Here is a 57,671-nt window from a genome sequence, read left to right as displayed (position 1 = left end):
CTATTAAGTGTACAACAAATCCAAAAATATTATGGTTCTCGTGGTAATGTTACCAAAGCTCTAGACCATATTAACCTAGATGTAGACAAAGGAGAATTTGTAGCTATAATGGGGCCTTCAGGGAGTGGTAAAACCACTCTCCTTAACTGTATTTCAACAATCGATACCGTTACAAGTGGACATATCATTATAGACGAACAAGATATTACAACTCTTTCTCAAAAGAAGCTTGCTACCTTTCGTCGTAATCATCTAGGTTTTATCTTCCAAGATTTCAACCTACTTAATACCTTAACTGCATTTGAAAATATTGCACTTGCACTCACTATTCAAAAAGTAAATCCTAAGGAAATTGAAGAGCGTATCCATACATTAGCTACTCAACTAGGTATTACCAATATCCTCTCTAAATATCCTTATGAGCTTTCTGGTGGCCAAAAACAGCGTGTTGCTTGTGCGCGTGCCATCATCACACATCCATCTCTTATTTTAGCTGATGAGCCTACAGGTGCTCTTGATTCAAAATCTTCTAGGCTTCTTCTTGAAAGCTTAGAGTTTTTAAACACCAAACTTAACGCTACTATTATGATGGTTACTCATGATGCTTTTACAGCAAGCTATGCTAAGCGTATTCTCTTTATTAAAGATGGCAAAATCTTTACTGAGCTTATAAGAGGTAATAATAACCGCAAAGACTTCTTTAATCGTATTATAGAGGTCGTAACCCTTCTCGGAGGTGACACCCACAATGTTCTTTAAACTCTCTTTACGTAATGCTAAACGTAGTTTTAAGGATTATATGATTTATTTCCTAACACTAACATTTGGTGTATGCATTTTTTATATGTTTAATGCATTAGATGCTCAACAAGCTATGTTGGAGATTACTACTTCTAAATTAGAAATCATCAAGAATCTCTCACAACTTATGGGGATTATTTCTATATTTGTAGCATTTATCTTAGGCTTTCTCATGATCTATGCTAACCACTTCCTCATTAGACGACGTAAAAAGGAATTAGGCCTTTATCTAACTTTAGGCATGAATCGCCACACGGTTAACTTATTATTGGTTATAGAGTCTTTAATTATTGCTATCTTTGCTCTTATCAGTGGATTAGTTTTAGGTACGTTTTTGTCTCACGGATTATCTATTGTTACAGCACAACTCTTTGCCGTAGACCTTAAATCTTTTACCTTTATTTTCTCTAGTAGTGCCGCTTGCAAATCTATTGTATTCTTTACAATACTTTTTGTTATCGTTATCATCTTTAATACGGTTAGTATTGCAAAATATAAACTGATTGACCTCTTACAAGGAGAAAAGAAAAATGAGACTTTAAAAATGCCTAACTTTCCCCTCGCATGCTTCTTCTTTATTCTTTCTCTTGTCATTTTAATAATCGCTTATACCTTGGCGAGTATTAATGGACTTCGCTCTTTTGATACAAGCTTACTTAGTGCCATTCTCCTTGGTTGTATAGGAACTTATTTATTCTTTTATTCTATAGCTGGAATTGTATCTAAACTCTGTATTAAATACAAAACCTTTTACTATAAAAACATTAATCTTTTTATTGTAAACCAAGTAATGAGTAAAATTAAAACACATCATATTTCTATGAGTGTTATTTGCCTTATGCTTTTCTTTACAATTGGTGTACTCTCTACAGGTCTTAGTATGAGCAAAACACTTACTTCTACTCTAGAGTCTACAACACCTTATGATGCCACCTTATATGTATGGGGTGAGGAAGACCAAGATTCTCTCATTAAGCAACTTGAAAGCTATAACTTCCCTCTTAATGATATTGCAAAGGAATATCTCGAGTTTAACCTTTACCAGGCACCAATTCATTATAGCGATCTATTTAGTCCAGAAATTATGGCCACCTATAGCCACCTTTATAATTTTAACGAAGACCTTAATCTCACTGCTATTAAGCTTTCAGATTTCAATAATATACTTAAGTATCAAGGGGCTACTCCTATTACTTTAGACCCTAATGAATATGCAATTTCATCTAATGTAGATACCTATATTAATCTTTGTAAAGAACCCTTAGGACTTCAAAAGAAACTTACTATCAGTGGTCAGGACTTATCTCCAAAATATAGAGAATCTCTTAACTACTCCCTTGAGACCAGCTACTTTACAAGTAACCAACTCACTTTAGTTTTAAATGATGAGTTCTTAGTTAATGCGTCTGTCTCTAGCATGTATTTAAATATTAATTTCTTTAATAACAAAGAAGAATGTGAAGCACTATTCACTCAATCTCTTGAAGATATAGGACATAATAATCAAGGTTTCTTTATACCCTACACAACTAAGATCAGCACCTATGAAGCTTCTCTAGGATTATCTACAATCGTTACTTATATAGGTATTTATATCGGTTTTGTATTTTTAATTGCTAGCGCAGCAATTCTTGCTCTCCAGCAACTCCTTGAGATCACAGACCATACCGCACACTACGAAATTCTGAGAAAACTAGGTGTACCTTATGATACCCTTAAACGTTCTCTATTCACTCAGATTGCACTCTATTTCTTTACACCACTAAGTCTAGCCCTTGTACACTCAATAGTTGGACTTAATATTACTAATAACTTTATAGTCCAATTTGGCAGCCTCTCCTTAGGTGTTACAACCTTTATAACAGCATTCTTTCTTGTTGTTATCTACGGCGGCTACTTCCTTACAACTTATATCACCGCTAAAAATGTCATTTTAAATAATGGCTATGTTAGATAATATTGAGGATATAGCCGCATATCAAATCCCCCTAGCATTTAAATTAAAATGGTAGGGGGATTTTAAGTAAGGAAATAACTATTTGGTTTATTGACATTACTGTTGTAATAGCTTTATAAACTAGAACTTGCTAAATTACATTCGCTTTTGGAACACAAACATTCCCTCCCCTCCATCACCAATAAAATCTTCGGATGTACCTAATGATGGATTATGTTCATTTTGAAATTCCACTATATGAAAGCCACATTTATTTATATAAAAATGAATATTTCTTTTGTCAAAATAGGGAGTACTAGTTTCCCATACCTTTGTATTGGGATGCAATTTTTCAATTTCACTCCAAATTGCATAGCCAATTCCTTTTGTTTGAGCGCTAGATTTTACATAGAGCAAATCAAGGTGATTGTTTTGTGTTTCATCATCAATAACTACGACAGCACCCCCACACATTTGGCCGTCAACAATTGCTTTATATGCGATAGCACCTTTCTCGTTCAAGGAACAGTCGATATCTTTTTCAGGAAGAATAATACCTCCAGTCTTACCAAAGACATCTTCAAACCCTTTCTGAAAGGCCTCCTGCATGTCTTTCTTATATTGCATTAAGTCTACATCATTAATCTTCACAAGTGAAAATTCCATTATTGCACCCCTTTTCGTTTTTCAAATATAAACATTCCACATTCCTTTTCTTTATCATATTCATTTCATACCTCCTAAAAATAAAAATACTCGGCTATTACATATATGTAATAACCGAGCTCACTCGACATCTTTTCTAACAGGCGGCCTGCAAGCGGTATGCTTACTATCCCCTACACTATGGTGTACTGTCCTCCGATGACATTATTTACTTTTTTATTAGAATACCATTTGTCTTTAATAATGTCAATTACCTCGCTTCAGAGACTACACCGGTAGAGGCACTAATCAAACTGCATGAGTTATTCTATAAAGTAGCCTTGTCCTCTTTTCGTTTGAATCACATTTTCTACACCAATACTTTCAAATTTTTTACGTAATCTATTGATATTAACAGTCAAAGTATTATCATCTACAAACCATTCACTGTCCCATAAATAGCTGACCAAGTCTTCTCTTGAAACAATACATCCTTTATCTTTTGTAAGGCAGGCAAGAATTTTCATCTCATTTTTCGTAAGTTCTACTTCTTGTCCATCATTTATGAGTATGCCTTTAGAGAAATTTATTTTAAAATTATTAAATTGTACAACCTCTTGGTACCCTGCATAGGCCCTTTTTAGGAGTACACTTATTCTAGCTAAAAGTATTTGAGTATTATAAGGCTTTGTGACGAAGTCATCTGCTCCTAAATTCATACTCATCAGTTCATCCATATCACTATCCCTACTTGTAACAATAATAATAGGCGTATCTAAAGTTTGTCTTATTTCCTTACAAATATAGTACCCATCATATACAGGTAAGTTTATATCTAATAAAATAAGATGTGCTTCTGCCTTTTTAATATCTTCTAACACATTTTCAAACTCTTCTATTATTACTACTTCATAGCCATATCGTCTTAAAAGTTCACCTAATTCATTACGTATTTTCTCTTGATCCTCTACTATAAGTATTTTATACATTTCTTCCTCCAATATATATGTAAGTTTTACATCGATTACTCTTAGTCTACCATAATCTTTTCCTTTTATCCCCTCTAGAACTTTTACATAAATAGAAGAGACTATCACCTAGCAATTTGCGATAGTCTCTTCTATTTACTTATTTATATTTAAAATATAGTTGTATTTTGTCGCATGTTTGAGCTCATCTGTTAAAATTTCAAAGACTGCATCTCTATAATACTCTGTTGGAAGTCCAGCACGAATGTCACGATATCTCTCTACTGCTGTTAATTCTCCAAATAATGCTTGCTTAACACCATCAATATAAGATTTAGGTTTCACAAATTCTACATCTTTTGGCTCTGGTACTTGTTGCCCTGTGAAATTTTGATAAATTTGTCTAAGTATTTGCTTATGCTTCTTTTCATCATCACGAATGGTAGTAATAATCGCTTTTTCTTCTGGTGTTGGTGCTGCACCAATTAAGTAATTATAGAAGAGTTCATCTTCTTTTTCATCTTGAACTGAATCATATATAGACATAAGTGCTTGATCTAATGATTTATAAGTTGCAGGTACATTCGTTGTATCATTTCGCATTTTGTTGAGTTGTGCTCTATTATAATGAGGATAAGAATTTCGCATTTTAAAGCTCCTTTATAATGATTCTTCCTTATAGTTTATGGAAAAATTAGGATAAAAGTGCATATTCTCCTCTAGTTAAGCTATAACATAGACATTTTACTTCTTGTTTCTCTAAAAGATTTAATCTCTTATTTTCTGTAAAACTATATTTAAATCCACATCTTTCTATAACATGTTTTGATCTTTCATTAAACTCAAAATGACTACACCATATAACATCTATGTGTAACACCTCAAATGCATAACTAAGTACTGCTTTTACCCCTTCTGTTATATATCCCATCCCCCAATATTCTGGATGAAGTACATAGCCTACTTCTCGTTGTTCCATCACACCAAATTCATCCTTCTTACTTATCTCATGCAACCCAATACTCCCTATAACTTTATGATGAAATTTTAATTCTATGGCATAGACATCTCCTGCTTTTATAAAGCTTTCCACTATCTTCTTACTCATCTCTTTATCCTTGTGTGGTGGCCATCCTGCATTGGGCCCAACTCTAGGATCTTTTGCATAATCATATAAGTCTTCCACATCTTCTAATGTCCATGGGCGTAATACAAGACGTGTTGTTTCTAATACTTTCATCTCCTTCTCCCCTTTTATTACTTTTATTACTTCTATTACTGAATTATAATATTTGACTCTGTTAGACAATATTGAGGATATAGTACAGAAATATAGTCCCTTGGACTGAAGGGGCTGCTCCGTTTGACAGAATAACTATTTACTGTACTTATCCTTTTTATGTACTTCTAAGAAATGTAGGAGTACCAACATAACACCATATACAATTAATCCACACATCACTCCTACGGCACCCTTGATAAGGTCGTTATATCTTAATAGCGATTCAGGATCAAAGCTGATTATTTCTGCTAAGAATGTTAATGCATATAATTCTAATGATAGTACTAAACTAGCTAAAAGAATTATTAGACTTCCCCATGATAACTTATTCATTTTAAATCCTCCCTCCAAACATAGATAAATGAATATCTATTTTACTCTTCTTACGTATAAGTTTATATTGCAAGTCTAAATATTTCAACAAGTAATCTCCCTAGCAAAATATAGCCTCTCGGTCACCATAAGTAACTATCCTTGAATCATAAAAAAGTTAAAATATATTAATTTATACAAAAAACTGCTACACCTTAATGTAGCAGTTTCTTCTATATTATTAAATTTCCATGATAATCGGTAAGATAATTGGATTACGTCTTGTTTTTTGCCAAATAAATGTTCTAAGATCATCTTTAACAACACTCTTAATCTCTGACCAACTTACAATGCCTTGATCTTGACAATGGTCAAGCGAACGTTGAACAACACGTTTTGCTTCATTCATAAGTGGTTCTGCTTCTCTTACATACACAAATCCACGTGAAATCACATCTGGTCCCGATACAACGGCTTTAGAATCGCGCTCTAATGTCATAACAACCATGATGAGACCATCTTGTGAAAGAAGTTTACGGTCGCGAAGAACGACATTTCCTACATCACCTACACCAAGTCCATCTACTAGAACTTGTCCTGATGGTACACGTCCTACAACTTTACAACCTTCTGCATTCATCTCAAGCACATCTCCAATAGAGAGAATCATTGTATTTTCTTTTTCCATTCCTAGCTCTACAGCAAGTTCTGTATGTTGTTGTAAGTGTCTATATTCACCATGCACTGGAATAAAGTATTTTGGCCTTACAAGTGCATGAATGAGTTTAAGTTCTTCTTGAGTTGCATGGCCTGATACGTGAGTATCTTCACGTACAATAATAGTTCCTTTTTTCGCTAACTCATTAACAACTTTTGATACAGTTTTTTCATTCCCAGGAATAGGTGTTGAACTAAGTACAATAACATCTCCTGGTTTTAAATCAATTTGTTTATGTTCTGAGAATGCCATTCTAGATAGAGCAGCCATTGGCTCACCTTGGCTTCCTGTCATAATTGTTACAAGTTCTTCATCTTTATAACGATTAATTTGATTTGACTCAATTAAAGTCTTTTCTGGAATATCTAAATATCCTAATTCATTCGCTGTACGTACAATGTTGACCATACTACGACCTAGTACTGCTACTTTACGATTATGTTTGTGTGCTGCAGTAATTACTTGTTGCACACGGTCAATATTCGAAGCAAAAGTAGCAACCATAATACGTCTATCTTTATATTGGTTAAATACCTTATCTATAGTTTCCCCAACTTTTCTTTCTGATGGGTTATGGCCTAATTTCCCTACATTTGTACTATCTGCAAGTAAGGCTAAAACACCTTGTTTTCCAAGTTCTGCTAAACGATGTAAATCTAATACACTACCTCTAATTGGTGTGTAATCTACTTTAAAGTCACCTGTGTGAATAAGTGTACCTACTGGTGTCCAAATTCCTAGCATAACGGCATCTGCTATACTGTGGTTAGAACGGATAAATTCAATTTTAAAGCTGCTTCCGAGTTTAATTGTATCCCCTTGTTTTACAACAATTCTAGTTGTTGTGTTCATCATCTTGTGTTCAATTAATTTATTTTCCACAAGTGCAATAGTAAGTTGTGTTCCATAAACAGGTACATTTAATTCTTTTAAGATATATGGTAATGCACCAATATGATCCTCATGTCCATGTGTTAAAACAATACCCCTAATTCTATCTTTGTTCTGTGTCAAATAAGTAATGTCTGGAATAACTAAATCAATTCCTAGCATATCATCTGTTGGGAATGATAATCCACAGTCAACGATGATCATATCTTCCCCATATTCAAAAACAGTCATGTTTTTTCCGATTTCTCCTAGTCCCCCTAGGGAAATCATTTTAAGTTTTCCTTTTGTGTGTCGTGTTGTCACGCATTTACCTCCATATTTCTCTTTCTTTTTTAATGTATTTATATTTTAGTCTCATTTTTTGCTATACTTATAAATTTGTATCGATTTTTAAGAATATTTCTCTTTCAAAAATACTATTGTTCTCGGTTTTTAAAATTAAATTTACGTTTATTTCATTTTGTCTAATAATAGGTACAATATTCAGGTTAAATCGTTTAATTTGCCGTTCCGATTTCCTTTTTATACCCTTAATATTTACATTTGACCGTTCCATTCAGGTAGCTTTATAAGCTTACTTAACTCTTTTAGTATATAGGTCCACGCCCTAATTGTCAAACCTCCATCTTTTGACAATATAAAAAACTAGATAAAACTTTAATTTTATCTAGTCTCTTTCGTTTTATTCAAACCCTAAGAGTTTGAGAATTAAAACTGCTACATTCCGTTCTTTACCTTTATAAGGGAAAGAATGTATATGGATGGCTGGATTAAAATTGAGTTCAATAATCCCATAACTAGCTTTTACATCTTCTATATTCTCTAGCATCATATCAACGCCACAAATCTTAGCTCCTACTGCCTTAGCGCTTGCTACAGCAATCTTCTTGAAATACTCATGTACTTGATCTGTATAGTCAATGCTATCTCCACCTGTACTAATATTTGAGTTTTCTCTCAAAAAAACTACTTCTTCTAACAAAGGTACTGTTTCAAAATCTTTATTTTGTTGCTTTAGGAAAAGTTTTGCACTTTCATCTAACTGAATCTTCTCCAGCGGTGTTTTATAGCCTTTTCCTCGTAATACATTCTGGTTCTTTATTTCTACTAATTCCCGAATTGTATGTGTACCGTTTCCTATAACATTTGCCGGAACACGATGTAATATACCTACCGCTTCATCATTAATCACTAGGAATCGGTACTCTTTTCCAGGAATAAAACGTTCTACTAGCACTGCATCATCATGAGAAAATGCTATTTCTAAAGCTTTTTGCAAATCTTCCTTACTTGCACCTGTAGGAAAAATACTAATACCTATACCAAAATTTGTTGATTTAGGCTTTATTACAATTGGCTTATTTATATATAAGTCTATTTTATCTTTCGCTTCATCTATATGACTAAAACTTTCACCTTCAGGTACACGTATCCCTTTCTGCTTAAGCAACTTTTTAGTAACAATCTTATTTTCCATCATAAGTGCTGTTATATAGTTGTCTGCGCCTGTCTTAGTCGCCTGTTTGATGTATTCTACATGATTTCTCTTTTTAAGAGCAATAAAGTTTTCCTCTCTATCAAGGATCTCTATTTTAATTCCTCTCTTGACTGCCTCTTTCATTAAAATTTGAGTAGAGAGCTCCATATCTTCATAACCTTCAAACTTGAAACGTTTTTGATAGGCATCATTTTTATAGTTCCTTGCAAGCTCTATACTTGCCTTAAGGTAGCCTTTTTCTTTCACCATTTCTACTATTTGATGGGCATAAGTTAGGGTATAATCTTCAACCTTTTTAATCATTTCGTTTAAGACTTCTTCTTGCCCTAATTCTAGAACATAGTTAATTTCTTGCATGCGTTCTAATATTTCTATACCCCATTCTTCTTTACTAACTAACTTCCCTTCTCTTAAAAGAAGATTTTCTTTTTGCCCATACTTCGCTATACAGCGTTGATTCTTAAGTGCTTCTTGTTGCCATTTGGTATAGTCTGATTCTTCTTCTAATAATAAAAACAGATTAAATAGATGCATGAAATATAAATCATCTAACTTAATCCCCGATTTTTCAAAAGGATTAATATCAATACTCCTATATTCTAAATAGGCTATACCTTCTTCTTGTAAAGATTCTAGTAGGCTTTCATTGTCATAAGCTTTTAATCTAATTTGGCTATAGAGTTCTTTAGGGCTTTCAATGAGTCCGTCTGTTACAAACTTCTCTAGACTTTTTGTATAGTCTTCTATGGTTTGATAGTTTGGAAATAGCTCAACCTTATTGGTATAACCATACTCACTATTTCTATAAGAAAGGGCACCATCATTGGTATAACTATCTTCTGCCACTTCCTGTAATTGCTTAACACATTCTTCTACATAACTTTCATGCATAACACTACTACTACCTAATAGGTAAATTAAAAGCCAACGATAACGTAAATAGTTTCTCGCAACCTTTAAATAGAGATAGTCTCTAAATTCTCTATAGCTTTTATCCTTAGGTCCATGTTCATATAACTTTCTAATAAAATCCTCATTAAATGAAAAATTATAATGGATTCCTGAAACAAGCTGGCGCTTGCCTCCATATTTAGCTAATAACTTTCTTCTATAGGCATAAGCTTTTTCTCCTGAAGGACATTTACAAAATTCTGCAAGTGGAATCTGCTGATCATCAGGGATATTACAAGGCATAGATTGAGGCCATAGATACTCATCTCCTAACTCTAATGCTGTAATATCATATAAAGCACATAAAAACTTGTGTGTTTCTTCTATTGTTTCAAAAGCAGGTGTAATAAGCTCTACCTGACTCTCAGAAAAGTCTGTTGTAATATAAGGATTAAAAAGCTTAGCTCCAAATACTTCTGGATGAGGTGTCGTTGCTAAATTTCCATAACTATCACATCTTAAACTTTCACGCTCAATTCCAAAATGTCCTTTAAGAAGTTCTTTTCCTTTAAATAATTGTTTGATTTCATTTAGCATTGTTGCTCCTCTTTCTTCTCATACAATTTAGGTCATTTAATTTTATTGTGTCCTAAACTCAAAAAAACATGAAAAAGCGTCCCTCATTCTATAGAAGGACGCTATACTATTTATTTCATTTTATTATTACTCAAACAATGATAATTGTAAACTCCCATATCCTTTTTTAGCTAAATGTATAATGTCTTGCATCCTATATACTATCCCTCGTGTTTCACATTCTGTACTAAATAGCTTCCACAAGGCCTTGGCATTAGGAGAGGTACACATATAATTTTCACCGTAGTAGGACATATATTTTTCTTTAATGCCTGGAAATTCTTTATCTAAATGCTCATAAAAATACTCTCGTTGCTGTTGCCTAAGTGTCATCCCCATAGCTGGATAAATAAACTTGGCTCCATTCTCATGCGCTTGCTTTACAATTTGATAAATATTTTCTTCAGTATCTTCTATAAAAGGTAAGACTGGCATCATCAATATACCAGTAAAAATACCTTCTTCACTTAATGCCCTAACAGCTTCAAAGCGTTCAGATGAAGGACATACATAAGGCTCTACCTTTTTAGCCAGTCTATCCTCTGCAGCTGTTACTGTAATTTTAGCTATAACAGGTGCGTGTTGTTTGATTACTTTAAGGACATCTATATCTCTTTTTATCAAGCTACTTTTAGTAGCAATGGCTACACCAAAATCATAGGCACTTATAAGTTCTAGGGCATGTCTTGTAAGCTGTATTTTTTGTTCAATAGGATTATAAGGGTCTGACATAGAACCTGTTCCTATAATCCCCTTTTGCGTCTTACGCCTTAATTCATTACGAATGAGAGTAAGGGCATCTGCCTTTACTCTCACTTCATCAAAGTTCTCTATTTGATAACAACCACTTCTGCTATCACAGTAAATACATCCATGACAGCATCCTTTATAAATATTCATATTATAACGTGTACCAAACCAACTTTCATCTTTTGTTCTTGTTATAATGGTTTTTGCCGGTATTTCTTTTATTTCCATCTTTTAAGTGTTGGGAAATAGCCTCTCATCGCTTGCTTAGCTGCTTCTACATCTGGGTAAACCTTCTCTTTTACAACAATAGGTGCACAGAACTCAATCATCTCATCCATTGTCATCTCACCTACAAACTTTCCTTCATTAAAGCAATATTTACAATACGCTTCATTTAGGCTACCATCTGCATTTGTTCCCAGCTCCTCCTCATTTGTTAATGGCATTGCACAAGACTGACATACTTTCATTTCGCTCATTGTATTAAGCTCCCTTCTGCTTTTTAAATGACTACCTCATAGTCTATAAGTAGCTTAACATTACAAATACGACAACTGTATGTCATATTTAATAACTATATTTTTTTAATATAGCATGAGCTTGCTGTCTGAGCTGTTCTTTTATCTCTAATGGTTCTATAACTGTGACTTGATCTCCAAAGGACAGAAGATAACTCCATACCCATTCACCTCTTGGATAGCGTACATTTACCTCTAGGCTACCATCTTTAAGCAAGCTGACATCCTCTTCTTCAAATTGATCAAACACTCTAAATGCCATATTGGGGTTAAAATGAAGTTTAAGTTGAATCCACTCTTCTGGTCTTACTTCCTCTACCTGCTTATCTATTGTAGGCGGTAGTATCTGTCTGATTTCAAATTCATCCTCTAATAGCTGAATCTGTCTCATTCTTGTAATTTTAAAAGTACGATAGTCTTCCTTATTCCTACAAAAGGCCTGCACATACCAATTTTGCCCTTTAAAGGTCATTTTTACAGGCTCTACTATCCTCAAAGTCTTTTCCCCATAGCTACTTAAATATTCAAACTGTAGACATTGATTATTTATAATTCCTTTTTTAATAATTGTAAATTTATCCTTTTCCTCTTTTGGACTTCCCCAATGTGAAAAGTCTACCTCTATCCAATCCTCTTGTACCTTATCAAAAAGGCTTCCTAATTTCTCTATAACTTGATGAGCATCAGGGTATCTTGCTCCCTTTAAAGTTTGCAATCCCATTAATACTTCACTTTGCTCTTCCTCCGATAAAATTAACTTATTTAATGTACAGCGCTCTAAAAGTTTGATTCCACCCCCAACGCCTTTCGTCGCATAAACAGGTATACCTGCACCACTTAATGTATCCAAATCTCTATAGATTGTTCTAGTAGATACTTCAAAACGTTCTGCTAGCTCCTTAGCTGTCACGCTTTCTCTATTTAATAAAATATATACTATCTCAAACAAACGATTAACTTGTATGATCTTCTCCCCCTTCTTACTTGCTCTTTCTTTTATAGTACCTTATTTTCATTTGCTTTTCCAAGCCAAAACTTCTATACACTAATATCTAAAAATAAAAAAGGTCGCTACCTTATAAGGGTAGTAACCTTCTCTTTTTGTAAAACGTTCTCTTCTATTTCTTAAGCTAAGTTTCGCTTAAGAAATCAACATCCTTTCTATTATAAATTGCCCACATTCTTGGTTAAGCCTATGTAAGCTCCCTGCTACCGCATGTCTACCTTGTTTGGTAAACGGTGTTGGCTCTTTTCCTAGTAATTCTTTAATCTTAGAAAAAATAGGTTTAACAGATAACTTGCTTTCTAACCATTCATATTGTACATCAAGTGTACTCGGCTCCTTGCTTGGATAAGCTCCTTTAACGACTGTTCCCACTGATACGATGGTCCCACCTATGTAAGTAAAAATCATATCTCCTTCTAAAACGCCTTCTAAATCAGGTTCTACTTCAAAAGATTTGTTTTGGAATACAATATAATAATTCATAGCTTATCCCCCTTATAATTAGAAAATAGATGCTATCTTTATTTTACTACAGAATCCAACTAAAAAGGGAGATTTGATAAGAATTTTCTAATTAATTCTTATCAAATCTCCCTTTTCCTTTTTTATTTAAGTAATGGCTTGATATTTACCATGTCTCTTGTTATATTCATACATCCAATGGTTTGGTCTAAAGTTTTTGCTTCTTTTCCAAACTCTCCATGTTCATCACTTCCTGTTGTAATAAGCATATTATGCTTATTACAGAAGTCTAAACAGGTCTTAGTCATCATTTCACTATGTGTTGGATAGTAACATTCAACACCTTGTAATCCCATATTTCTAAGTGTTTCTAATTCTTCTTCTAAAGCTTCTTGTGAGAGTTCTTTGAAGTAAGACATGGGATGAGCAAGCACGCTATATCCACCTGCTTCTTTAATCGCATCACATAGTTCCTCAAGACTTGGGAATCCATACTCTGTGAAATCACAACCATATTCTCTATAATATCTAAATCCCTCAAATAATCTTGAGCTTAGTCCTCTATCAAATAGGTAATGTAGACCTTTCCATCCACCTTTACGTCTATCATACGTATAGGTTTCAAAATCAGCTACTGAAACACGTGAATCTACCTTTTCTAAATTTACAACAAGATCATCACTCATACGATTCATTTCACGGTCTGCTAAGTCAATCAGCTCAAAAAGACGTTTAGAATCTTCAAATCCATAGGCAAGAAGATGTACTACTTTATCTTTATAGCTGGCATTAATCTCTACTCCACGAATAGGGATAATACCTGCTTTACGTGCTGCTTCTTGCAATCCTTCCCAAGATTCTAATTTATTATGATCTGTAATAGCTAAAATCTCTACATTTCTATCTACTGCTTTATCTACAATTTCTTGTGGCGACATGGTTCCATCAGAAAAATAAGTATGCATGTGTAAATCTACTTTCATTCTTTCTCCTCCTTTAAGTCTTTTCTTTGTTATAACCATTATACCTAAAAGCGTATCTTTACTAAAGTCTAAACTCATTTTCCAAAAATTGTATAATTTTCTTTCCCTTTTAGTGTTGACTTCTCTTTTTATTAGGTATATACTACTTTTATCACATTGACGCGGAGTGGAGCAGTTGGCAGCTCGTCGGGCTCATAACCCGAAGGTCTCAGGTTCAAGTCCTGACTCCGCAATTTAAAAAGCCTAAATCTTACGATTTAGGCTTTTTTTGTTTTGTTTTTTAATCGTTCTCTTACTGGTCTTTCATCTTTCTTCCAAAATGTAAAGCACATGCCTACACATATAGTTAAATAGAAAGTGATCATTCTCCATATCAATATGGAGACATTTAAAAGATTTGGCGGGAAGAATAGCCTAAAGAAAGTAAAGAAACTTACCTCTGCCCCTCCAGCTGCGCCTGGTAATGGAATAAAACTTGAAATCATAAGCACAAAAGCTTGTGCTGAAATGATTGATATTACTGATCCATTTAGATTAAAAGCCCTTAGTATAAAATAAGGTACTAAAAAATACACTGTAAGCTGAATGACTGAACAAATCATCATTGCTAAAATCATTTCTTTATTCTGTTTCATCCATTTAAAGCTTTTATAAAAGCTATCAAATTCTTTTCTAATGTAGTGCTTTTTTCTTTCTACATCCTTGACCCATCCAAGCTTTCCTAACCCATCTATTACTTTGCATGTCCATTTAACAGTCCCATTTTTAAAGTAACCAATAGAAAGTAAGCCAAGAACAACGGCTGTATTCACTGCAAATCCAAACCACACCATATAAGTAAAGCCACTTACGGTCTGTGAGAATTCTTCTAGCTTAAAATATAAAACCACCAAGGAGTATAGCGTAAGTACAACTTGATAGACTATAAATTTAGTAAGCAGACAGCTACTGGCTATTCCAAAAGGTACGCCTGTTTTAACCATATGCAATGCTTGCATCGGCTGACCTCCACTAGAAAAAGGTGTAATGCAGTTAAAAAACTGCCCGATCATTGTGGTCTGAACCGTAGACTTAAACTTCTGCCTAGGATGAAGCTTTGCAGTCACTAAGTGTAAAATAAAACTTTCTAGGCCCCAGTACACTACCATGAGTAGTAGTGTACCTAGAATCCACTCTATCTTTGCCTTACTAAAAATCATTAAGAGATTACTCTGTTCTTTATAACTTACATAACTAATGATTCCTATAAGAGAAATTAAGATAATAATTAAATTTCTTTTTTTAATCTTCATTATCCTACAAACCTATTCAGCAAGGTTTTAATCTTTACTGGCTTTGTTTCATTTAAGATTTGATTGTAGAATTCATCCCACATGCTTAATACATGGTCTCTATGATAAAATTCATGCCCTTTCCAAGAGGAAGCACATGCCTTTTGATAGTAGAGTTCATCTTGTGATAGACGCTCTAAAATATTTTTAAATTCTTCTGTATTATTTCCTCTTAAATAGAAATCAAATAGTATATTTTTATAAATATCAATGTCTCTTAATAAAATAGGTATTTTGCAATTCATAGATTCTAAAATAGTCATTGGGAATAATTCTTCAAAAGATGGTAAGAACATCACATCTCCTAAGTTATAGACTTCATTCATCAGTTCTCTATCGATAATTCCTAAGAACTTAAGATTGTCTGGTGGATTTTCCACTACTTCTTTAATTTCTTTATAGCCATCTGTCATTTTCCCAAATGAGAAGCCTCCTGCCCATACAAATTGCATATGAGGCATTTCTTTAGCTATTTGTATAAAGTCAAATATACCTTTTCTCGTTTGGAGCTGTCCTACACATAATACCGTAAATTTATCCGTATCTAAGTTATATTTCTCTCTTAAATTCTTCTTATTAGACTTTTCCATTGGATAGAATTGTTTATCACAAACAAAATTAGGAATATAAGTTACCTTTTCTGGGTCTACCCCATAAGCTGCTAATCTATCAATAAAATATGGATTAACTGTTACAAGATGATCCATACTTTTATAAAACTGTATAAGATACTTATAAAAAACCGCCTTGCATACCTTCGGTAACTGTAAACTACTATCTACTGTTTCTGGCAAGAAGTGCACATATCCTACTGTTACCCCGTTAAATTTTGCAAATGGGATAGATAAGAAATATCTAAAATTGACAGTATGATAATGAGTAATGTCTGCATCTGGCCATTTATTTTCAGTTACTACAAATTGGTCCTTTAACCCCTCTTTTACAAGGTTTACTTGTTCATCATAAGCAGAAAGTACACCTTGCCCTTTTACTTTTGCTGCCTGTGAGAGCATATCAATTTTATAAATCATAATAATCCCCCGTTCATTTTATAAGCTATACCATGCTGTTTATATTACTATATTATCAAGCAATTATTAAAAACCCTGATTCTATTTCTTAAGTTTTCTTAAAGTTATTCTGGGTTATTCTTAATTATAACAAAATTTTTAAATAATTCAACTTTTGCAGACCTTATAGGACTTTCTTCATGAATAAATCACAGCGACTACATACTTCTATTCCTTTTTCTTGTCTAAAGCCAAAACGCTCATAAAGAGGCAATGCCTTAACGAGTACTGAATTGGTTTGAAGTGTTATTGTTTTATAGCCTAACACTTTAGCTGCTTCTAAAGCATTTTCCATAAGCTTCTTACCTAAACCTTTTCCTTGATAACTTGGTAATAGATACATTTTTCTAAGTTCACAAGTCGTTTCATCTACTTTAAATATTCCTGTAGATCCAATAATTCTATTGTCTTCAAGGATAACTTGAAACCATCCCTTATTATTCATATAGTATTTTTCTAAATTGGTGACATCTAAATCTTCCTCTTCTGGATTAAATTCTAATCCATATTCACTAAGCACTTCTCTAACAACCTTAAGAACACCTTCTTCATCTCCTTGTTGAGCTTCTCTAAAATTAATCATAATTTCTTATTTTCTCTCCAATCTTATAATCTATTTTCCGTCATATCTTCTATCTTTATTATAGGCTATAAATGTAAATTTTTAATAAGTTCTTACACTTAAGATAAAAGATAAAAAATTAAAGGCCCCTCTAACTACTATACACATACAGTTAGAGAAGCCTCTATTTTTTATTTTGTATTTATTATTTTAATGCTTTTAAGCGTTTGATTGCTTCTTCTACGTCTTCTCTTTCACCAAATGCTGTAAGTCTGAAGTATCCTTCTCCATTCTTACCAAATCCACTACCTGGTGTACCAACGATATGAGCCTCCTGAAGAAGGTATTCGAAGTACTCCCATGAAGTCATACCAGATTTACACATTAGCCAAATATAGGGTGAATGCTCTCCACCAATAAAAGACATACCTAACTCTGTTAATGCTTCTGTAAGTAAAGCAGCATTTTGCTTATAGTACTCAATATTTTCTTTGATCTGCTGTTGCCCTTCCGGTGTGAAGATTGCCGCAGCAGCTTTTTGGATAATATAAGGTACACCATTAAATTTAGTGGTTTGTCTTCTAAGCCATAATGAATGTAGGGCTACATCACCACATTTTAATTCAAAAGGTACCACTGTATAACCACATCTTGTTCCTGTAAATCCTGCTGTCTTAGAAAGAGAACAAAATTCGATAGCACATTTTTTTGCACCTTCAATTTGATAAATACTTCTTGGTAATGTTTCATCACCAATGAATGCTTCATAAGCAGCATCAAATAAAATAATAGCATTCTTAGCTAATGCATAGTCCACCCACTCTTTAAGCTGGTCTTTTGAGTAGACAGCACCTGTTGGGTTGTTTGGTGAACATAGGTAAATAATATCTGCATCAACTGCATAGTCTGGCATAGGTAAGAAGTTATTGTCTTTGTTTGCTTCCATATAACAAATTGTTCTGTTTGCCATAATATTTGTATCTACATATACTGGGTACACTGGATCTGGAATAAGTACAGTATTATCTGCATCAAAAATATCTAAGATATTTCCTAAATCACTTTTAGCACCATCACTTACAAAGATTTCATCTTCACTTACCTCTGTATGATGCCCTTTGTAGTACTCACTGATTGTTTGACGTAAAAAAGCATAACCTTGTTCTGGTCCATATCCTTTAAATGTTTCTTTAATCCCCATTTCATCTGTAGCTTCATGTAATGCTTTTGTAACCGCTGGACATAATGGCCTTGTTACATCACCTATCCCTAATCTAATCACACGCACATCTGGATTTTGTTTTGTAAACTCTGCTACTTTCTTAGCAATAGTAGAGAACAAATAACTTTGTTCTAACTTTAAATAGTTCTCATTAATTTTCATTTCTATCACTCCTTTATAGATCTAGCGTATACTTGCTGCAATGAAAGCTCGGAAAAGAGGGTGTGCTTTGTTTGGACGACTTTTAAACTCTGGATGGAACTGTACACCTACATAGAAATCATTTTCTGTGTATTCTACAGCTTCTACTAAGTAACCATCTGGTGATGTTCCTGTTATAGATAAACCAGCCTCTTCTAATTGCTCTCTATAAGTATTATTGAATTCATAACGATGTCTATGTCTTTCTGAAATCATTGTTTCTTCGTAAGCTCTTGCCATCATAGAATCTTCTTGTATTTTACAAGGATATGCACCAAGTCTCATTGTGCCACCTTTAGCATGGCGTTCATATTGATCTTCCATTAAATCAATAACTGGGTACTTAGCCTCTGCATCAAACTCACTAGATGTTGCCCCTTCATATCCTAATACATTTCTAGCATATTCCATTACTGCGATTTGCATACCTAAACAAATACCTAGGTAAGGAATATTATGTACTCTTGCGTAGTTAGCTGTTATAACTTTTCCTTCTACACCACGATTACCAAATCCTCCTGGAATGAGGATACCATCGCAACCTTCTAATACTTCTTTTACATTCTTTTCAGTAATGGTCTCTGAATCAATCCATTTAATTTGAACTTTTGCACCATTTGCATAGCCTGCATGATAAAGTGCTTCTGCAACAGAAAGATAAGCATCATGTAATTTTACATATTTACCTACTAAGGCTATCGTTGTTTCTTTTGTACTTCCTTTAATTGTTTCTATAAGCTGTTCCCACTCTGTAAGGTCTGGCGGTGGACATTCTAAGTGTAGTTCACGACATACAATACTTGAGAAGTTTTGTTCTTCTAACATCATAGGTGCCTCATATAGTACTGGCAACGTAATATTTTCAACAACACAATCCATTTTCACATTGCAGAATAAGGCAATTTTTTTTTTGATTGTTTGATCAATAGGCTCATCACTACGTGTCACAATAATATCTGGCATAATCCCTAATGATTGAAGTTCTTTAACTGAATGTTGAGTTGGTTTTGATTTATGCTCATTAGATCCTTTAATATAAGGTACATAAGTGACATGAATAAAGAGGCAATTCTCTCGTCCGACTTCATGTGAAAGTTGACGAATTGCCTCCAAGAAAGGTAGACCTTCTATATCTCCAGTTGTTCCTCCCACTTCTGTAATGACAATATCGGCATCAGTTTTTTGCCCTACAGCATAAATAAATTCTCTTATTTCATTAGTAACATGAGGAATAACCTGTACTGTCTCTCCTAAGTAGTCTCCATTACGTTCTTTATTTAATACACTCCAATAGACTTTACCTGTAGTTAAGTTAGAGTATTTGTTTAAGTTTTCATCTATAAATCTTTCATAGTGACCTAAATCTAAGTCTGCCTCTGCTCCATCTTCTGTCACATACACTTCACCATGTTGATAAGGGCTCATTGTTCCTGGGTCAATATTGATATAAGGATCTAGCTTTTGTGCTGCTACCTTTAATCCTCTGGCTTTTAATAAGCGACCTAATGATGCTGCTGTGATCCCTTTACCAAGTCCTGATACAACACCACCTGTTACGAAAATAAATTTTGTCATAGTTCTACTACCCCCTCGAAAGTCTTTCGTGCTGCGCCAGTCATATAAACAGTTTCATCTGAATGGATGATTTTAAGTTCTCCACCACGTAATTTTACTGTTACTTCTTCATTTTGTTTACAAATGCCATTTAGTACAGCCGCTACTACAGTCGCACAAGCCCCTGTACCACATGCCAATGTTTCTCCACTTCCTCTTTCCCATACACGCATTTCTAAAGTATGTTCATCAATAACTCTTACGAATTCAGTATTTACTTGTTCTGGGAATATCTCTGCATGCTCAAAGAGTGGCCCTATTTTTTCAAGTTCCATAGAAGCTACTTCTTCTACAAAAATAATGCAGTGAGGGTTCCCCATAGATACACATGTTATAGGATAACTATTTCTTCCTATTTGAATATCTTGATGTACAATCTGCGTACCTTCAAGATTGACTGGAATAGCTTTAGGCTCAAGTATTGGTGCCCCCATATCTACGCACACAGATTGTACTTGCCCGTTCTCGGCATTCAATTTCAAGTGTTTGATACCACTTAATGTTTCAATATCTATAGACTCTTTTGTAACTATCTTATGATCATATAAATACTTTCCAACACATCTAATGGCATTGCCACACATTTTACCTTCACTGCCATCTGTATTAAACATACGCATTTTGGCATCTGCTACATCTGAAGTACAAATAAGTACAATACCATCTCCACCTATTCCAAAGTGTCTATCGGATACTGTGATACTTACTTGTTCTGGATGTGGCAAATCCTCATTTAGGCAATCAAAATAAATATAATCATTGCCACAGCCTTCCATCTTAATAAATTTTCTTAGCATGTTCTCACTTCCTGTTAATTCATTCTATTTTAAAAGGCATGGCCTTTAACTTTCATAAACCTTTAATATACTCTCTGCAACATTTTTTCTAGTTGTTCGTCTATCCATCGCTTGCTTTTCTATATATTTATGTGCCTGTTCTTCACTCATATTTAAATATTGTATAAGTGTACATTTTGCACGATCTACTAATCTAATTTCTTCAATCTTACTTTGTAATTTTAAGTTTTCCTTTTTAAGCCCCAACATACGTCGTCTAGAGGCTGTTACTAATTTTATTGCTTGGTAAAACAATGCTTTTCCAATAGGTTTTTCAACTATAAATACACCATAGTCTTCTACCTTTAATGCGATATCATCTACTAGCTCATTCTTGACTAACATAATCACTCCAGCTGAAGTACGGTCAGTCACAAAGAATGCCAATTCATCTCCAAATTCATCTGTAAGTGGTGTATTAATAATAACCATTTCAAGCTCACTTTGAGCCACTCTTCTCCTGGCTTCACTACCACTCCCGGCTGAAGTAATCTTATTCATTTGCCCAGCTTTAAGCAATTCCTCTAAAAGGGCTACTCCCTTTGGAGAACTTGACACAATGAGTACGTCTCCCATCACTCACCATCCTTTCAACCTAGTCTATACTAAACACGAGTAAAATAAGCCTCTTCCTCAGCCTGAAGCTGGTCCTTAGCACTTATAACTTGGTTATATTCCTCTTCTTTGATGGCGAGATATTTCTTTAAAGTAATCGGAGCTAAAACCTGTTTAACAAAATCACTTTTCTTGGCATACTCTAAAGCCTCTTTTAATGTACTTGGTAATTGTTTAATGCCTTCTATTTTAGAAGGCTCCACTTCATAAAGATTATAATTGGTTGCGGGTTCTAGTGTTTTTTGTGCTTCCATACCTTCTAATCCAGCATGGATAATTAAAGCAAATGCTATATAAGGATTACATGCTCCGTCTGCTGAACGTAATTCCATTCGTACGTATTCTCCTTGAGCTGCTGGAATACGAATAAGTTGAGAACGATTTTGATGAGACCATGTAACATACTTTGGTGCTTCATCTAGTCCTAGTCGTCTATAAGAATTGGTTAGTGGATTTAAGAATGCTGTAATCTCTACAATTCTATCTAGTACACCTTGTATAAAACTTTCAGCTTCTTTAGAATGATTATTTTCATTATTTCTAAAGATATTTACACCATTTTTTGAAAGTGAAAGATTAATATGAAGCCCATTTCCACTTTTGTCTTCAAATGGCTTTGGCATAAATGAAGCAAATAATCCATTTTGTGCTGCCACACTCTTAACAACAGATTTAAATGTAATCAGGTTATCTGCTGCTTGCAATGCATCACTATATTTAAAATCAATTTCATTTTGACCTGGCCCCTGCTCATGATGAGAACTCTCTGGTTGAATGCCCATCTCCTCTAATGTTAGACAAATCTCACGTCTCACATTTTCTCCACGATCAAAAGGTGCAATATCAAAGTATCCAGCTCGGTCATGTGGTTCTTTAGTTGGATAGCCTTTATCATTTAATTCAAAGAGATAAAATTCACATTCTGGACCAATCTTACATTGATACCCCATCGTTTCTGCTCTTTGTATTGCTTGCTTTAAGATGTTTCTTCCATCACCTTCAAAAGGCGTCCCGTCAGGTTTCTTAATATCACAAAAAATTCTTATGACTCTTCCTTGTTGAGGACGCCAAGGTAAAATTGAAACAGTGGAAGCGTCAGGGAATAAAAATAAATCAGATTCCTCTACATTCATAAACCCTTTTACTGCTGAAGCATCAAAAGATATCCCACTTTGAAAAGCACGTGGCAATTCACTGGCCATAATCGATACATTTTTTTGGTTACCTAATATATCACAAAAGGCTAACTTTACAAACTTCACATCATTTTCTTCAACAAATTGCAATACTTCATTTATTGTATATTCCACTTTTATCGCCTCCACTTATATGCATTCTTTTTATTATATTCCTAATGCTTATTAGTTATGGGTATAGAGTTGTCTGTAAGGATTTTTTGTATCTGGTTCTAGTACATAGAAGTTCTTTGACCATACTTTTTCTTTATCTACATTAAATGTCTCACAAAATGTTTCAACATCTTGCCTAATACCTTCTACGTCTTCTTCTGTCATCACTCTTGCTACAACTTGTTTTGGAAGGTCGGCTGGGAGCTTATCACAACGTAAGTAGATTTTGCCACCATGCATTCCTGTTCCACAAAAGTGTCCTACTGGAACTTCATCTTCACAGTTTAGCCCAAGCACTACAATGTTTCCTCCTGCTTGGTATTCACCTAAGAAACTTCCTGCTTTTCCTCCTATTATAAGAAGAGGTTGTTTCTCCTTATAGGCTTTCATATGTATGCCCGCTCTATAACCAGCATTATCCCTTACATAAATTTTGCCACCACGCATAGCATATCCTGTGGCATCTCCAGCCGATCCATGAATACAAATAAGTCCTTCATTCATTGTATCTCCTGTAGCCTCTTGTGTATTTCCATATACCTCTATCACACAACCATCTAAATAGCTACCAAGTGCATTTCCTGGTGTACCTTTAATAATCAGATGTTTACCTGATAACCCACTTGCTATATAACGCTGTCCTATACAATTATCTAATGCAATTGTATCTTCTTTATAATTCCTAATTTTATTATTTAAAGTTTGGAAGTGCATTGTTCCTACATTAATGTTCATTTTTTCTTCCTCCTAACTTGTCATCTCTATAATTTCTTGAGAAGGCTATAAGCCCTGGTCTCTCTTTAAGAAGTTCAAAGTTAAGACTACTAAGTGGAATTTGCTCTCTTATAATTGATGTATAAATTCCTGCACCTTCAACATCACCTAGCATCATAAAGCCCTTAAGTAAATCATCTTTTACAATAAGCTTTTTGTAGTTATTTTCATCTTGGGTAATTATTTCTTCCCCTTCATAACTACCTGCACTTATTAAATGTAATCCAAAAAATCCAATGGCATTCATAGGAATAGCTTTATCAAATCTTTGCTTACCTAATGCCATATTAATCCCGGCACATTCGCCTTGTCTATAGGCATTGGGTAAAATAGCCAGAATTTTTTGGTTACCATCTGTCAGATCTACACTCTCAGTACAATCCCCAGCAGCATAGATATTTTCTAAACTTGTTTGGCAGTATTCATCGAGGATAATCCCTCTATTTACTCTACCACCAGCTTGTTGTACAAGCTCTACATTGGGTCTTACCCCAACAGCTAAAACGAGAATATCAAATTCAACTGTTGTACCATCTTGGAAATAGGCTGTATGAGCATCTAACTTTTGAACTCCTGTACCTAATTTAAATTGTATATTATAATTCTCTAAATGCTTTTTTAAGCGTTCTCCACACTCCATATCAACAATACTAGAAAGTACATGAGGTGCAATATCACATACGGTTAGGCTAGCTACCTTTTTTGAGATTGCTTCTGCACATTTAAGACCAATTAATCCAGCACCTACAATGAGTACCCTACTTTTTTCATTTATTTTTTTCTCTAGAGCTTTTGCTGAATCTAAAGTCATAAATGTAAATGGGTCTTCTACTTTTTCTAATCCCTCAATAGGTGGAACAAAAGGCCTTGATCCTGTTGCTACTAGTAACTTGTCATAGCCTATAACTTCTCCTGTTTGTGTAACAATTTCTTTCTTATCTGGATGAATGGCTGTAACATAGGTTTCTAATTTTAATTCACAGTTCATTTCTTTGTAGAAATTATCATCTCTATATTTCATACGCTCAAAATCTGTTTTTCCTTGTAATAGATAGGAAATGAGTGGTCTTGAATAAGTATGATAAGCTTCATTTGATAAGACTACGATCTCACTATTAGTATCTTGACTACGTATCCCCTCTATCCCTCCAATAGCAGCTGTAGAGTTTCCAATAATAACATATTTCATTCTACTCACCTCTCTTCATATACAATCGCTTGATTAGGGCATCCTTTAACACATGCCGGTTCCCCACTTTGATTACCCATGCATAGTTCACACTTTTGAACAATCCCCTCTGATGCCATCTTAACCGCGCCATATGGGCAAGATAAAATACATGTACAGCAACCTACACACTTGTTTTTATCAACTGCAATAAGTCCATCTTTTTTTGTAAGTGCTCCCGTAATACACCCTTTTACGCAAAGTGGTTCCTCACAATGTCTACAAGATACTGCAAAGCAAACTTGATCTTTTTCTTCTATTTGAATGCGTGGTTGAACCGTTTTATTTTTAAGTGCTTTAACCATATCTTTTTCTACTGAGTTTGCAAAAGCACAGTAGTATTCACATAGATGACACCCTAAACACCACTTTTCATTGACATAAACCCTTTTCATCGCTCTCCCCCTATTCTCCTGCATGTTGAATGCCTAAGATCTCTAATTCTTTCTCTGTTAAGCCAATTCCACGTAGCATTAAGCGGTTACCTTTTAGCGCTTCAATAGAGTTAATTCCCATACCGCCCATCATTTCTTTAATTTCATGTTCCCATGCTGAAACTAAGTTGACTAAACGTTTATAACCGATTTCTGGATTAAGTCGTTTAACTAATTCTGGTACTTGTGTTGCAATACCCCAGTTACATTTACCACCATGGCAACTTCTACATAAGTGGCATCCTAGTGCTAAAAGTGCACTTGTTGCAATATAAACAGCATCTGCTCCTAAAGCTATTGCCTTAACGATATCTGCACTATTTCTAATACTTCCACCAACTACGATAGATACTTCATTACGGATGCCTTCTTCTCTAAGTCTTGCATCTACACTTGCTAAAGCAAGTTCAATAGGAATACCTACATTGTCACGAATACGAGTAGGTGCTGCCCCAGTACCACCTTTAAAACCATCAATTGCAATAATATCTGCACCACTTCGTGCGACACCACTTGCAATAGCTGCTACATTGTGTACAGCTGCAATCTTAACAATAACTGGTTTTGTATAGTTTGAAGCTTCTTTTAAGGAATACACTAACTGTCTTAAATCTTCTATTGAGTAGATATCATGATGTGGTGCTGGTGATATGGCATCTGATCCTTCTGGGATCATACGTGTTTTAGAAATATCCCCCACAATTTTAGTCCCTGGCAAGTGACCACCGATACCTGGTTTTGCCCCTTGACCCATTTTGATTTCTATTGCAGCACCTGCTTCTAAGTAATCTTTGTGTACGCCAAAACGTCCTGATGCTACCTGTACAATGGTATTAGGTCCGTATTGATAGAAATCTTCATGTAACCCACCTTCACCTGTGTTATAAAGAATTCCAAGTTCTGTTGCTGCACGTGCAAGACTTTCGTGAGCATTGTAGCTAATTGAACCATATGACATAGCAGAAAACATAATAGGCACTGAAAGTTCTATTTGAGGTGGCAAGTTATTTTTAATCTCACCGTTTTCATCTCTTTCAATAGTTGTAGGTTTTTTACCTAAAAATACTTTTGTTTCCATTGGCTCTCTTAATGGGTCAATGGAAGGATTAGTAACCTGTGAAGCATTAATAAGCATTTTATCCCAGTAAATTGGATAAGGCTTTGGATTTCCCATCGAAGAAAGAAGTACGCCACCTGTGTCTGCCTGACGATAAACCTCATTAATTGTTTCTCCAGTCCAATGTGCATTCTGTTTAAAGGTATGATCTGTTTTAACGATTTTAAGTGCCTTAGTTGGGCAAAGACATACGCAACGATGACAGTTCACACACTTTGCATCATCGGCCATAAGACATTGATTTTCTTCATCATAGCTGTGTACACCATTTGCACATTGTCTTACGCAAACTTTACAACCGATACAACGTTTCTCATTTCTTACGACTTCATATTCAGGATATATATAATTAATAGCCATTAAGCTTCACTCCCTTCTAGTGTTACAATAACTGGCTCTCCACCTTTTGGTGTCCATACTTTGTCTAATTCTGGCTCTATAACGCGGATTGCACATTCTTCACTGGCAAAATAAACTTTATCATCCTTTTCACCAATAACCATAGAACGAAGTTTAAGCCTATCATTAATAGCCATTAAGCCGCCTTCAAATCCTACTAAAAGTGAAAATGGACCTGTAATTAATAAACTTGAAAATACATTTCTTAAGTATGTAAGTCTTTCTTTTTCTGTAGAACTTTGGCTATCTATTGTGCTCCAAAATGGTGCTGCAATAACCTCTGCAACCTCTTCAAGCTTAAGACCTTGCTTACGACTTAAGAAGTCAATAATGTAGGTAATAACTTCAGTATCTGTTAAGAGATTACACTTATATCCAAACATCTCTATAAAGCGTCTATTCGCATCATAAGATGAGATTTCACCGTTATGCACTACTGATAAATCAAGCATTGCAAATGGATGGGCTCCTCCCCACCAACCTGGTGTATTGGTTGGATATCTACCATGTGCAGTCCAAGAATAGCCTTCATATTCTTCTAATCTGAAGAATCTTCCCACATCTTCTGGGAATCCTACTGCCTTAAATACGCCCATATTCTTACCACTTGAAAATACGTACGCTCCTTTTATTTCTGTGTTAATTTTAATTACACAGCGTACTACAAATTCTTGTTCATCAAGCTGGCTATCTTTAAGTTTTGTTGGTAATGGATTCACAAAATATCTCCACATAAGAGGTTCATTTGTAATTTTAGGTGTTTTGTGAATCGGAATCTTTGATAAGTTAACAAGATCAAAATGTCTTTCCAAAAATCTTTCGCACTCTACCCTTGCATTTTGATCTTCATAGAACAAATGGAAAGCATAGAGGTCCTTGTATTCAGGGTAAATTCCATATCCTGCAAACCCTCCTCCTAAACCATTAGAACGATCATGCATAGTTTCTATTGATTTTATAATAGCTTCTCCACTCATTAACTTCCCGCTTTTAGAAAAAATACCAGATATAGCACAACCTGAAGGTATTCTAATTTCACCCTCTTTTTTCATTTCCAATCCCTCCTTCGATAAAATGCAAAAAAGGCGCTCATCAAAGTCAAAAACCCCTGTGGTTTTTTCATTTGATGAACGCCTTTGTTCATATCTAAATTGTATTTTATTGACCTAAAATTGTCAAGATAATTTTCCTTTAAAATGATTTTATAAGTTGTACAACTTGCATTTTTATTTTAAGAACAAGTTTAAATCCCTACTTATACTTATCTAACGATATTTTTAAAAATTAAATTGCATTTTTCCAAAAATTATAGTTGACTTTTGATTTGGTTCGGTCATATACTGTTATTAACATCAGCAAAGGCGCTGTAGGTTATTTATTGACCTACAGCGCCTTTTTTTATTTTCCAAATCGAAAGGGGTATGTCTATGAGTAAAATTTTTGTTCCAAAAGGTTATAGTCCACAATTATCACTTTATGAAACCCAAACGGCTATTGGGTTCATCAAAAGAACTTTTGAAGATCGTTTAACTAAGGCTTTAAATTTAAAACGTGTCTCTGCACCTTTATTTGTTGATCCAAACACTGGTATTAATGATGACTTAAATGGTGTTGAACGCCCGGTTGCATTTGATATTGCTGAAACAGGCACAACTGCTCAAGTGGTACATTCTCTTGCAAAATGGAAACGCTATGCACTTCATCAATATGGTTTTAGTGCTGGAGAAGGTCTCTATACAGATATGAATGCTATTAGACGTGATGAAGAAATGTCAAATTTACATTCCATCTATGTCGATCAATGGGATTGGGAAAAAATCATTACTGCTGCTACACGTAACGAAGCTTACTTAAAAGAAACGGTTACTGCTATTGTAGGTGCAATGTGTGATACTTTAGACTCTCTCAAAACATCTTATCCAAGTATTACAACAACACTTAGTAGAGATATTACTTTCGTTACAACACAAGAATTAGAAGATTTATATCCTAACCTCACTCCTAAAGAAAGAGAAAATGCTTTTGTTAAAGAGCACCCTACTACTTTTGTTATGCAAGTTGGTGACCTCTTAGCCTCTGGTGAAAAACATGATGGTAGAGCCCCTGATTATGATGATTGGAAATTAAATGGAGATATCGTATTCTGGAATGATGTATTAGAAATGGCATTTGAAGTTTCTTCTATGGGAATCCGTGTAGATGCTGAAAGCTTAGATAGCCAACTTACCAAAGCTGGTTGTGATGACCGTCGTAAATTCCTCTTCCATCAAATGCTTCTTAACAATGAATTACCACTTACTATGGGTGGTGGTATTGGCCAATCTCGCCTTTGTATGCTTCTTTTAGGTAAAGCGCATATAGGAGAAGTTCAATCTTCTATTTGGGATGATGCTACAAAAGTTTTCTGTAATGCGAACGATATTGTATTGCTTTAATCAATAAACACTTTGACAAGATGATTACTATATACCTCACATATTTCACACAACTGTGTACTTAACTTAATTTTATAAGGGAGGATTTATTTATGAAAAATGTAACAGAACTATTTGGAAGTATGGTATTCAATGACCATGTAATGCGTGAGCGACTTCCAAAGTCTACCTATAAAGCTTTAAAAAATTGTATCAATCAAGGGATTAGCTTAGATTTATCTATTGCCAATATTGTAGCTAACGCTATGAAAGATTGGGCTATCGAAAAAGGTGCTACACACTTTACACACTGGTTCCAACCTATGACAGGTATCACTGCTGAAAAACATGATAGTTTTATTTCACCTACTTCAGATGGTTCTATTATCATGGAGTTCTCTGGTAAAGAACTGATTAAAGGTGAGCCCGATGCTTCAAGTTTCCCATCAGGTGGTTTAAGAGCTACTTTCGAAGCACGTGGTTATACAGCTTGGGATCCTACTTCATTTGCCTTTATCAAAGATAATACACTATGTATTCCTACTGCTTTTTGCTCATATGGCGGAGAAGCGCTTGATAAAAAAACACCTCTTCTTCGTTCTATGTCAGCACTTAATAAAGAAGCCATTCGTATTCTTAAACTTTTTGGTCATGAAGATGTAGAAAAAGTGCTTACTACAGTAGGTCCAGAACAAGAATACTTCCTTGTTGATAAAGACCTTTTTGCAAAACGTAAAGATCTTATTTTCTGTGGACGTACTCTATTTGGTGCTAAGCCTCCAAAAGGTCAAGAATTAGATGATCACTACTTTGGTACGATCAAACCAAAAGTTGCTGCATTTATGGAAGAACTAGATGAAGAGCTTTGGAAATTAGGTATTTTAGCAAAAACTGAGCATAATGAAGTTGCGCCTGGTCAACATGAACTTGCTCCTATCTTTACAACTTCTAATATCTCTACCGATCACAATCAGCTTACAATGGAAATCATGCAAAAAGTTGCAAAACGTCATGGTCTTGTTTGCCTTCTTCATGAAAAACCATTTGCAGGTGTAAACGGTAGTGGTAAACACAACAACTGGTCTTTAAGTACAGATACGGGTATCAATCTTCTTGAACCTGGCAAATCACCTGAAGAAAATGCCCAGTTCCTTCTCTTCTTAGCTGCTGTTGTTAAAGCTGTAGATGAGTACCAAGACCTTCTTCGCCTTTCCGTAGCAAGTGCTGGTAACGATCATAGACTTGGTGCAAATGAAGCACCTCCTGCTATCGTTTCTATGTTCTTAGGTGAAGAGCTTACTGCTATTTTAGAATCCATTGAAAAAGATAGTAGCTATGACAAAAAAGCTGCTGCTTATATGGAAATTGGTGTAGACGTTCTACCTCGTTTCAAGAAGGATACCACTGACCGTAACCGTACTTCACCATTTGCTTTTACTGGTAACAAGTTTGAATTCCGTATGCTTGGTTCAGCCCTTTCTATCTCTGGCCCTAACGTTATTCTTAATACAATTGTTGCCGAAGCGTTATCTTGTTTTGCTGACCAACTTGAAAGTTGCGATAACTTCCAAGCTACTATTCAATCTATCATCAAATCAACACTTCAAGAACACAAACGTATTATCTTCAATGGTAACAACTATGCGGATGCATGGGTTAAAGAAGCTGAGCATCGTGGTTTACTCAACCTTAAGTCTACTCCAGATGCACTTCCTTATTTCATTGCTCCTAAAAACATTGAGCTCTTTACAAAACATAAGATTTTCACAGAGTCAGAAATTTACTCTCGTTACGAAATCTTATTAGAAGGCTATTCTAAAGTGCTTCATATCGAATCACTTACTATGATTGAGATGGTTAAGAAAGATATTATTCCTGCTGTAGTAAGCTATGTTGATCATCTTACTCAAGCTGCACTACACAAACGTGCACTTCTATCTACAACATGTTCATGTGACTTAGAAGAGGGACTTATCAATGAACTTTCTTCTTTATCTGGATGCCTTTACAAAAAGCTCAATGCTTTAGATGAATGTTTAATTTCATCAACTTTTGCTAATGAACAAGAAAAAGCTAACTACTACAAAGATTCTGTTTTCCCAGCCATGCAAGAATTACGTGCTGTAGCAGATGAAATCGAAACTTTAGTAGGACGCACCTACTGGCCATACCCAACTTATGGCGATTTATTATTCAGCCTTTAATAGTAATAATTTAGCAGTCTAATCATTTTACTTTTTGTATTTTTTGTTTTACTTTTTTGTATATCACTTAACTTCATTAACAATTTCAAAAATAAAGGAGTGACGGAACTACCCCACTAGTTCTATCACTCCTCTATTTTTATTTATAAACTATTAATAAGGAAGTAAATAAATCTTATCTCCTGCCTCATGTAACTTACCTTGAATCTGATAAACTTCTTCTATAAGCTTTTCATTAATAACCTGCTTTGGCTCTCCTATTTGTACAACCTTACCTTGATGCATAACAATAATATGATCACTAAAGTTAATGGCTTGGTTTAAATCATGAAGTACCATGACAATTGTCATTTGATAACGGGTATTCAACATTTGCACCAGCTCCAACAATTGAATCTGATAGTACATATCTAAATAGGAAGTTGGCTCGTCTAAAAAGAGTACATCAGGTTGTTGGCAAAGTGCCATAGCCAGCCATACACGTTGTCTTTGACCACCGGATAAGGCATCCACTTCTTTATCTTGTATATCTATTAACTGCGTACATTCTAGTGCCCACTGTATAACCTCTTCTGCTTTTTCATCTTTTTCTTTCCAAAGGTTTTGATACGGCATACGTCCTTGTGACACCAGTTCTCTAACAGTCATATGAACCTTCTCTTCATTATGCTGATGTAAAACAGATACATGCTGTGCAAATTCCTTTTGTTTAATATGTTGGACACATCTATCACCAAGATAAACCTCACCGTTTTGAGGGGTATAACCTTTAGTTAATAAACCTAATAGAGTAGATTTCCCACATCCATTAGGTCCTATAATCGTTGTTATTTTGCCTCTTGGAATTTCTACATTTAATCCATTAAATAGACTATTTGCTTGGCTATATGTAAAGTGAATGTTTTTAGCCTTCATATTAAGATGCCCTCCTTCTTAGCATATATAAAAAGAATGGTGCACCTATCAGTGACATCATAATACTAATAGGAATCTCAAAAGGATAAATGAGTACACGTCCTAATAAATCTGCGCCTAATAGCAACGTTCCTCCAAGTAATGCTGAAAATGGAATAAGTTGTTTATGGTTATGTCCTATAATAATGCGACTTAAATGAGGTACAACCAACCCAACAAAGCTAATGACACCTACTTCTACTGTCGGAATAATAGCCAGTAATACTGCAACAAGACATATAAAAATCCTATCTTTATTTACTTGCATCCCTAAGCTTCTTGCATTACGTTCTCCTAGTGCCAATGTATTACACTTCTTATATAAAATAAAGCTTAGTACTAAACCTATCGTTCCATATAAAACGATAAATCTAACAGAGTCCCATCCCTTACCTAGGCTTTGTGCCTGGCTGATCAAACTCCCTCCTATACTTGAAGAGGTCATATAGGAAATCACTTCTCCAAGTGCTCCAAAGAGGGCATTGATAGCGATCCCTGCTAAAATAATTCTTTGGGGTTTAAAACCATTGTCCCATGCAAAAGCATAGACCAATGCACATGCTAATACACCACCTAAAAGACCTGCAATGGGTGATGATACAACCAACCCTGGGGCTATTGCTAACATCAATGTATTCATACAGGTAGCCCCTGCTGATATCCCTATAATTCCTGGATCTGCTAAAGGATTACGCATAACGGCTTGTAACAGTACACCTGCTACAGACAACATGCCACCTGTAAAGAGAGCAATAAATATACGTGGTAATCTTACAGCCTTAATAATCTCTATTTCACTACTGCCACCATGTATAAGCCCTACTACAATTTCCTTTAAGCTAAGGTCAATGGAACCGACACGCATACATAGAAGTGCTAGTACTAATGCCCCTATTATCGTTACAATAAACTTTGTTTTAATATACTTCTTATTCATTCTTGTTGTCTCTATTCATACAAAATTTTCGCTAATACCTTTAGTGCATCTGCTGTTTCTAAACTAGCACTTACATTAAAAAGGCTATCATCTAAATCATACACTGCACCTTCTTGAACAGCTTTAAATTGTTTCCATAATGGATTTTCATTAAATTCCTTGGCAAACATCTCTAATACTTCTTCCTTCATCCCATGTGTCATGCGTAAGATAATATCTGGTTCTGAAGTTAATAAGGCTTCTAAATTCACATTAGCAAATGCCATACTAGCATCTGGAACAACATTAATCCCACCTAACATTTCAACCATTTGCCCTACAAAAGATGTGCCTGTTGCTGCTAAGTAATTTCCTGGGAATCCAAATAATACAAGTACTTTAGGTGATTCTTTTCCTGCTACACTTGCGATCGTAGCATTAATTTCTGTTCTAAAATCTTCAATCAGCTTGGTAGCTTCTTCTTCTTTTTCAAAAAGCTTGCCTATTTCTTCTATGGATTGTTCAAGGGTATCTATATTATCTAGATTTAAGAAGGTCCCTTCTACACCAATTTGCTGAAGTTTTGGCTCTATGCTGGATTTTAATGCTGTAACACCAAGTATATGTGTAGGCTTTAACATGGCAATACGTTCTAAGTCTGGTGACATAGGTAACCCTACTTCTTCTACCCCTTTAGCATTTTCATGTAAGTTATATTGCGTCTTTGGTACACCAACCATTTCTATCCCTAATTCACCTAGAATATCTACAAGAGATACAGAAAGTGCAATAATACGATTTTCATGTTCTATTTTTTGTTCTTCTTTTGGTACTTCATTTACAATCACTTCTTGCTTACTGCATCCACTTACTCCTAGAACACCTATCAGTGCTACAGCTACCAATTTACCTATGTATTTTAATTTTTTCACTTTCTACTTTCTCCTATATTATTTTCTTTTGAAGAAATAGATGGAACTTACTCCTGCGGCTAATACCACAATAACTATAACAAGAATTGTCATATGTTTATTGGTTTGCTCTACCTCTACAGATTGTGACTCCGTTTCCTTTGTCTCTTCTATCTCACTTGTCGCTAAGGCATCCTCTTTATTCAACGTCTCTGCTACTATTTCTTCTAGTTTACCTTTATCTTTATCTTTATCTTTATCTTTATCTTTATCTGCTTCTATTTCACTCTCTTTTGGCTCATGTTCTTCTAATTTATCTTCTTTTAATTCGTCCTCTTTTAATTTATCTACTTTTGATTCATCCTCTACCTGAGAGGCTTCATTTATTTGCTTTACTGGAACAACTGGTTTTTCCATTTTCTCTGGTTCAGCAGCTTTATTAGTAGATTCAGCTTGCTTAACTGGTTCTGGTTTTGATGTTTCTGATTTTGTTCCTTCCACTTTTGTAGATTCTGTTTGAGTCGATTCTGGCTTAGTTACCTGTGTTTTATTTCCCTCTGTTTGACTTACTTCTGATTGCATAGGTTGTTCTGCTTCCTTTACTACTTCTTTTTCAATAAGCTTTAAACTTCCTTTATCAAAAGTTAATTCATAAGATACCTCTGTACTCATAGGAATAACATATAAACCTATTGTTACTTTTGTATCTACAGAAGGAATAGGGAATTGTATCTTTTTGATATTTGTTGCTGAGTCATTTGAAACTAATTCATAACTAACAGATTTAGAATTAATTGTAACTTTAAAATCTCCCATAAACTGAGTATTATTAAATCCAACCGTTACAAAAAGGCCATCAGAACTCATTTTGAGTTCTGATTCCTCTTCAGTATATGATCTAGCCATACCTTGGCCTATTTGACTCTCATGATAAATTTGATTTTTGATCGTATATGTTCCATTTTCTAACTTGCTAGAGGCGTAAACTTGCCCACCTAATCCACCACCTCCTACAACTACTACCATAAGGAGTACCATCAGAAGTTGTTTTACTTGATTCCATCGGTATTTCATTTATGTGTACCTACTCTTTCTATTACTCTACAGCTTTTAGAATATCCTCATAAGCCCAATGACTTTCACTAAGATCCTTAAAGGTATTTTCTTTTTCTTCTAACTCTACTTGATCATGCCCCATAACTTTATTGATAACTTTTACGGCTTGTGCTCTTGTTAAGTTTTCTTCTGGTTTAAATTCTCCATCGTCATATCCGTTGATATAACCAGCCTCAGTTGCTGCAATAATGTAGTTTTTGTAAATAGAATCTTCAATGTCTTTAAAAGGTAATGCCTCTACTTCTTCTACATTTAATCTTGTAATTTGTGCAATAATCTTAACAAATTCTCCTCTTGTAATAGCCGCATTTGGATTAAATAAAGTAGCCTTTTCTTCACCGATTAAACCAAGTTGTTCAAATAAGGTAATCTCCTCTTTTGCCCACATATCAATATCTTCATACTGACTTCTATATTCACTGTCTCTAAGTGTCTTTTGATCAATTACAATTCTAAGTTCTGGAGCCATATCTCCCATAGGTGCAATGCCTGTTTTTAAAGTGATTGGATCTTTTAAGCTATCTGTTTTTATTACAACATAAGCTTTCTTAAGATCTGCTGATTTTTCTACTACTAATGGCTCATAGCTTTTTCCTACTTGTTGCCATACACCTGTAATAATGTTAGTAAATCCAAGTCCTTCATTCTCAATTTCTAAATGAACTTCATAAGATTGGTCTACTTTTTCAATCATAATATCATCTGTTTTAAAGAATTGTTTTGCCATAGATGCTTCATTTTTATCCTTATGTAGAACATCTATAGATGCTGTTTGATAATCTTTTTCTGGTGCATCAATAAACTTAGCTAACATAGCAATCGTTTCTGCTTTTGTCACTTTTTCATTCGGTCTAAATGTATGATCTTCATACCCTTTTATGTAACGAATGTTTTGTGCATCCTCTTTAATCTCAAACTCAAGTTTGACCTCTACCTTAAGTCCTGGAATAGCAAAAACATTTGAACTGATTTCTTCTTGATTAAATGTAATACCTATTTGAACTTTTTGTTCTTTATCTTTTGCTTCTATTTCATCATAAGTAAAACTTACTTGTGTTCCTTCCATTTTGAAGTCTTTCAATGTTAAAAGGGTTCCTTCTTTACTACCATCTAGGTATACACGTCCAATAAAGTCATTTGCTGTTAAACTTTTATCTTCCGCAGTAAGTGTTATGGTCACTTTTCCATTTTCTGCTACCACACTTTGTATAGCTGTTTTTTCATTGGCTACAAGACTTGTATCAATTTGTCCTGCCCCTGGTTTAATACTACTTTCTACAAGGCGAAGACGTAAAACTGGTTTCATTGGTAGCATTGGTGCAATACCACATCTGAGATACACAACATCATCAACAGATTCAAACTCTACTTCTGTTGTAATATAACGTTTTTGTGCATCATCAAGATGTGATAAGTGAAGACTTTGATAGTTTCCGCCTACTTTTTGTTCTAAAGATGTTATGACATCTTTCATGCCCATTCCATCTTTTTTCACTTGAATGGTTAAATAAGGTTTGCCATTTACTATAGCTAACGGTAAATTCGTTTGAGTAAAGAATTGTGCTGCCATAGATGTCTCGTTATTGGTTTCATGAAGAACTTCAATATCTACAGAATAGTCTCCATCTACTAAGCCTTCTATTACACCTTGTGACTTTCCTTGAATCACAACTTCTTCCAATGAGGTTTTTACATTATTATTTGCTTGATCTCTTGCTCCTACTAAGTAAGTCCCTGGCTTAAGTCCTTCAAATGTAGGCTCAGCTTGCCAATTTGCTCCACCATCTATTGTGTATTCATATGCTCCACTTCCCCCTTGAACTTGAAGCGTAATCGTTCCATCTTCTGCTCCAAAAGCAGTTTCATGAGTCGCAGTATAATCCATTTTTAAGCTTTGAGTTACTTCCCCTATTTCTGATTTAAGCTTTTGTATGGTTTCATCTGTTAAACGAATACGTAACACATGGGCCATTTGTCCCATTGGGGTCATATAGTGACATTTTACATAAGCCGCTTCTTCTACATTTTCTAAATTAATTTTTCCTATTACATATCTGATATTTTCATCGTCTAAGTGTTCTAGTGGAACATTTACAAATTCTTCGCCTACTTTTTGTTCTATCACTTTAATAGCATCTGTCTGTCCCATTCCATCTTTTTTGATGTTTAGTGCCAGTATCACTTGCTCATCTTCTACAACCATCTCTATTGCTTCTTGATCAAAAAATGCTGCTGCCATTGAAGGTTTATTTGCAGTTTCATGTAATACATCAATATCAACAGTATAAGTACCTTTTGGTAACACTAAATTGCCTTTTGCCTCTATTGTCACTTCTTGATAAACAGTCTCCAGATCTGTCTTATCTATATCTTTAACACCTACTTTATAATTACCAGGTGCTAGGTTTTCAAATGTAGACTCTGTACTCCATGTTGTTCCACCATCTATTGTGTACTCGTAATTTCCACTTCCACCTGCTGCTTCGATAATAATTTTCCCATCGTTAGCTTTATAAGCTGTTTCATTAGTAGGCGTAACTGTCACTTCTAAGCCTTCTGGCTTTGTCAAACCTAATAATGGTTTAAAGTATTCAATACTTTCTGCTGAAAGTTGAATTCTTAATGCTGGTTGCATAGAAGCAAATGGTAATTCTAATTTACACTGCATATATGTATCTTCTTGAATATCTTCAAGCATTACTTCTGTTGTAATATATCTTATCTCATCGTTATCTAAGTAATTGACTTCAAGTGGTTCGTATACACCATCTCTAAGAATATTGAACCCTTTAACAACATTTTTAAATCCTAGCCCATCTTTATCTATTTTTAAAGTCAGATAGACTTTACCATTTCTAATCTTTGCTGGTACCACACCTTTTTCAAAGAAGTCTGCTGCCATTGAATTTTCATCTTTTGTTTCATGTAAAACATTGATACTTGCTGTATGTGTTGCACTAGACACAATATCTACCCATGGGTCTACCAAGTTTTCTCGCGCTTGAATTGTAATATCTTGATAAATAATTTCAGCATCTAAATTTGCTCTATCTTTAGCACCTACTTTATAAATACCTGGTTCAAGATTTTCAAATGTAGACTCTTCGTTCCAATTTTCTCCTCCATCTATTGTGTACTCATATTTTCCACTTCCACCTACTACTTGAATAGCAATTCTGCCATCTTCAGCTTTATATATGGTTTCATCAACATGTGTAACTGTCATTTTTAAAGGGTCAATTCTTTCTTGATCTAATAATTCTTTAAAATATTTTTTGCTCTCCTCTGTTAGCTGAATTCTTAATTTAGGCTGCATAGAACCCATAAATGGTATTTCTAACTTACACTGTATATATGTATCCTCTTCAATATCTTCAAGTATAACTTCTGTTGTTATGTATCTTATCTTGTTATCCTCTAAATAGTCTAGTTCCAATGCCTGACATCCATTTTCATTACATAGATTGAGCCCCTTAATAACGTTGCTAAAAAATGTACTGTCTTTATAAACTTTTAAAGTAAGGTGTACTTTACCATTTTCAATTCTTGCTGGTATATTACTTTTCTCAAAATATGAAGCTGACATGGAACTTTTATTTTGTGTTTCATGTAAGATATTGATACTCGCCTTATGAGTTGCACTAGAGACAATGCTTTCCCATGGGTCTTGTGCTACTGGTTGTATATCTAATGCTGCACTTGTGGTCTTTTGTGCAACCTCAAGTGCTGAACCTGTTGTTGTACTGATTTGATCATTGTCTGTATAAAGTGTCTCATGTTGTATTTTATTTTCGTTCGCAAGTACTGTTACACTTTGACTTATTGTCCCTGTTATTACTGTGCAGCACAATGCCATATTCGCTAATTTATATCTCAATGATTTTGCCATTATTATTCCAACTCCTTATTTGTTAATTTTCTGTAATCTGAACTTCACAAACTATAGCATCTAATTTTTTGTGATGTCAATCCACTCAGACAGAGTTGGTATTCATAGATACATAATTGATAACAATTTTCATTTATCCTTTACTTTTTCCTTTTTTTAATATATCCTATTACAGTAATCTATATTTTTGAGATTAAATCTCAATATCAAGGAGGCATTTAAACTGTTTGCATCATATATAAATACCTTAAAAAAGATTTCTTTATTCAAAAATATGACTCCTAAAGAAATTAACGCTTTGCTTCTAGAACTTTCTACAACTATCAAACACTATGAGCAAGGTTCATATATTTGTACCCAAAATCAAGATTTCAATAAGATCGGCATAGTATTAAAAGGTAAAGTAATGTGCAGCCGTACTTGCCTATGCCACAATGCAACATTTTCTCATATTTTAAAAATGTATGAGACTTTTGGCGAAGACTTGGTCTGCGCAGGCCATGATAGTCTTCCCTACGATGTCATTGCCTTAGAAAATACAACATTGTTGTTTATTAAAGTGAAGGATTTACTTTTACTTGGGCACCCTTATAGCCCTTACATAAATAAGTTTCTTATCAATTTACTATCGCTTATTGCTAATCGTCATTTAATTTCAACTGAACAGATAGAATACACACGTATTCCCTCTCTTAAAAGGCGTGTTGCTGCTTTCTTACTCAACCAATATGAACAGACCGGGCAATTACTCTTTACTACTTCATTAAGTCGTTGTGAAATGGCTAGTTATTTAAGTGTGACACGCCCTGCCCTTTCAAAGGTTTTATCAGAACTAAAAAAAGAAGAGATTATTGACTACTACAAGGATTCTTTCAAAATTCAAAATCTCGATAAATTAATGCAATTATAGAAAGGATAATCATATCTATGTCTAAACTTTTTTATATTACAGTAGGCTTTATTGCCTTAATTCTTGGTGTAATTGGTGTCATATTCCCCATCTTGCCCACTACACCTTTTCTCTTACTGACCTCTGTTTGCTTTGCCAAAGGATCAACAAGATTTCACAACTGGTTTACACACACCAAACTTTATAAAAAACATCTCGATAGCTTTGTTACAGAGCGATCAATGCTTTTAAAAACTAAAATATGTACATTAGCTTTTGCTTCTGTCATGCTACTCTTCCCTCTTATTTTTGTAGACAATATTTTTGTAAAAGTATTTATCATATTCCTATATATCTTTAAGTATTATTATTTTATATTTAAGATAAAAACCATTAAAACAGTATAAACAAAGAGAGGTTCTTACATGGGACGTATAGAAACAGAAAAACAAGTTGTAACCCATATGATTGAAATTTACTGTCACAAACATCATCATGCATCTGATCTTTGTACAGAATGTGCTAACTTACAAGCTTATGCTCTTAAACGTCTTTCTCATTGTAGATATGCTGAAAACAAATCCTTTTGTAGCCAATGCCAAACCCATTGCTATGCGCCTAAGTACAAAGAAGAAATCAAAAAGGTTATGAAGTTTAGCGGTCCTCGAATATTCTTCAAACATCCTATTCTCGTTACAAAACACATGCTTAATCTCAATTAAGTGAAAGACTGCCATATCATTATTAATAATCACAATAAATAGAAGGGCTATAAAACTAGAAATTTGATTAGTTTTATAGCCCTTTTATATTGTTAAAGTTGACCATTTTTTTAAACGCTTTATACCTTTTCTGGGTATCTTCGTCTTCTCATTTAAAGTTTAAATAACATCCTGCTACGCTTCCCATTGTATCTATTATAATTGTATATCTACATTATAATTGACTAACCAATAATCAAGTTGTAATAACCAAGCAAGAAGCTGTGGTTTTGACATCAATTGACCAAACCAAGTTACATTCTGTGTAGCTAAAATATCTTCTAATGCTACTTTATTAATGAGCTCTTTGATTCTACAATCACTGTCGTTTAATCTTGACTCTAAAAGTTTAATAACCTTTGCTTCATATGCTGGATTATGGGTTTTTGGATAAGGGCTCTTCTTACGATTGAGGATTTTATCTGGTAAATAGTCTTGCATTGCTTCTCTTAGAAGTGCCTTTTCTACTTGATTTTTGAACTTAATTTCCCAAGGTACATTATAAATAAATTCTAATATACGATGGTCTGCAAAAGGTACCCTTACCTCTACACCACTAGCCATACTCATACGGTCTTTTCTTTCTAACAATGATGTCATAAAGTATTGGACAGATAAGCATGTCGCAATTCTGCTTTGTCTCATGCTTGCATTATCAGAGTCAAGCACTGGACATTCTGCTACACTCTTTTGATATACAGATTGTGCAAATGCAAGACCTTCATCTGGTTTGACCCATTTATCTTGGAAAAGGCTAGCCCTCTTCGTTGCATCATGAATCCATGGGAAGAAGCCACTTTGAAGCATTTCTGGACGATAAAACCAAGGATATCCACCAAAGATTTCATCTGCACATTCTCCTGATAATACTACTGTGTGTTCTTTTTTAACTTGGCTACAATAGTAGAGTAAAGAAGAATCTATATCTGCCATTCCTGGTAAGTCACGATATAATGTGGCATCATATAGTAATTTAATTAAGCTATCAATATCAGCCGTTAGCACTTGATGATGTGTTCCTAATTCATGAGCGAGATAACGTGCATACTCATCATCACTTTGTGGTTGGAACAAGGTTGCATGGAAGTTCTCTTTATTTCCAGCATACTCAAAAGAATACGTTCCAAGCTGTCTACCTTCTGCTGCATATTTTCTAGCTGCTACACTACTTATAATAGAAGAATCTAATCCACCTGAAAGTAAAGTTGCAAGGGGTACGTCTGATACAAGTTGCCTTGTAATAGCATCCGTTACTAATCTTTTGGTTTCTTCTACTGCATCTTGTTCAGTTCCCTCAAATGCCTTGGCTTCTAATTCCCAATACTTTGTAAGCTTCAATCCTGATTTGTTGTAAACACCATAATAGCCTGTAGGAATTTCTAAAATATCTTTAAATACACTTGTTCCACCTATTTTAGTAGGCGCTAAGTAAAGAAGTTGCCATAAACCTTCTTGATCTAAGACACTTTTAACCATGTCATGAGCAAGTAACCCCTTTACTTCAGATGCAAACAATAAGGTACTACCAACTTGTGTATAGAAGAAAGGTTTAATACCAAATCGATCACGTGCTAAATAAACCTCATGTTTGCTTTCATCCCATACTGCAAAGGCAAAGATTCCGTTTAAGTAATTTGCGCATTGTTCCTTAAGTAAAATATAAAGATACAAAACAACTTCTGTATCACATGTCGTTTGTAACTTCACACCTGCCTTTTCAATCATTTTAGTCAGTTCAGGTGTATTATAAATTTCACCATTATAAACAATGGTATACTTCCTACCTTCATAAACTCTTGTCATAGGTTGAAGGCCTCTTTCAACATCCATAATTGCTAAACGGTTATGCTGAAAAGCTACACCTTTTGCTACATACACCCCTTGTTGGTCTGGCCCCCTGTGAGCAAGAGCTTCTCCCATTTTTCTAACGCACCCCTCATTTGCTCTTTCTTCATGTATAAAATCAACGATACCACATATTGAACACATATAATTTCCCTCCTGTACAAGCACAAAAATAAAAAGACCCCTTAAGTGTTTTCATTCATCGATACACTTAAGACGCCTTTGTCTTCTGTACTATTCTATTCGTCTATTTAAAATTGTTGCCTGTCTTATACCACTTTGGTACAATTTTAGCAAAATACTCATAGTCTTCTATTGCCTCGTAGCATCGTCTTTTCATACCTTCTACTTCTTCGTCCCCAAACTTTTCAGCCCATACAATAGAATATAAGGCTGCATGTGCTACATATACAGAAAGTACCCTCCAAAATATTTCTGGTGGCTCGTAGTCAAAGTATCCATCTATTTGTCCTTTTGAAAAAGGTATGCTAATCTCTTTAGCAAAGCTCTGTATCTTATAAAATTCCTCGTATTGATCCCCATATTTCCACCTATTAAAATCGATAATACCTAGCTTTCCATCTGGTGTTAAAATCATATTTCCTGGATGGAAGTCCCCGTGCAAATAAACTGCTGGATAAGGATTTAGTAGATGAATATTTTCTTCTACATATGTAATGATCCCTTCATCATTTGGGATCCGATTACTACTCAATTTATACTTTTCTATCCCACCAAGCTTTCTTTGTTTTCTATCTTGTAGATGCCTATCTTCTTTAGCCACTTTAATTTGATGAATAGCTTTTAGTATTCTCCCCGCTTCTAATCCCAAAGCATATTGCTCTTCAATAGGTAACTGATCTAAACACTCATTAAGTGGCTCACCTTCTACCCATGTTAAAATCATATAAACGGATTGCTCTTCATTACATGTTCCAAACTCAACTGCTTGCGACATCACTGCATCAATCTTATTCGCCTTTTGTAAAAATTGATATTCCTTTTGTTTTTCTTCATATAGTGAACCATCTGCTATACGTATAAGAAATTTATTTTTTTCTTTATCTTCAACGTAATATTTTTTGTCCATGGACCAACCTTCATTAATTTGTTTAATCACTTGCCATGTTGAATAATGAGGTATGCCTTCTACTGGATATATTAGTAATGGTTTTGCCATCTTCTCACCCCTACTTGCTAGCATATGGTAACCCAATTACACCCCAATATGCTTTTATCTAAATTAAGTTTTAAGCTTATTGTATCTCTATACATGCTATATTTCAATTCTAAATCTATCTTTATTTTTTATTCAAAACTAATCATTCGTTTTTGAACAACTTTTACATTTTATTCCTTATTGAGCCATATTATATAAATATAGATTTTGTGGGGTGAATGATATGTATTATACTTTTGCTACAACTTTAATACTGCTTGGTATTTTTCTTTTAGCTTTCTTTTTTTCAATTAATGAAGCTACGTTGCTTACTTTCTTGCCCCTTATCAAACGACATTCTATACAACATGAAAGATTACTTCATTCTAAAGTAGCTTGCGCGCTTATTCGTTGTTTGAAAGGCTTAGAAGTTACTTTCATTCTCCTTTTAGCCGTTATCACCTTTGTCATTGGTGAAACTTGTTTTTACAACTTTATTTTGCCATTATTTTGCATAGGAGCATTTAGTCTAATTATCATTGATTTATTTTTACCCCTTGTTATTGATTCTTTTCTCATACACTCTAATTAAAAATACTCCTCATGAAAATCATTATCTATTGATTGACATGAGAAGTATTTTTTTGATGTATCCAAGATTTTATTTTTTAATCATCATTGGATATAGCCTTTATTCCTAATCATCCCTTATTTCATTAATAGCTCATTGGCGACTTTATTCCATCATAATAATAGAAACATTTGACCTCTAACTATAGCTAATCCATACTGCGATAGTCTCCTATTCACAAGTATACTTACATTCATATCTAATAATGCCTGGATATTTCTCACCTAAACTATTCACTTCAAAGCCTATCTTTCTATAGAAACCAACTGCATCATCATCCGTTTCTGCTAATATGCAGGCTGGTTTATAGAACTCTTTTATACATTTAATCATTTGATGTCCAATGCCTTGATGTTGCCTCTCTTTTAAAACAGCAATGTCCAGTATCTCTACTCTGTAACTCTCTTCATAATTTAAAATAACAATGCCACAAAACTTATCATCTATATTTGCACCTAAGGCAATAACTCGGTCATCATCCATATACCTTTGGGCTCTAGCATTTAGTTTTTCTTCAGTAGGCATATATGTACTTTGTGCTAGTATTGTTAGAATATCTTTAGTCTTTAAATTCTCCTTTATATCAATCATTTTCACCTTTCTTCCCCCTCAAAATAAAAAGACTTAATATATATTGCTATTAATCAAGTCTCATCATTTATACACTATTATTTTTTTAGTTCTTATCCACATCTTTGACTAATCTAATAGCTTGCAATATTTTATCTACCTTAGATTGCTTACCACCCATTATAGGTGTAAAGGTCAGTTCTATAATATCATGGACTGTTAAATCTTTTCCTGTTTGTATCTTGTCGATAAGCGCATTGGATACTTCATCAGCCATTGATAACCAGTAACTTACGAACCTTTGTTAATTGGATCTAAATGAACTTGAATAAGTGACGCACGGTTTAGGAAACCTGCTAAATTGTCATATACAGTTCATTTAGCAAAGGCTATAGCCTTTTGAATTTTGGCTGACTTCTCTTATTTATAGGGTTTGACGACGAAATGAAGTTGTAATGATAGAATCTACTTGAAACTATCTAGCACTTCCTATTCAACTAACTATGTTATATGTTCTGCTATTTTCTATTTCCTACTTTTTTTACAGGCTTCTTCACTCCACTTCATAATTCTATTAAACTGATTTCCTACTATACTCTCATTACTTTGTGGTATATTACTTGAGGTATCTTTCCAAGTTTCGAGCACTTGATTAGCCACAGTTCCAATATATATATATATCTTCTTTAATATCACATGCAATTTTTAATCTTCTTAGCGACTCTTGTTGTGTAGCTTCAATATATGAATCTCCATATCTGTTGTTGTAATTAACCTTCCCAAGAAATTTAATATCGTTTTTACTTCTTTGTACCTTCATAAGTGTGCTCATATCTTGAAATAACTCTTGTGCCTTATGATTTTGATTATTAGTAATCCCAGGGCAACTTTTCATAAACTTTTCTCCTGCTGCTGCACTTAGATATGAGGCATCATCATATAATTCTAACTTATGAGCTGTTGCAGCCATTTTCAAATTATTAGTAGCTAGTTTACCTCCTATGTATTATTGATTTTCTAGCACGTATTCTGTAACTAAGAATGTAAATACTACTGTTACAGTTAAACCTACTCCAAAGGCAATAAGATATCCCATCGACACTGCTCCTTTCCTCATTTTTGAATACAAAAACAAGCTGATACCTTTCATCAGACAGATATCAGCTTATTTCTGATCATAAAAATAATGAACTATATGATTAATACTAGTCCATTAAAATAATATATATACCAATATTATTTTAATGTATTTCCTGCCTTTAGTGTTTTTTGATAAATTTTTCTTCTATTAGTTAAATTTTGCATATGCGTATCAATAGTATGCACCTTAGTATATACATGGTCTCTTCCCACACTGGTTGGTGAATATAATTTTTCTATCAACTTTTTAATAAGACCGAGTCTTATTATTTCTGCTTGTGGAGTCATAGACTTTTCTACAAAAGTCCCCTGTAAGTTTATGAGTAAGCATTGTAGTAATATTTGATTATCACATTGATTAATAAATTCTTCTGTTAATTCCTTAAAGCCTCTTCCTTCTAGTTCTAGCTTTAAACTTATTAATATGAACTTACCAAATTCATAATTTATTTCTTCATATAATCTGTCTATTGCCACATTAAGGTTGTGCCCTGCAAGGTATTCTATAGCCATCCCTTGTACAATGAAAGTTAGCATTATCACTAATTCATATTTCATTGTCTTTTCATCTACACTACTATCCTTTTCTTTTTTTTCTGCTATATACTCATCTAACCTTTCACATAGCTTTTTAAATATAATACAGTATGCCTCTATACAATATTGGATAGCTTCTCTTTTACATCCTTTTTTTATCATTTCTGATTCTTTTAAAACTTCACTTAGTAATAACGTAGCTCCAAAAAGTCCATTCTTTCTATCCGACATATTTTGCCTAGGTAATTCATCATAGGTATTCTCTATCATCCGTTCTGTTTTCTTTATAGAATTAACTTCTGACTCTATTTCCTTATTATCCTTTTTCTTATCCTCTAAAGTTAAATTACCTATTACTTTTAATGAAGCATATATCTGATTTATATCACTTAATACAGGTTCTAATGAAATATCAACTTCATCCATCAAATATGCCATACATTCTATCACAACGTCTTCTGCATCCATAACCTGACTAGCATATAGTGTAATTATTTCATTATATGCCTGATAAGGTATTTTTTCTAAAAGCTTATCTCCCTCACCATTTCTACCTATATACTTAACATAGAAATAATATAAAAAACAATCAAATGTAAATTCTATTTGACTTTTTTTATAACTAATCAACTTTGATTTCTTCAATTCATCTAATAATCTAAGAGCATCATACTCAACATCTCTATCTTCATTAAACTGCTCTATAAATTCTATATATTCTTTTGTATCTACAGATTTTTTATTATGTGAAATGAAGTAATTTGCCAATACTTGAAGCATATAATCTTTTGTATTATAGTTCATATACTCAGTTCTATTGTCCCATATAGAATATTTTCCAAGATATACATCCGAGAACTTATCTAATAATAGATACATATTGATAGTTCCCATATCTAGGATATTCATATCACTTTCTAGTATCCCTATAAATAAAGAATATACCAATGGCGTTCGAGGCAATTTATTATTAAAAAGTAATTTTTTCATGCTCTTTAAGATATTAAATTCATTTTTTAGCTTACCTGCTGTAACCCACCTATTAACCATTATCTTTAACTCTTCCATTCCAAAGCAATGTAAGTAGTTTACTTGAAACTCTTCTAGTATTTTTTCTTTCTCTAGCCCTCTCTCAAATGCATATATTTTACTTTCTTCGGTTTCAGTACTAGTAATAATAACTTTATTATTCGGATACTTTTCTATGAAATTTATTATGTTCCTAAAATATTTTTCTTCATATATATCTACATTATCTATCAATAGAACAATTTTACCTTCTATAATTAACTCTGAAATATCCTCTCCTAATTGCGCCATCCCCTGACCTCTAATGACCTTATATATAAGGTCTGTGGATGTTTTCTTTATCTCATGATAATCAATTATAAAAGGAATACTATTTGTACTCTGATATTCACAAAAAATATACCTTAATAAGGTAGTCTTCCCTATATTCTCTCTACCTATAAACGCATAGTTGCTCTGCCCATCTATAATTGATTTCAACTCTACCCTTATATCATTAATTACAGACTCATCTTTCTCACCTTCTGCATAATTAAATATCTTAGGCTGTATAAATATATCTTTCATAGTTTTCTGCAATGTTGAATCATACTTATTTTCTATCAATTCCTCATTGAACTGGCTTGTCATTTGAACTACATAATCTTTTTTTTTACCACTATTGATGCCGATTTATTTCCAACTATTTCTTCTTTAATTCTACATCTAGCCTCTTCATCAATTGATGTGATGAATCCATATTCCAACTCTTCTACCTGTACTGTATATTTTAAATACTTATTTCTAATACTGCTCTCTAGTATTTTCCGTCTCATCAAGTCATCAATATTGACTTCTAACCATTTTTTTGTATTATCAATAAAGTATGTTTCTAGCTCGTCCTCTAAGCATTCATTCTCTGGAAACTCAAAAACAATACTAATGTTTCTATCCTGACAAAAAATAGATTTAGTAAAATAATGTCTATACCAATGTATTCTAGAGATTACTGGGATATCTTTAATGTTTTGTACTTGTATATTTACTCGGCTTCTATCTCCATCTAATGCATCTCCTATTCTTAATAGGTATGACAGTACCTTCAATTCTATTGTATTATCATGATAAGATGTTTTACTATAATACACTTCCCCTAAAACTTCAACATCTTCATTATGAGCAAAACATATCTGTGCTATAAAATTAGCATATCCATCTAAAATGGGTAGGGCAAATTCTTTTTTCTCTTGACTACGCATAATCCAAAGTGCTGAAATTATATGATGATTTTTTCTTATGAAATTATAAAAATCTTCACTATTTGTTTTAGCTTCTTTTATCTCTTCTATAGTTATTTTATCAACTAGACTTTGTGTAAATTTATTCTTGTAACTTCTTATTTCAAATAGCTTTAACAGTCTATCTTCGTTCATAAGTTCCATTCCAATATCATGTAAATATATACTCATGATTAATATATAAATTTCAGCATCATTTAAATATACATCTGCATTGCTGCCCTCAAAAAGCTCCTTATATAAACTTATTATTCTTGACTCTATTCTTTGTGAATGAGTTAATGAATGGTCTGTAAAATTATATAAAGGACTATTGCATTGAATCACTTCTTTCAAGTGCTCTTTACAATTATTTATGCTGCTTATGTATAATTCTTTAAACCTTTTATCTCTAAAATATTTTTCCATTTTAACCCTTTCTTATCTGTTATCTGTAATATTTAATACTTTCTTGTGCATACTCTTTAATAAATAGCTAAAGGAGCTTATTATGTGTGAGCACAAACCTACTTTTTGTATGAATTTTGGTTTCTTTGATTGCTGTATGGATTGCACAGATTATGCCGACATAAATTGCCCATATTACAAAACGAAGTTAACTAAATTAGATTCTTTAATTGAGCTTTATAATAAAACAAACGCTTCCGAACTAAATGATACTAAAGTAATTAAACCATAGTATATTATTTTTTTCAACTTATCCTTTTATATTAAGTTTCATTTATTTTTTTAAATTATAATCTTTAGAAAAAAATATTTATATACGTTCCACTTTCTTCATCATAGATTTAAAACTCTTATAATCTCGAATTATAAGTTATTATTAGATTATTTATGTCTCCACACTCAACATTTGCTAAGTTTATCCTATGCTTATTGGGCTACAGGATACTTATACTTTCTCTACGACGTCCATTTGACGTCGTAACGGCGACGACTACTTGAAAAATGACAATATTACTTACTACTAACTAAAATTGCATTGACAATTCAATATACAACAAAAAAGCCTCACAATCTTTGAAAACCAAGTAATTGTAAGGCTTTATTTATTGCACCTGATAGGATTCGAACCTACGACGCACGGTTTAGGAAACCGTAGCTTATCCCGCACATCATTTTTTTAGCTATCCAAAAATATTCTTTATTATAATAATGTTTACTATCATTAATTCTATACATAAAAAAGTCGTCCTTTTAATACCATAATGACGACGACTAACTGAAAAAAGGCCACAAAGCCTTTCCCTCCCTTAAAATTTAAGTAATTATAAAACCCTTATTATATGCCTAATAGGCTTAAGATCTCACAACGCAACAAAAGCTAGCCTAAGTTGCCTCCCCTCCAAAATCATGGGCAAACTTAAGCTAGCTTTATAGGTGACATGTTTTATTGGACTCTTATTATACAACTTCATCAATAGGGTGTCTGTATAAGGAGTTATTCTGGTTCCCGTCTAGCCGATTCTCGTCCTTACTAAAGCGCCTGGTATCCCTGCCGGTGCAAGAGGTCGCAATGACTTTACACTTTTAATCGTCTGGCCACTTGTAACACATAAGAGGTACTGTCTTAGTTCCATCCAACATTTATACAATATGTATTATTGATTCCATTATGAGATTGAATCCTTATCCTTCTCATCCATCATCTTGGTGTCACCTCCAAAATGGGGATGCCTAAGAAACAAGTTTGCCTTTTGGGAGGGGAGGCAAAAGTTATGACTTCTTTCTTAGTGGTATAGTAGGTTGGGCATCTAGAATACCAACGCACCATACTTTTATATTAGGGTTACTTTATACTGCATGTCTCTTGATACATTAAGTATATAACTTTTCTGATTATTTTACAATATACAAAATATATAATTTTTATATTTTTATCTCTTTTATTTCTCAAAGTTCTTTAAAATATCCCCTCTATTTTAAGCACTATTTTGTATACTCTTTATATTATAGCTTTCACTTATTTCAATTACTTGTAAAGCCCCATCTACAGCTACTTCTTCATCGACAAAGTCTACCTCAAAGTACTACACCCATAACCCAGCAGTTTGGATAATAAGCCTTGGGATAGACATCATATAAGTTTTACCACAATCAAAAAGCTAACTTAAATCTACCTGTTGATTTTGTATCTAAATAATAATAGGAGGTACTGAAATGAATCTCAGTACCTCCTATTATTTGTCTTATTATGATTCCTACAATCTGTATCTTATTGTTCTCTTAATTTTGCTCCAATAACCATCTCAAGACCATTTAAAATCTTCTTCATAGATTTTTGAATTTCTTCATCTGTAAGTGTATGGTCTGCTGCTCTAAATACAAGTTTGTATGCTACTGATTTGTGACCTTCTTCAATTTGTTTACCTTGATAAACGTCGAAGAGTTCACAGCTTTCAAGGAGTTTACCAGCTCTTTGTCTAATAACTTTTTCAATATCACCAACAAGTACATCTGCGCTTACAAGCATAGCAATATCTCTTGTTGTTGCTGGATATTTGGGAAGTGGAGAGAAGCTACGTGCCTTTTCTATACTATTAAGAATCATAGCAAGGTCAAGCTCTGCTACATAAGTTTTAGCTTCTAAACCGTAGTTTTTAGCTACTTGTGGGTGAATTTCACCGAAGTAACCGCAAACTTTACCACCGATTAAAAGGTTCGCTGTACGACCTGGGTGCATGAATACTAACTCTGTATTTCTTTCAAGTTCTACTTTTTGAACATGAAGGTCTTCCATTAAAGATTCTACAAGACCTTTAAGTGTGTAGAAGTCTACATCTTTGCCGTACATACCTACAGTAAGTTTTTTGATCTCATTTGGAAGTTCTTGTCCTTCTACTTTTTCAAAGATTTTGCCTACTTCGTAAAGCATAGCTGTTTCATTTCTACGGTTATAGTTAATAGAAAGTGAATTTAAGATACCATTTAAAGTAGTTGTACGCATGATACTGAAATCTTCACCTAGTGGGTTTGTAATCGTTAATACATTTCTAAGTGGGCTATCAGCTGGAATGCAAAGTTTATCAAATACTTTTGGACTTTCGAATGTATAAGTTACAGCACCATGTACGCCGTATCTACTCATAAGATGACGAATTTCTGTTACTGTTTCTTGTTCAAAGTTTTTGTGTCCAACTGTTGGTGTACCTCTTTCAAGTGTTACTTCGATTTTATCATAGCCATAAAGTCTAGCAACTTCTTCTGCAAGGTCAGCCATCATTGTAATGTCTGGTCTGAATGTTGGAAGTGTAACTGTTTTTGCTTCTGTGTTCACTTCAAACTCAAGACTTTCGAAGTAAGCTTTCATTTCTTCTTCAGTTACTTTTGTTCCAAGGTAATTATTGATCCATTGTAAATCATATGAAATTGTAAGTTTTTCACGTTTTACTGGATATACATCAATAACGCCAGATACAACTTCACCAGCACCTGTCATATTGATAAGTTGTGCTGCACGGTCTACTGCATCTGTAATGTTGTTTGGATCAAGACCTTTAACGTATTTTTTAGATGAGTCACTGCTAATACCAAGTTTTTTAGAAGTTTGACGTACATTGTATCCATTGAAGTTAGCACATTCAAAAAGAATTGTAGTTGTTTCTTCTGTTACTTTTGTATCTTCTCCACCCATAACACCTGCGATTGCTACTGGTTTTTCTTCGTCTGCAATAACAAGCATTGTGTTATCAAGTTCTACTTCATCACCGAATAAAGTAACCATTTTTTCTCCGTCTTTTGCATTACGTACGATAACATGGTGACCTTTAAGTTTGTCGTAGTCGAAAGCATGCATTGGTTGACCAAATTCAAGAAGCATGTAGTTTGTAATATCTACAATGTTGTTAATAGGTCTAAGACCTGCTGATAAAAGACGGTCTTTTAACCATTTTGGTGATGGACCTACTTTTACATTTTTGATAATACGTGCTGCGTATCTTGGGCAAAGTGCTTCATTTTCAATTGTTACTTTTGCCATGTCAGCTGCATTGCCTGCAACTTCTTCAACTTTGATTTCTGGGTATTTAAAAGGCTTTTTGAAAGTTGCAGCTGCTTCTCTCGCAATCCCTAAAATACTGAAACAATCTGGTCTATTTGATGTAATCTCATATTCTACTACTTCTTCGCCAAGACCAAAGAAAGGTTTTACATCTGAACCTAATTCAATTGGCTCATGGAAGATATATACACCATCTTCTGGTGCATCTTCGAAGTCACTTGCAGCAAAGCCAAGTTCTTCTACTGAACAGAACATTCCTTGTGATTCTACACCACGAAGTTTACCTGTTTTAATTTTAAGACCACCATGAAGTGTTGCACCATCAAGTGATACAGGAACAACATCCCCTGTATTTACATTCGTTGCAGCTGTAACGATTTGAAGAAGTTCACTTCCACCGATATCCACTTTCATTACACGAAGTTTATCTGCATCTGGATGTTGAGTTGTTTCAACAATTTTACCTGCAACAACTTTAGTAATCTCTTCTCCACTCACTTCAACTGTTTCAACTTTAGAGCCAGACATTGTCATTGCATCTATATAAGTATTTATATCTACATCAATATCTACATATTGTTTTAACCAAGACATAGGTACGTTCATTTTTCCAACTTCCTTTCTTATCTATCATCTTTATATACTTTTATCTTATTTAATCGAACCACATTATCGTTATAATCTATCACAGATGTTTCTGTTTCTCCCCCTTTATCCCTCTCAGGATCTAAGGAGCTTACCAGTACTCGTAATAATGAAGTGAAAAGTATCTAGGCCACTTCTAGAAGTTTAGCTAGAGTGTTTACATTGAGTATTCAAACTCCATGCAGTCACCAAATCCACCCTTTACTTTCCGTTCCTTATCAAAGTTCCTAGGAAACCTATGGATGTTTGGCAAGGTGGATGTCTAGAGGTTGAAGCATGAAATATGCCTCTGGAGCATTTGTAGAGATGCATGAATTATAAATAAGATGGTTTTAGCCACACTGTTTGAGCGTTAGCGAGTTTGTGGCGTTATCTTATTTATAATGAAATAGCAGCTCTTAAAATGCGGAAGGAGCATATGGAATACTCAAACTCTCTATAGCCACCGTCTTCCCACATTCTCTCTTCCCTAGAACTGTGATAAGAATCTCACATCATTTTCGTAGAATAATCTTAAATCGTTAATATCGTATTTAAGCATTGTTAAACGTTCTACACCCATACCAAATGCGAATCCTTGGTATTTAGTTGAGTCGATACCAGCCATTTCAAGTACTTTTGGATGAACCATACCACATCCTAAGATTTCAATCCAGCCAGAACCTTTACATACGTTACAGCCTTTACCACCACACATTACACAGCTTACGTCTACTTCAGCACTTGGCTCTGTGAATGGGAAGTAGTGAGGTCTGAATTTAACTTGTACTTTATCTCCGAAGAATTTCTTAGCAAACTCAGCAAGTACCCCTTTAAGGTCACCAAATGTAATATTTTCATCGATTACAAGACCTTCAATTTGGTGGAATACTGGTGAATGTGTTGCGTCTGACTCGTCAGAACGGTATACACGTCCTGGAGCAATCATACGAATAGGAAGTGCTTGTTCTTCCATTGTGTGTACTTGTACTGGTGATGTAGCTGTACGAAGTACTAAGTTATTTGTAAAGTAGAATGTATCTTGTTCATCACGAGCTGGATGTTCTTCTCTTAAGTTAAGGGCATCAAAGTTGTAGTAAGCTGTTTCAACTTCACGACCATCTACAATTTCATATCCCATTCCCATAAAGATGTTTTCTAATGCTTCAAGTGTTTTATGAAGTGGATGCATATGTCCTTTGTTCATTTTTTTACCTGGCATTGTGATATCAATAACTTCTTCTTTAAGTTTTTGATTTACAGCTTCGCTTTCAAGAGCTACCTTTTTATCAGATAAGGCTGTTTCTAATGCTTCACGCACCTCATTTGCCATTTGACCTACTACTGGTCTTTCTTCTGCTGTTAAATCTTTCATTCCTCTAAGAACAGCTGTAAGCTCACCTTTTTTACCTAAGTATTGTACTCTTAAGTCTTCTAATACTTTAAGATCACTTGCACTTTGTATTGCACTTAATGCAACTTGTTGAATTTGCTCTAATTTTTCTTTCACTTTTCTTACTCCTTTCTGGACTTTAAACTTACTTTTATAATTTTAGAAATAAAAAAAGCTCCATCCCTCCGAAAAGGGACGAAGCTTGACTCCGCGGTACCACCCAAATTTTTATACTAAGTATAAACACTTTAATAGCTATAACGCGCAACCGATACTTCCTACTTCTTTCAATCTAGATGAAAAGGATTCAAAAGTACTGCTCCAATGTGAAATTCACTTTTCTACAGGGCCAAAAGGTGCTTACAGCCGGTGACACCTTCTCTCTTTATGGTTCTAAAAAAGCTACTTTGCATTTTCCTAGCATTTCATATTATTATATCAATTATTGTACTATACATTCTTTTCTTGTCAAGTCAAAAAGTTTTTCTTCCATAGTCATACTAATCTCCATTAAAAGGATAAGACTTTCGCCTTCTTCCATGACATTATATCTAGCAAGTGTATGACCATTTTGATAGTAATTCCAAAATTCTACTAATCTCTCATAGTGACAAGCTATGAGCTCATGCCTTTCGTTTATACTATTCATCAGTTCCTCATACTGTTCGTAATTCCCACCTAACCTGTAGTTCATAATAAGTTCACGTTCTCTAAGATGATGAAAGCCTATTATATTTTCTTTAACAAAAGCTAGACAAATAGACCACATTACCTTGTCTACCCTTTGATCTTGTACTAGAGAAACGAGCTCACTTTTCATCTGTCTCAAAATACTCTTAATCGTTAAATGTTCTTTCTGAATAATCTCCATAGTATCCATATTAGCACCTCGTTTTTATAATGTATCAACATTATTGCCAAATTTTTAGGTTTTTTAAACTTAAAGATTGAAACTTGCTTACTCTTGTCAATCTGTCCGCTTTTTAGTATTATGAATAGGTATGCTTAAATGAATGAATGACTGATATTTCTAAGGAGGATCTTTGCATGCTAACTCGCGGAAACTGTATTGTTGGGCAATCCGGAGGCCCTACTGTTGCTATAAATGCTTCTTTAAGTGGCGTTTTACAAGGTATATTAGAATCGGAGAACTATAACTCGGTATATGGGATGGTTAATGGTATTGAAGGCTTACTTCAAGGCAAGTATCTCAATTTATCGGAAACTTTTACGACCCAAGAATCTCTTGATACTCTTTCTATTACGCCTTCTATGTTTTTAGGCTCCTGTCGTTTTAAATTACCTCATTATGAAGTTGCTCCTGAGGTTTATGAAATACTATTTAAGTTCTTTACTACTCACAATATTACAACTGTATTTTACATTGGCGGTAATGACTCTATGGATACCGTTGTTAAACTCTCTTCTTATGCTAAATTGAAAAATTTCCCTATTCGTATCGTTGGTATTCCAAAAACTATTGATAATGACTTACCAATGACTGATCACACACCTGGTTTTGGTAGTGCTGCAAAATTCGTTGCTACTACAATGCTCGAAATTGCACATGATACTTATATTTATAATATTCCATCTGTAACTATTATTGAAATTATGGGCCGTAATGCTGGCTGGTTAACTGCAAGTGCTGCACTGGCTCGTACAACATATTCTTGTGCACCTGACCTTATTTATTTACCTGAAGCAGCTTTTTCTCTTGAACAATTTGTAGAAGATATAAAACGTGTTCAAAAAGAACGCAAAAATATTATTGTAGCTGTATCTGAAGGTATTAAAGATGCAGAAGGTAACTATATTTCAGCAACTGGAACAAGCGTAGATGCCTTTGGTCATAAACAACTTTGTGGTGCTGGGAAAACACTTGAAAATTACTTAAAAGACCAACTTGGTTGTAAAGTACGTTCTGTAGAGCTTAATGTGACACAACGTTGTGCGGCCCATGTGGCTTCTAAAACAGATATCGATGAGAGTGTTCTCATTGGTAAAGCTGCTGTACAAGCTGCTATAGATGGACTAACAGCAAGTATGATGTGCTATAACCGTATAAGTGATGCACCATACCAAGTTGAGATTGTTCCTCATGCCATTGAAGATATTGCTAATAAGGAAAGAATTATTCCAAGATCTTGGATTAATGAAGCAGGTAATGATGTAACAGAAGACATGCTTACATATCTTCGTCCTTTAATCGAAGGCGAAACTTTAGTAGGCTACAAAAATGGTCTTCCTATTTATTGTGATATTACACATCTTCATAATAAACACTTCTTTGAACACTTAGAAGAAAATTAAGAAGCTATCATAGGATTAATTAATCTATATTAAATAGATAAAAGAGGTAT

At 34.1% G+C, this 57,671-nt stretch carries 50 protein-coding genes, 1 tRNA gene and 1 other annotated feature (1 of these 52 running past the window's edge); of the genes, 11 read left to right on the top strand and 40 right to left on the bottom strand.

Annotated features, from left to right (window positions below):
• Both PBV87_RS07020 and PBV87_RS07015 read left to right on the top strand, forming a co-directional pair.
• Nucleotides 1-759 carry the 3' portion of an ABC transporter ATP-binding protein gene (locus PBV87_RS07020; protein WP_053986163.1) on the top strand. Its footprint begins 9 nt before the window's first position, so 759 of the gene's 768 nt are visible here — the last part of the coding sequence; the start codon falls outside the window, past its left edge; the stop codon is at nucleotides 757-759.
• Nucleotides 749-2,758, top strand: a complete 2,010-nt coding sequence (locus PBV87_RS07015; RefSeq protein WP_271011650.1) for an FtsX-like permease family protein — start codon at nucleotides 749-751, stop codon at nucleotides 2,756-2,758. Before PBV87_RS07020 ends, PBV87_RS07015 begins: the two co-directional genes overlap by 11 nt.
• Nucleotides 2,759-2,893: 135 nt before the next feature.
• Here PBV87_RS07015 and PBV87_RS07010 read toward each other — a convergent pair whose 3' ends face one another.
• From PBV87_RS07010 to PBV87_RS06955, 12 genes are all read right to left on the bottom strand, one after another.
• On the bottom strand, nucleotides 2,894-3,403 hold the full coding sequence (locus tag PBV87_RS07010; RefSeq protein ID WP_271011649.1) for a GNAT family N-acetyltransferase: 510 nt from the start codon (nucleotides 3,401-3,403) through the stop codon (nucleotides 2,894-2,896).
• A gap of 302 nt (nucleotides 3,404-3,705) precedes the next feature.
• Entirely contained in the window at nucleotides 3,706-4,371 is a 666-nt protein-coding gene (locus tag PBV87_RS07005) for a response regulator transcription factor (RefSeq protein WP_271011648.1), read from the bottom strand.
• Between the two features lie 135 nt (nucleotides 4,372-4,506).
• Nucleotides 4,507-4,998 carry a ferritin-like domain-containing protein gene (locus PBV87_RS07000; protein ID WP_271011647.1) on the bottom strand — a complete coding sequence of 164 codons (492 nt, stop codon included), beginning with the start codon at nucleotides 4,996-4,998 and terminating at the stop codon, nucleotides 4,507-4,509.
• 46 nt (nucleotides 4,999-5,044) lie between these two features.
• Nucleotides 5,045-5,590: a GNAT family N-acetyltransferase gene (locus PBV87_RS06995; protein ID WP_271011646.1), complete on the bottom strand. Its 546-nt coding sequence runs from the start codon at nucleotides 5,588-5,590 to the stop codon at nucleotides 5,045-5,047.
• A gap of 135 nt (nucleotides 5,591-5,725) precedes the next feature.
• Nucleotides 5,726-5,965, bottom strand: a complete 240-nt coding sequence (locus PBV87_RS06990; RefSeq protein ID WP_271011645.1) for a hypothetical protein — start codon at nucleotides 5,963-5,965, stop codon at nucleotides 5,726-5,728.
• A 220-nt stretch (nucleotides 5,966-6,185) separates the two neighbouring features.
• Nucleotides 6,186-7,823, bottom strand: coding sequence for a ribonuclease J (locus PBV87_RS06985; protein WP_053986388.1), 1,638 nt, complete (start codon nucleotides 7,821-7,823; stop codon nucleotides 6,186-6,188).
• A 412-nt stretch (nucleotides 7,824-8,235) separates the two neighbouring features.
• On the bottom strand, nucleotides 8,236-10,539 hold the full coding sequence (gshAB, locus tag PBV87_RS06980; protein WP_271011644.1) for a bifunctional glutamate--cysteine ligase GshA/glutathione synthetase GshB: 2,304 nt from the start codon (nucleotides 10,537-10,539) through the stop codon (nucleotides 8,236-8,238).
• Nucleotides 10,540-10,665: 126 nt separating this feature from the next.
• Complete coding sequence (locus PBV87_RS06975; protein WP_271011660.1) at nucleotides 10,666-11,550, bottom strand: SPL family radical SAM protein; 885 nt, start codon at nucleotides 11,548-11,550, stop codon at nucleotides 10,666-10,668.
• The gene (locus PBV87_RS06970) at nucleotides 11,547-11,807 is read right to left on the bottom strand and encodes a zinc ribbon domain-containing protein (protein WP_053986169.1); all 261 of its coding nucleotides are present in this window, start codon (nucleotides 11,805-11,807) and stop codon (nucleotides 11,547-11,549) included. The genes PBV87_RS06975 and PBV87_RS06970 overlap by 4 nt, the downstream gene beginning before the upstream one ends.
• A gap of 88 nt (nucleotides 11,808-11,895) precedes the next feature.
• On the bottom strand, nucleotides 11,896-12,795 hold the full coding sequence (locus PBV87_RS06965) for a helix-turn-helix transcriptional regulator (protein WP_271011643.1): 900 nt from the start codon (nucleotides 12,793-12,795) through the stop codon (nucleotides 11,896-11,898).
• Between the two features lie 192 nt (nucleotides 12,796-12,987).
• Nucleotides 12,988-13,335: a hypothetical protein gene (locus tag PBV87_RS06960; RefSeq protein WP_271011642.1), complete on the bottom strand. Its 348-nt coding sequence runs from the start codon at nucleotides 13,333-13,335 to the stop codon at nucleotides 12,988-12,990.
• 122 nt (nucleotides 13,336-13,457) lie between these two features.
• Nucleotides 13,458-14,297, bottom strand: a complete 840-nt coding sequence (locus PBV87_RS06955; RefSeq protein WP_271011641.1) for a PHP domain-containing protein — start codon at nucleotides 14,295-14,297, stop codon at nucleotides 13,458-13,460.
• Nucleotides 14,298-14,457: 160 nt separating this feature from the next.
• Between PBV87_RS06955 and PBV87_RS06950 the strand changes: the two genes are divergently transcribed.
• Nucleotides 14,458-14,530: transfer RNA gene (locus PBV87_RS06950), tRNA-Met, on the top strand.
• A gap of 24 nt (nucleotides 14,531-14,554) precedes the next feature.
• Here PBV87_RS06950 and PBV87_RS06945 read toward each other — a convergent pair.
• From PBV87_RS06945 to PBV87_RS06885, 13 genes are all read right to left on the bottom strand, one after another.
• A complete protein-coding gene (locus PBV87_RS06945) occupies nucleotides 14,555-15,589 on the bottom strand; it encodes a lysylphosphatidylglycerol synthase transmembrane domain-containing protein (RefSeq protein WP_271011640.1) in 1,035 nt (344 codons plus the stop codon).
• Nucleotides 15,589-16,659 carry a glycosyltransferase family 4 protein gene (locus PBV87_RS06940; protein ID WP_301335059.1) on the bottom strand — a complete coding sequence of 357 codons (1,071 nt, stop codon included), beginning with the start codon at nucleotides 16,657-16,659 and terminating at the stop codon, nucleotides 15,589-15,591. The genes PBV87_RS06945 and PBV87_RS06940 overlap by 1 nt, the downstream gene beginning before the upstream one ends.
• 163 nt (nucleotides 16,660-16,822) lie before the next feature.
• Nucleotides 16,823-17,281, bottom strand: a complete 459-nt coding sequence (locus tag PBV87_RS06935; RefSeq protein ID WP_271011639.1) for a GNAT family N-acetyltransferase — start codon at nucleotides 17,279-17,281, stop codon at nucleotides 16,823-16,825.
• A gap of 184 nt (nucleotides 17,282-17,465) precedes the next feature.
• Nucleotides 17,466-18,644, bottom strand: a complete 1,179-nt coding sequence (locus PBV87_RS06930) for an LL-diaminopimelate aminotransferase (RefSeq protein ID WP_271011638.1) — start codon at nucleotides 18,642-18,644, stop codon at nucleotides 17,466-17,468.
• Nucleotides 18,645-18,665: 21 nt separating this feature from the next.
• Entirely contained in the window at nucleotides 18,666-20,258 is a 1,593-nt protein-coding gene (locus tag PBV87_RS06925; RefSeq protein ID WP_271011637.1) for a CTP synthase, read from the bottom strand.
• Complete coding sequence (dapF, locus tag PBV87_RS06920; protein ID WP_271011636.1) at nucleotides 20,255-21,094, bottom strand: diaminopimelate epimerase; 840 nt, start codon at nucleotides 21,092-21,094, stop codon at nucleotides 20,255-20,257. The genes PBV87_RS06925 and dapF overlap by 4 nt, the downstream gene beginning before the upstream one ends.
• Nucleotides 21,095-21,139: 45 nt before the next feature.
• Nucleotides 21,140-21,709 (bottom strand): ANTAR domain-containing response regulator, encoded by a 570-nt coding sequence (locus PBV87_RS06915; RefSeq protein ID WP_271011635.1) that lies wholly within the window; start codon nucleotides 21,707-21,709, stop codon nucleotides 21,140-21,142.
• A 29-nt stretch (nucleotides 21,710-21,738) separates the two neighbouring features.
• Nucleotides 21,739-23,058 carry a glutamine synthetase family protein gene (locus PBV87_RS06910; RefSeq protein WP_271011634.1) on the bottom strand — a complete coding sequence of 440 codons (1,320 nt, stop codon included), beginning with the start codon at nucleotides 23,056-23,058 and terminating at the stop codon, nucleotides 21,739-21,741.
• A gap of 51 nt (nucleotides 23,059-23,109) precedes the next feature.
• Nucleotides 23,110-23,832 (bottom strand): GltB/FmdC/FwdC-like GXGXG domain-containing protein, encoded by a 723-nt coding sequence (locus PBV87_RS06905; protein ID WP_053986185.1) that lies wholly within the window; start codon nucleotides 23,830-23,832, stop codon nucleotides 23,110-23,112.
• On the bottom strand, nucleotides 23,822-25,060 hold the full coding sequence (locus PBV87_RS06900) for an NAD(P)/FAD-dependent oxidoreductase (RefSeq protein ID WP_271011633.1): 1,239 nt from the start codon (nucleotides 25,058-25,060) through the stop codon (nucleotides 23,822-23,824). The genes PBV87_RS06905 and PBV87_RS06900 overlap by 11 nt, the downstream gene beginning before the upstream one ends.
• A gap of 5 nt (nucleotides 25,061-25,065) precedes the next feature.
• Nucleotides 25,066-25,494 carry a 4Fe-4S dicluster domain-containing protein gene (locus PBV87_RS06895; RefSeq protein ID WP_271011632.1) on the bottom strand — a complete coding sequence of 143 codons (429 nt, stop codon included), beginning with the start codon at nucleotides 25,492-25,494 and terminating at the stop codon, nucleotides 25,066-25,068.
• Nucleotides 25,495-25,504: 10 nt separating this feature from the next.
• On the bottom strand, nucleotides 25,505-27,010 hold the full coding sequence (locus PBV87_RS06890; protein ID WP_271011631.1) for a glutamate synthase-related protein: 1,506 nt from the start codon (nucleotides 27,008-27,010) through the stop codon (nucleotides 25,505-25,507).
• The gene (locus tag PBV87_RS06885; RefSeq protein WP_271011630.1) at nucleotides 27,010-28,101 is read right to left on the bottom strand and encodes a class II glutamine amidotransferase; all 1,092 of its coding nucleotides are present in this window, start codon (nucleotides 28,099-28,101) and stop codon (nucleotides 27,010-27,012) included. The genes PBV87_RS06890 and PBV87_RS06885 overlap by 1 nt, the downstream gene beginning before the upstream one ends.
• A gap of 375 nt (nucleotides 28,102-28,476) precedes the next feature.
• On the opposite strand from PBV87_RS06885, the gene asnA reads away from it, so the two are divergent.
• Together asnA and PBV87_RS06875 are read left to right on the top strand one after the other, a co-directional pair.
• On the top strand, nucleotides 28,477-29,484 hold the full coding sequence (asnA, locus tag PBV87_RS06880; RefSeq protein WP_271011629.1) for an aspartate--ammonia ligase: 1,008 nt from the start codon (nucleotides 28,477-28,479) through the stop codon (nucleotides 29,482-29,484).
• A 92-nt stretch (nucleotides 29,485-29,576) separates the two neighbouring features.
• Nucleotides 29,577-31,667, top strand: coding sequence for a glutamine synthetase III family protein (locus PBV87_RS06875; RefSeq protein WP_053986191.1), 2,091 nt, complete (start codon nucleotides 29,577-29,579; stop codon nucleotides 31,665-31,667).
• A 153-nt stretch (nucleotides 31,668-31,820) separates the two neighbouring features.
• On the opposite strand, the gene PBV87_RS06870 is transcribed toward PBV87_RS06875, so the two are convergent.
• The 5 genes from PBV87_RS06870 to PBV87_RS06850 are packed head-to-tail and all read right to left on the bottom strand — an operon-like array spanning nucleotide 31,821 to nucleotide 39,453.
• Nucleotides 31,821-32,582 (bottom strand): ABC transporter ATP-binding protein, encoded by a 762-nt coding sequence (locus PBV87_RS06870; protein WP_271011628.1) that lies wholly within the window; start codon nucleotides 32,580-32,582, stop codon nucleotides 31,821-31,823.
• A 1-nt stretch (nucleotide 32,583) separates the two neighbouring features.
• Complete coding sequence (locus PBV87_RS06865) at nucleotides 32,584-33,558, bottom strand: FecCD family ABC transporter permease (RefSeq protein WP_271011627.1); 975 nt, start codon at nucleotides 33,556-33,558, stop codon at nucleotides 32,584-32,586.
• A gap of 11 nt (nucleotides 33,559-33,569) precedes the next feature.
• Nucleotides 33,570-34,469 (bottom strand): heme ABC transporter substrate-binding protein IsdE, encoded by a 900-nt coding sequence (gene isdE / locus PBV87_RS06860; RefSeq protein ID WP_271011626.1) that lies wholly within the window; start codon nucleotides 34,467-34,469, stop codon nucleotides 33,570-33,572.
• Between the two features lie 18 nt (nucleotides 34,470-34,487).
• The gene (locus PBV87_RS06855) at nucleotides 34,488-35,522 is read right to left on the bottom strand and encodes an NEAT domain-containing protein (protein WP_271011625.1); all 1,035 of its coding nucleotides are present in this window, start codon (nucleotides 35,520-35,522) and stop codon (nucleotides 34,488-34,490) included.
• A gap of 22 nt (nucleotides 35,523-35,544) precedes the next feature.
• On the bottom strand, nucleotides 35,545-39,453 hold the full coding sequence (locus PBV87_RS06850; protein ID WP_271011624.1) for an NEAT domain-containing protein: 3,909 nt from the start codon (nucleotides 39,451-39,453) through the stop codon (nucleotides 35,545-35,547).
• A gap of 298 nt (nucleotides 39,454-39,751) precedes the next feature.
• On the opposite strand from PBV87_RS06850, the gene PBV87_RS06845 reads away from it, so the two are divergent.
• The 3 genes from PBV87_RS06845 to PBV87_RS06835 are packed head-to-tail and all read left to right on the top strand — an operon-like array spanning nucleotide 39,752 to nucleotide 41,064.
• Entirely contained in the window at nucleotides 39,752-40,363 is a 612-nt protein-coding gene (locus PBV87_RS06845; RefSeq protein WP_271011623.1) for a Crp/Fnr family transcriptional regulator, read from the top strand.
• A gap of 17 nt (nucleotides 40,364-40,380) precedes the next feature.
• Nucleotides 40,381-40,749 (top strand): YbaN family protein, encoded by a 369-nt coding sequence (locus tag PBV87_RS23000; RefSeq protein ID WP_301335058.1) that lies wholly within the window; start codon nucleotides 40,381-40,383, stop codon nucleotides 40,747-40,749.
• 18 nt (nucleotides 40,750-40,767) lie between these two features.
• The gene (locus PBV87_RS06835; protein WP_271011622.1) at nucleotides 40,768-41,064 is read left to right on the top strand and encodes a nitrous oxide-stimulated promoter family protein; all 297 of its coding nucleotides are present in this window, start codon (nucleotides 40,768-40,770) and stop codon (nucleotides 41,062-41,064) included.
• Nucleotides 41,065-41,259: 195 nt separating this feature from the next.
• On the opposite strand, the gene asnB is transcribed toward PBV87_RS06835, so the two are convergent.
• Nucleotides 41,260-43,092, bottom strand: coding sequence for an asparagine synthase (glutamine-hydrolyzing) (gene asnB / locus PBV87_RS06830; protein WP_271011621.1), 1,833 nt, complete (start codon nucleotides 43,090-43,092; stop codon nucleotides 41,260-41,262).
• A 103-nt stretch (nucleotides 43,093-43,195) separates the two neighbouring features.
• Nucleotides 43,196-44,128, bottom strand: coding sequence for an aminoglycoside phosphotransferase family protein (locus PBV87_RS06825; RefSeq protein WP_271011620.1), 933 nt, complete (start codon nucleotides 44,126-44,128; stop codon nucleotides 43,196-43,198).
• Nucleotides 44,129-44,351: 223 nt separating this feature from the next.
• Here PBV87_RS06825 and PBV87_RS06820 point away from each other — a divergent pair, with 223 nt between their 5' ends.
• On the top strand, nucleotides 44,352-44,699 hold the full coding sequence (locus PBV87_RS06820; protein WP_271011619.1) for a hypothetical protein: 348 nt from the start codon (nucleotides 44,352-44,354) through the stop codon (nucleotides 44,697-44,699).
• A 210-nt stretch (nucleotides 44,700-44,909) separates the two neighbouring features.
• Here the strand turns inward: PBV87_RS06820 and PBV87_RS06815 are convergent, their stop codons facing one another.
• The 5 genes from PBV87_RS06815 to PBV87_RS06795 all read right to left on the bottom strand — a co-directional run bounded on the left by PBV87_RS06815 (nucleotide 44,910) and on the right by PBV87_RS06795 (nucleotide 49,699).
• Nucleotides 44,910-45,329: a GNAT family N-acetyltransferase gene (locus tag PBV87_RS06815; RefSeq protein ID WP_271011657.1), complete on the bottom strand. Its 420-nt coding sequence runs from the start codon at nucleotides 45,327-45,329 to the stop codon at nucleotides 44,910-44,912.
• An 85-nt stretch (nucleotides 45,330-45,414) separates the two neighbouring features.
• Nucleotides 45,415-45,585, bottom strand: a complete 171-nt coding sequence (locus tag PBV87_RS06810; RefSeq protein WP_271011618.1) for a hypothetical protein — start codon at nucleotides 45,583-45,585, stop codon at nucleotides 45,415-45,417.
• Nucleotides 45,586-45,960: 375 nt separating this feature from the next.
• Nucleotides 45,961-46,278: a hypothetical protein gene (locus PBV87_RS06805; RefSeq protein WP_271011617.1), complete on the bottom strand. Its 318-nt coding sequence runs from the start codon at nucleotides 46,276-46,278 to the stop codon at nucleotides 45,961-45,963.
• A gap of 266 nt (nucleotides 46,279-46,544) precedes the next feature.
• The gene (locus PBV87_RS06800) at nucleotides 46,545-48,644 is read right to left on the bottom strand and encodes an NACHT domain-containing protein (protein ID WP_271011616.1); all 2,100 of its coding nucleotides are present in this window, start codon (nucleotides 48,642-48,644) and stop codon (nucleotides 46,545-46,547) included.
• A 5-nt stretch (nucleotides 48,645-48,649) separates the two neighbouring features.
• On the bottom strand, nucleotides 48,650-49,699 hold the full coding sequence (locus tag PBV87_RS06795) for an HD domain-containing protein (RefSeq protein ID WP_271011615.1): 1,050 nt from the start codon (nucleotides 49,697-49,699) through the stop codon (nucleotides 48,650-48,652).
• A gap of 82 nt (nucleotides 49,700-49,781) precedes the next feature.
• On the opposite strand from PBV87_RS06795, the gene PBV87_RS06790 reads away from it, so the two are divergent.
• Nucleotides 49,782-49,970: a hypothetical protein gene (locus tag PBV87_RS06790; protein WP_271011614.1), complete on the top strand. Its 189-nt coding sequence runs from the start codon at nucleotides 49,782-49,784 to the stop codon at nucleotides 49,968-49,970.
• 1,536 nt (nucleotides 49,971-51,506) lie between these two features.
• Here PBV87_RS06790 and pheT read toward each other — a convergent pair.
• The 3 genes from pheT to PBV87_RS06775 all read right to left on the bottom strand — a co-directional run bounded on the left by pheT (nucleotide 51,507) and on the right by PBV87_RS06775 (nucleotide 56,188).
• The gene (gene pheT, locus PBV87_RS06785) at nucleotides 51,507-53,897 is read right to left on the bottom strand and encodes a phenylalanine--tRNA ligase subunit beta (protein ID WP_271011613.1); all 2,391 of its coding nucleotides are present in this window, start codon (nucleotides 53,895-53,897) and stop codon (nucleotides 51,507-51,509) included.
• A 508-nt stretch (nucleotides 53,898-54,405) separates the two neighbouring features.
• On the bottom strand, nucleotides 54,406-55,425 hold the full coding sequence (gene pheS, locus PBV87_RS06780) for a phenylalanine--tRNA ligase subunit alpha (protein ID WP_271011612.1): 1,020 nt from the start codon (nucleotides 55,423-55,425) through the stop codon (nucleotides 54,406-54,408).
• Between the two features lie 71 nt (nucleotides 55,426-55,496).
• Nucleotides 55,497-55,736, bottom strand: a binding site (T-box leader).
• A 14-nt stretch (nucleotides 55,737-55,750) separates the two neighbouring features.
• Entirely contained in the window at nucleotides 55,751-56,188 is a 438-nt protein-coding gene (locus PBV87_RS06775) for a hypothetical protein (protein ID WP_271011611.1), read from the bottom strand.
• A 167-nt stretch (nucleotides 56,189-56,355) separates the two neighbouring features.
• Here PBV87_RS06775 and PBV87_RS06770 point away from each other — a divergent pair, with 167 nt between their 5' ends.
• Nucleotides 56,356-57,621 carry a 6-phosphofructokinase gene (locus PBV87_RS06770; protein WP_271011610.1) on the top strand — a complete coding sequence of 422 codons (1,266 nt, stop codon included), beginning with the start codon at nucleotides 56,356-56,358 and terminating at the stop codon, nucleotides 57,619-57,621.
• Nucleotides 57,622-57,671 lie beyond the last annotated feature (50 nt).

Origin of the sequence: Holtiella tumoricola (assembly GCF_027857615.1) — a bacterium.
Taxonomy (GTDB): Bacteria; Bacillota; Clostridia; order Lachnospirales; family Cellulosilyticaceae; genus Holtiella; species Holtiella tumoricola.
The sequence above is the reverse complement of the archived record's forward strand: the minus strand, read 5'-3'. Positions and strand labels throughout refer to the sequence as shown.

Excerpts from the sequence above, each read along its gene's own strand:
- PBV87_RS07015 (WP_271011650.1), top strand. The coding sequence starts at position 749 with ATGTTCTTTAAACTCTCTTTACGTAATGCTAAACGTAGTTTTAAGGAT.
- PBV87_RS07010 (WP_271011649.1), bottom strand. The coding sequence starts at position 3,403 with ATGGAATTTTCACTTGTGAAGATTAATGATGTAGACTTAATGCAATAT.
- PBV87_RS07005 (WP_271011648.1), bottom strand. The coding sequence starts at position 4,371 with ATGTATAAAATACTTATAGTAGAGGATCAAGAGAAAATACGTAATGAA.
- PBV87_RS07000 (WP_271011647.1), bottom strand. The coding sequence starts at position 4,998 with ATGCGAAATTCTTATCCTCATTATAATAGAGCACAACTCAACAAAATG.
- PBV87_RS06995 (WP_271011646.1), bottom strand. The coding sequence starts at position 5,590 with ATGAAAGTATTAGAAACAACACGTCTTGTATTACGCCCATGGACATTA.
- PBV87_RS06990 (WP_271011645.1), bottom strand. The coding sequence starts at position 5,965 with ATGAATAAGTTATCATGGGGAAGTCTAATAATTCTTTTAGCTAGTTTA.
- PBV87_RS06985 (WP_053986388.1), bottom strand. The coding sequence starts at position 7,823 with ATGATTTCCCTAGGGGGACTAGGAGAAATCGGAAAAAACATGACTGTT.
- gshAB (WP_271011644.1), bottom strand. The coding sequence starts at position 10,539 with ATGCTAAATGAAATCAAACAATTATTTAAAGGAAAAGAACTTCTTAAA.
- PBV87_RS06970 (WP_053986169.1), bottom strand. The coding sequence starts at position 11,807 with ATGAGCGAAATGAAAGTATGTCAGTCTTGTGCAATGCCATTAACAAAT.
- PBV87_RS06960 (WP_271011642.1), bottom strand. The coding sequence starts at position 13,335 with ATGAATTATTATATTGTATTCCAAAACAAATCTTTTGAAGTAGAACCT.
- PBV87_RS06955 (WP_271011641.1), bottom strand. The coding sequence starts at position 14,297 with ATGAAAGTAGATTTACACATGCATACTTATTTTTCTGATGGAACCATG.
- PBV87_RS06945 (WP_271011640.1), bottom strand. The coding sequence starts at position 15,589 with ATGAAGATTAAAAAAAGAAATTTAATTATTATCTTAATTTCTCTTATA.
- PBV87_RS06940 (WP_301335059.1), bottom strand. The coding sequence starts at position 16,659 with ATGATTTATAAAATTGATATGCTCTCACAGGCAGCAAAAGTAAAAGGG.
- PBV87_RS06935 (WP_271011639.1), bottom strand. The coding sequence starts at position 17,281 with ATGATTAATTTTAGAGAAGCTCAACAAGGAGATGAAGAAGGTGTTCTT.
- PBV87_RS06930 (WP_271011638.1), bottom strand. The coding sequence starts at position 18,644 with ATGAAAATTAATGAGAACTATTTAAAGTTAGAACAAAGTTATTTGTTC.
- PBV87_RS06925 (WP_271011637.1), bottom strand. The coding sequence starts at position 20,258 with ATGACAAAATTTATTTTCGTAACAGGTGGTGTTGTATCAGGACTTGGT.
- dapF (WP_271011636.1), bottom strand. The coding sequence starts at position 21,094 with ATGCTAAGAAAATTTATTAAGATGGAAGGCTGTGGCAATGATTATATT.
- PBV87_RS06915 (WP_271011635.1), bottom strand. The coding sequence starts at position 21,709 with ATGGGAGACGTACTCATTGTGTCAAGTTCTCCAAAGGGAGTAGCCCTT.
- PBV87_RS06905 (WP_053986185.1), bottom strand. The coding sequence starts at position 23,832 with ATGAACATTAATGTAGGAACAATGCACTTCCAAACTTTAAATAATAAA.
- PBV87_RS06900 (WP_271011633.1), bottom strand. The coding sequence starts at position 25,060 with ATGAAATATGTTATTATTGGAAACTCTACAGCTGCTATTGGAGGGATA.
- PBV87_RS06895 (WP_271011632.1), bottom strand. The coding sequence starts at position 25,494 with ATGAAAAGGGTTTATGTCAATGAAAAGTGGTGTTTAGGGTGTCATCTA.
- PBV87_RS06890 (WP_271011631.1), bottom strand. The coding sequence starts at position 27,010 with ATGGCTATTAATTATATATATCCTGAATATGAAGTCGTAAGAAATGAG.
- PBV87_RS06885 (WP_271011630.1), bottom strand. The coding sequence starts at position 28,101 with ATGAAAAAAGAGGGTGAAATTAGAATACCTTCAGGTTGTGCTATATCT.
- asnA (WP_271011629.1), top strand. The coding sequence starts at position 28,477 with ATGAGTAAAATTTTTGTTCCAAAAGGTTATAGTCCACAATTATCACTT.
- PBV87_RS06875 (WP_053986191.1), top strand. The coding sequence starts at position 29,577 with ATGAAAAATGTAACAGAACTATTTGGAAGTATGGTATTCAATGACCAT.
- PBV87_RS06870 (WP_271011628.1), bottom strand. The coding sequence starts at position 32,582 with ATGAAGGCTAAAAACATTCACTTTACATATAGCCAAGCAAATAGTCTA.
- PBV87_RS06865 (WP_271011627.1), bottom strand. The coding sequence starts at position 33,558 with ATGAATAAGAAGTATATTAAAACAAAGTTTATTGTAACGATAATAGGG.
- PBV87_RS06855 (WP_271011625.1), bottom strand. The coding sequence starts at position 35,522 with ATGAAATACCGATGGAATCAAGTAAAACAACTTCTGATGGTACTCCTT.
- PBV87_RS06850 (WP_271011624.1), bottom strand. The coding sequence starts at position 39,453 with ATGGCAAAATCATTGAGATATAAATTAGCGAATATGGCATTGTGCTGC.
- PBV87_RS23000 (WP_301335058.1), top strand. The coding sequence starts at position 40,381 with ATGTCTAAACTTTTTTATATTACAGTAGGCTTTATTGCCTTAATTCTT.
- PBV87_RS06835 (WP_271011622.1), top strand. The coding sequence starts at position 40,768 with ATGGGACGTATAGAAACAGAAAAACAAGTTGTAACCCATATGATTGAA.
- asnB (WP_271011621.1), bottom strand. The coding sequence starts at position 43,092 with ATGTGTTCAATATGTGGTATCGTTGATTTTATACATGAAGAAAGAGCA.
- PBV87_RS06825 (WP_271011620.1), bottom strand. The coding sequence starts at position 44,128 with ATGGCAAAACCATTACTAATATATCCAGTAGAAGGCATACCTCATTAT.
- PBV87_RS06820 (WP_271011619.1), top strand. The coding sequence starts at position 44,352 with ATGTATTATACTTTTGCTACAACTTTAATACTGCTTGGTATTTTTCTT.
- PBV87_RS06815 (WP_271011657.1), bottom strand. The coding sequence starts at position 45,329 with ATGATTGATATAAAGGAGAATTTAAAGACTAAAGATATTCTAACAATA.
- PBV87_RS06810 (WP_271011618.1), bottom strand. The coding sequence starts at position 45,585 with ATGGCTGATGAAGTATCCAATGCGCTTATCGACAAGATACAAACAGGA.
- PBV87_RS06805 (WP_271011617.1), bottom strand. The coding sequence starts at position 46,278 with ATGGCTGCAACAGCTCATAAGTTAGAATTATATGATGATGCCTCATAT.
- PBV87_RS06800 (WP_271011616.1), bottom strand. The coding sequence starts at position 48,644 with ATGACAAGCCAGTTCAATGAGGAATTGATAGAAAATAAGTATGATTCA.
- PBV87_RS06795 (WP_271011615.1), bottom strand. The coding sequence starts at position 49,699 with ATGGAAAAATATTTTAGAGATAAAAGGTTTAAAGAATTATACATAAGC.
- PBV87_RS06790 (WP_271011614.1), top strand. The coding sequence starts at position 49,782 with ATGTGTGAGCACAAACCTACTTTTTGTATGAATTTTGGTTTCTTTGAT.
- pheT (WP_271011613.1), bottom strand. The coding sequence starts at position 53,897 with ATGAACGTACCTATGTCTTGGTTAAAACAATATGTAGATATTGATGTA.
- PBV87_RS06775 (WP_271011611.1), bottom strand. The coding sequence starts at position 56,188 with ATGGATACTATGGAGATTATTCAGAAAGAACATTTAACGATTAAGAGT.
- PBV87_RS06770 (WP_271011610.1), top strand. The coding sequence starts at position 56,356 with ATGCTAACTCGCGGAAACTGTATTGTTGGGCAATCCGGAGGCCCTACT.